This is a genomic window from Burkholderia sp. AW49-1 (assembly GCF_053427845.1).
Genome location: NZ_JBSAXF010000041.1, coordinates 1 through 44,499 on the forward strand (window position 1 = coordinate 1; position 44,499 = coordinate 44,499).

The 44,499-nt window shown below is 56.4% G+C and carries 28 protein-coding genes; 13 read left to right on the top strand and 15 right to left on the bottom strand.

Annotated elements, in window-relative coordinates; genetic code table 11:
• From ACV22W_RS31040 to ACV22W_RS31060, 5 genes are all read right to left on the bottom strand, one after another.
• The coding region (locus ACV22W_RS31040; protein ID WP_448023218.1) for an ATP-binding protein at nucleotides 1-680 on the bottom strand (680 nt) is incomplete at its 3' end.
• A complete protein-coding gene (locus ACV22W_RS31045; RefSeq protein ID WP_448023219.1) occupies nucleotides 677-2,947 on the bottom strand; it encodes a Mu transposase C-terminal domain-containing protein in 2,271 nt (756 codons plus the stop codon). The genes ACV22W_RS31040 and ACV22W_RS31045, both read right to left, overlap by 4 nt.
• Nucleotides 2,947-3,582: a TnsA endonuclease N-terminal domain-containing protein gene (locus ACV22W_RS31050; RefSeq protein ID WP_448023220.1), complete on the bottom strand. Its 636-nt coding sequence runs from the start codon at nucleotides 3,580-3,582 to the stop codon at nucleotides 2,947-2,949. The genes ACV22W_RS31045 and ACV22W_RS31050 overlap by 1 nt, the downstream gene beginning before the upstream one ends.
• 1,153 nt (nucleotides 3,583-4,735) lie before the next feature.
• Nucleotides 4,736-4,951 carry a hypothetical protein gene (locus tag ACV22W_RS31055; protein WP_448023221.1) on the bottom strand — a complete coding sequence of 72 codons (216 nt, stop codon included), beginning with the start codon at nucleotides 4,949-4,951 and terminating at the stop codon, nucleotides 4,736-4,738.
• 47 nt (nucleotides 4,952-4,998) lie between these two features.
• Complete coding sequence (locus ACV22W_RS31060; protein ID WP_448023222.1) at nucleotides 4,999-7,764, bottom strand: P-loop NTPase fold protein; 2,766 nt, start codon at nucleotides 7,762-7,764, stop codon at nucleotides 4,999-5,001.
• Between the two features lie 481 nt (nucleotides 7,765-8,245).
• On the opposite strand from ACV22W_RS31060, the gene ACV22W_RS31065 reads away from it, so the two are divergent.
• The 3 genes from ACV22W_RS31065 to ACV22W_RS31075 all read left to right on the top strand — a co-directional run bounded on the left by ACV22W_RS31065 (nucleotide 8,246) and on the right by ACV22W_RS31075 (nucleotide 15,112).
• Nucleotides 8,246-10,138: a hypothetical protein gene (locus ACV22W_RS31065; RefSeq protein ID WP_448023223.1), complete on the top strand. Its 1,893-nt coding sequence runs from the start codon at nucleotides 8,246-8,248 to the stop codon at nucleotides 10,136-10,138.
• A gap of 42 nt (nucleotides 10,139-10,180) precedes the next feature.
• Nucleotides 10,181-14,161 carry a DUF4365 domain-containing protein gene (locus tag ACV22W_RS31070; protein ID WP_448023224.1) on the top strand — a complete coding sequence of 1,327 codons (3,981 nt, stop codon included), beginning with the start codon at nucleotides 10,181-10,183 and terminating at the stop codon, nucleotides 14,159-14,161.
• 207 nt (nucleotides 14,162-14,368) lie between these two features.
• Entirely contained in the window at nucleotides 14,369-15,112 is a 744-nt protein-coding gene (locus ACV22W_RS31075; protein WP_448023225.1) for an H-NS family nucleoid-associated regulatory protein, read from the top strand.
• Between the two features lie 259 nt (nucleotides 15,113-15,371).
• On the opposite strand, the gene ACV22W_RS31080 is transcribed toward ACV22W_RS31075, so the two are convergent.
• Nucleotides 15,372-15,692 carry a hypothetical protein gene (locus tag ACV22W_RS31080; RefSeq protein ID WP_448023226.1) on the bottom strand — a complete coding sequence of 107 codons (321 nt, stop codon included), beginning with the start codon at nucleotides 15,690-15,692 and terminating at the stop codon, nucleotides 15,372-15,374.
• Between the two features lie 143 nt (nucleotides 15,693-15,835).
• Here ACV22W_RS31080 and ACV22W_RS31085 point away from each other — a divergent pair, with 143 nt between their 5' ends.
• From ACV22W_RS31085 to ACV22W_RS31105, 5 genes are all read left to right on the top strand, one after another.
• The gene (locus ACV22W_RS31085; RefSeq protein WP_448023227.1) at nucleotides 15,836-16,402 is read left to right on the top strand and encodes a hypothetical protein; all 567 of its coding nucleotides are present in this window, start codon (nucleotides 15,836-15,838) and stop codon (nucleotides 16,400-16,402) included.
• 454 nt (nucleotides 16,403-16,856) lie between these two features.
• On the top strand, nucleotides 16,857-19,679 hold the full coding sequence (locus ACV22W_RS31090) for a type VI secretion system Vgr family protein (RefSeq protein WP_448023228.1): 2,823 nt from the start codon (nucleotides 16,857-16,859) through the stop codon (nucleotides 19,677-19,679).
• Entirely contained in the window at nucleotides 19,676-21,220 is a 1,545-nt protein-coding gene (locus ACV22W_RS31095) for a hypothetical protein (protein WP_448023229.1), read from the top strand. The genes ACV22W_RS31090 and ACV22W_RS31095 overlap by 4 nt, the downstream gene beginning before the upstream one ends.
• Before the next feature lie 3 nt (nucleotides 21,221-21,223).
• Nucleotides 21,224-22,216: a PoNe immunity protein domain-containing protein gene (locus ACV22W_RS31100; protein ID WP_448023230.1), complete on the top strand. Its 993-nt coding sequence runs from the start codon at nucleotides 21,224-21,226 to the stop codon at nucleotides 22,214-22,216.
• Between the two features lie 3 nt (nucleotides 22,217-22,219).
• Complete coding sequence (locus tag ACV22W_RS31105; protein WP_448023231.1) at nucleotides 22,220-23,062, top strand: PoNe immunity protein domain-containing protein; 843 nt, start codon at nucleotides 22,220-22,222, stop codon at nucleotides 23,060-23,062.
• A gap of 103 nt (nucleotides 23,063-23,165) precedes the next feature.
• On the opposite strand, the gene ACV22W_RS31110 is transcribed toward ACV22W_RS31105, so the two are convergent.
• The 4 genes from ACV22W_RS31110 to ACV22W_RS31125 form a co-directional block, all read right to left on the bottom strand.
• Nucleotides 23,166-24,164: a hypothetical protein gene (locus ACV22W_RS31110; protein WP_448023232.1), complete on the bottom strand. Its 999-nt coding sequence runs from the start codon at nucleotides 24,162-24,164 to the stop codon at nucleotides 23,166-23,168.
• Between the two features lie 215 nt (nucleotides 24,165-24,379).
• Nucleotides 24,380-26,872, bottom strand: a complete 2,493-nt coding sequence (locus tag ACV22W_RS31115; protein ID WP_448023233.1) for a DEAD/DEAH box helicase — start codon at nucleotides 26,870-26,872, stop codon at nucleotides 24,380-24,382.
• Between the two features lie 80 nt (nucleotides 26,873-26,952).
• The gene (locus ACV22W_RS31120) at nucleotides 26,953-27,723 is read right to left on the bottom strand and encodes an FRG domain-containing protein (protein WP_448023234.1); all 771 of its coding nucleotides are present in this window, start codon (nucleotides 27,721-27,723) and stop codon (nucleotides 26,953-26,955) included.
• A gap of 146 nt (nucleotides 27,724-27,869) precedes the next feature.
• Nucleotides 27,870-28,088, bottom strand: a complete 219-nt coding sequence (locus ACV22W_RS31125; RefSeq protein ID WP_448023235.1) for a hypothetical protein — start codon at nucleotides 28,086-28,088, stop codon at nucleotides 27,870-27,872.
• Nucleotides 28,089-28,688: 600 nt separating this feature from the next.
• On the opposite strand from ACV22W_RS31125, the gene ACV22W_RS31130 reads away from it, so the two are divergent.
• Together ACV22W_RS31130 and ACV22W_RS31135 are read left to right on the top strand one after the other, a co-directional pair.
• The gene (locus tag ACV22W_RS31130; protein ID WP_448023236.1) at nucleotides 28,689-31,877 is read left to right on the top strand and encodes a DEAD/DEAH box helicase; all 3,189 of its coding nucleotides are present in this window, start codon (nucleotides 28,689-28,691) and stop codon (nucleotides 31,875-31,877) included.
• A 173-nt stretch (nucleotides 31,878-32,050) separates the two neighbouring features.
• The gene (locus ACV22W_RS31135) at nucleotides 32,051-36,439 is read left to right on the top strand and encodes a hypothetical protein (protein ID WP_448023237.1); all 4,389 of its coding nucleotides are present in this window, start codon (nucleotides 32,051-32,053) and stop codon (nucleotides 36,437-36,439) included.
• 70 nt (nucleotides 36,440-36,509) lie between these two features.
• On the opposite strand, the gene ACV22W_RS31140 is transcribed toward ACV22W_RS31135, so the two are convergent.
• Nucleotides 36,510-37,271: a hypothetical protein gene (locus ACV22W_RS31140; RefSeq protein ID WP_448023238.1), complete on the bottom strand. Its 762-nt coding sequence runs from the start codon at nucleotides 37,269-37,271 to the stop codon at nucleotides 36,510-36,512.
• Between the two features lie 259 nt (nucleotides 37,272-37,530).
• On the opposite strand from ACV22W_RS31140, the gene ACV22W_RS31145 reads away from it, so the two are divergent.
• Nucleotides 37,531-39,210, top strand: a complete 1,680-nt coding sequence (locus ACV22W_RS31145) for a patatin-like phospholipase family protein (RefSeq protein ID WP_448023239.1) — start codon at nucleotides 37,531-37,533, stop codon at nucleotides 39,208-39,210.
• A 73-nt stretch (nucleotides 39,211-39,283) separates the two neighbouring features.
• Here ACV22W_RS31145 and ACV22W_RS31150 read toward each other — a convergent pair whose 3' ends face one another.
• Together ACV22W_RS31150 and ACV22W_RS31155 are read right to left on the bottom strand one after the other, a co-directional pair.
• Nucleotides 39,284-40,180 carry a hypothetical protein gene (locus ACV22W_RS31150; RefSeq protein ID WP_448023240.1) on the bottom strand — a complete coding sequence of 299 codons (897 nt, stop codon included), beginning with the start codon at nucleotides 40,178-40,180 and terminating at the stop codon, nucleotides 39,284-39,286.
• Between the two features lie 398 nt (nucleotides 40,181-40,578).
• Nucleotides 40,579-40,956: a helix-turn-helix domain-containing protein gene (locus ACV22W_RS31155; RefSeq protein ID WP_448023241.1), complete on the bottom strand. Its 378-nt coding sequence runs from the start codon at nucleotides 40,954-40,956 to the stop codon at nucleotides 40,579-40,581.
• 303 nt (nucleotides 40,957-41,259) lie between these two features.
• Between ACV22W_RS31155 and ACV22W_RS31160 the strand changes: the two genes are divergently transcribed.
• Together ACV22W_RS31160 and ACV22W_RS31165 are read left to right on the top strand one after the other, a co-directional pair.
• Entirely contained in the window at nucleotides 41,260-41,778 is a 519-nt protein-coding gene (locus ACV22W_RS31160) for a DUF4189 domain-containing protein (protein ID WP_244255347.1), read from the top strand.
• Nucleotides 41,779-42,024: 246 nt separating this feature from the next.
• Nucleotides 42,025-42,564 (top strand): hypothetical protein, encoded by a 540-nt coding sequence (locus ACV22W_RS31165; protein WP_448023242.1) that lies wholly within the window; start codon nucleotides 42,025-42,027, stop codon nucleotides 42,562-42,564.
• Nucleotides 42,565-42,704: 140 nt separating this feature from the next.
• Here the strand turns inward: ACV22W_RS31165 and ACV22W_RS31170 are convergent, their stop codons facing one another.
• Nucleotides 42,705-43,148, bottom strand: coding sequence for a HipA N-terminal domain-containing protein (locus ACV22W_RS31170; RefSeq protein ID WP_448023243.1), 444 nt, complete (start codon nucleotides 43,146-43,148; stop codon nucleotides 42,705-42,707).
• Entirely contained in the window at nucleotides 43,148-43,528 is a 381-nt protein-coding gene (locus ACV22W_RS31175) for a helix-turn-helix domain-containing protein (RefSeq protein ID WP_448023244.1), read from the bottom strand. The genes ACV22W_RS31170 and ACV22W_RS31175 overlap by 1 nt, the downstream gene beginning before the upstream one ends.
• Nucleotides 43,529-44,499: the final 971 nt, after the last annotated feature.

Consider the following 44,499-nt stretch of genomic DNA (forward strand, 5'->3'; position numbering starts at 1 on the left):
TGGTCCAATCCTGCACTGCGCCCGGTTTCGACTGCGTACTTGGTGCCGAGCAGGCGGTCATACTCCAGCAATATCCAGTGAAACAGTTGATTTATGCTCCCGTCTGGGGGACAGTCTACTTTGAGCCAGACCACCTGCAGACAACTTCCAGTGAGTTGCTTGTGAAGAATTACGGGAGGGAAGAAGGATAGCGTTCGGTTCATCGCGGTGGTTTTTCCCACGCCCGACACACCAAATAGTGCCAAGCTGGCCGCGTGGGAAGGCTGCATGGGAACGATTGGAACAATCCGGTCCTCTGTCATGCTGATGGCGTAGTGTTCTCGGACGAGCTTTTGCCTATTGACGAACGGGTTTCGCCAAACGTAGCCCTGAGTAATAACGCGAAAAATTGATTCAATGAGTGCAGGGTGGCATGTCAAGGTCTCGACGTAAAGATTCAAGGAGCCAACGTGATGAACACGTGCGCAGGCGGACCGCTCCCGGTCGGCCGAATTGAATTCTGGTGCATTACCGAATGCCGCTAAAACTGATTCCTCATCGACGGACCATGGAAGTGCTCGGATTAACGGATTGTCAATGCCTTGGTCTGCATCTCGCGCCACATAAATGGCATCAACCCATAGAAGTTCGGGATTCGGCGTCAGCGGCTTTGGCGTAATCGCTTTGCGTGTCATTTTCATTTTTCCCTCAGTCGTTTGAGCTTCGAAAGCATTTGTTCTTTGGACCCGCAAGCTGTACGCGCTTGAACTTCGCCGTCGGCTGCGTCGGCCGCAGACGAAACCTCTTTGCAATCGTGATGACTGTTGGCCGCCGCGTCTTGTGCCGAAACGGTCGTATCCGCCGCCGCAGCGGGGCGCCGACCCTTAGGACCGACACTTGGGTCGGAGTCAGGTCCCGCCGCCCCCGCGCGTTCGGCCGCACGTTCCGCGCCGTTCATATCCCGTATGTCGGATGTTGACAGTTTCGTTATTCCCGCCTCTCTCATTGCCCTTTTTGTAGCGGCCTTGGCTTTCGCAACAATCTCGTCCATCGCGTCGTTAGCCATTACCCGAACATTCATGTGCTCATTCAGAGCGTCCGAGATGTTTTCACCGTTCCGCTCCTTGAGGTCCAAATGCTCGGCCAAGGTCTTCCCGGTAAAATCAAATTCCTTCGAGTTGGTGCCATGTGTCGTGCATTCTTCGAAGAGTCCGTCTTCGCACAGCCAGATGAGTCCCAGGTCGCGTGGGTCGAACGCGACGGTGACCCGCCATGTGGCCTGTCTCGCCCTGACAAACCAGTCGTGACGTACCGCAGTCGGACACTTATAGAAAATTCCATAGAACGAGATGCCTCTATGGGTGACTGTGGCGGGCGCGCGAGGAAGAACGCTGCGGCGCACTTCATCGATAGAGAACGAACGTAACGTACCCGACCTAGTGGCTACACCGTGCTTCCAGAGGGCGAGGGGAGTAGGTGCGCTCCCTGCCGCGACCATATCTGGCGGCGTTGGGAAGCCCGTGATTGGCGCGGTGATGCACTGGAGAAGGGACCACAGAACCACTTGAGTAAATTCGTGGAGGTTGAGCGCGGCATCTAGACGGTAATCACGTGCGCCGCGTTGATTGAAGTCCTTTTCGACGTGGCCTGGAACAACGGCCTGGAACTTTCCGGGAACGATGCCGAATCGACGTTCCACATATGACTTGAAATCAGGGCGTCCGGACGGGGCGTTCTCAATCTTCGTGTATAAGTTACTAACGATAAGCGGCCCGGCTTGCACAGCCATCATCTCGCCTTTGTCCCCGAGAATTCTTGACGGTAGAAAGTGGCTCGGCCATTGGTCTTCCGTAATCTCCACGCCATACTGCGCACAGAACGCAACTTTCGGAGTGACTACATTGACGAGAAGCATCATTGCCGCCATCCATGACGGGCGCTCGAACCCGACGTAGATGCCAACAATTAGCCGGCTGTATACATCGACGGCAAAATAGATTGTCGGGCGACCTACAATCAACGTTCGGTCGAACTGAGAAACCAAATACACGTCTGCTATCGTCGCATCGATAACGAACGCGTCACCGGGCCCGGAGACGTGTTGGTCCGCTCGTCCGTGGAACGCTCTTCCCTTGAGGTCAAAGCCTTTGCTCCCCAGCTGGGCACGTCTGCGTACTGCGTGGGAACGCTGGCTCTGAATCAGGTGTTGAAGTTGGCGAATGGTCGGCTGGTCCTTGCGGTCGATGTTAACTGTCAGAGCGTTGCCCTGCTGGTCTTTGACGTCGCGTTCTCCCACGAAAAACTTGGCAATATGGTCCAGCGCTCCTTGCAACGTCCTCTTTTTCGGGTCGTCCAGATACCAGTCGGCGGCAATGTTCAGCCACTTTCTTGTGCTCTCCCATAGTGGCACGCCAGGCCAGCCGTTTTTTGGCTTACGTCCATTCTTTGTATTCGTAAAAGTCTTCGGCTTGCCCTTGCCGCCGCAGCGGTCCGTGTCATCCCTTAGGGCTTCACGTGTGAGACCTCTCTTCCAATAGCGCTTGAGAAGGCGCGAGAGTCTCTGCCGTGACGTCTGATGAAGGACAGCATGCTCGTTGAGAATCGTGTTGCGATACGCATCATGCATGACCCGGTAGGCATTGTGCCCGGAAATCAGGGGGAGTATCAGTTGCCAATCGGCCTCAAGCTTCGTTTCGTCGTAATCAGGCCGAGGCGAACGAACGACAGGAGACCAAGGGTCCTCTAGTTCAATGACAAGCTTGATATCGTCTGGTGCGTCCGGACGCATGCGCTCATGCACGGTTTCCGTTGGCTGTGCAAACGGCCACGATTCGTTATCGACAATATCGCATAGCATCGTGTAGTACCCGGCGCCCTCTGGCGTGACAATGCGATAGACCCGGTTGGTCTTTACTTCGCGCAAGAGTAGGCGTGCGGCAAGCGGGATAAAATTGGTCTGTTCGCTCATCAAAGCACCTCGAAGGTGTTTAGCGGCTGACGCGAAAACCTGTTAGCCTCAAGGTTGCCGCGCAATAGTCGAAACAGGAAGAGAAAGCGCAGTGCCGTGAGGTGGGCTCCGGGCTCAGTGCCCCACTTCACGTCGAGAAATTGACATGCCGTTCCGGCAACTTCGGAACAGCCTTCCTGCACTGCTACAAGCACCCTCGAGACGCAATCGGCCCGCGCACGAGTGCTCCCTCGCATGGCATTTTCGAACTCAAACATCCAATCCAGGTTCAGGGCTCGGAATGAGTTAAGGCCATCATTGACGACAAGCTGCCATGACACATTCAGTTCCTGCCAGTATCGGCGTTCGATTTCCAGCTTATTCATGGTGCGCTCATCTGTCAGACTAGCGCGGTCCTTCACGGCCCAGGCGACAACAAGCGGGTCGTCCCCCGTGCCTCTTGTCAAAAGAAGGTCAGTCGTTTGTGCTAGCAGAATGCCGGTATGGGAGTCGACCGGATGCTTGACCCCAATCTGACCAGCAATGGTTAATGTGCGTCGAAGATTTAATGGATATTGCTCTCGAATGTCGGTGACGTTTTCGTCACGCCACGCTTCAAGGAAAGCGACGTACTCGTGGTCGGATAGGAAGTGCATCGTTCGTCCGCCGGTCTTAAGGCACGAGACGCGGTGCGACCTTCCTCGCGAAGGAACATCCGCAACAGTCAACCACGGACGATAAGAGGCGCCCTCTCCCTCTCCACGCCGTTCACGTTTGAAGCGTCGCAGTTTCGCCGATGTCATCGAATACTTAAATCTCGCCATAAAACGTATCTCTTCGAATCTCCGTTGTCAGGACGTGACCGTGCCTGCCGCAACGGAATCGGCAATGGCCTCGGCTAAGCTGATTGGGTGGGCACTCGTTAGGTGCGTTGCTGGGGAGTCGCAGTTATCCTTCGGAGGGCCCCTGCATCCGCACTTATCTGGCGTGCGAACGGAAAATGGCTACGGCGGTGGGACGTTGCCACTTTCATGTTCCGCCCCAGATTCGTGGCTTTGCAAAACGGCCGATTCGGCTTCCGACAGTTCGCACGAACTACTCATCATGTCACCACCCACACTCAAAATCCTCATTTAGTCGCAATGAAAGTGATAATAGAGCGTCACGATGGGCCGAGCAACATTATCATTTATGGAACCCATCGGAGACTGGGCGCAATCCGTTAATTGATAATGCGAATTTCTTGATTGAATTGCCAATTGAAAACAAATCCCCGAGAGGTGATATTCATGCAATTCAACATGCCGACCTTGAAAAACAAGGGAAGACCGAAGTCGAGCATCTAAAAAGGAGAAATGTTTTCAATACCTGAGAAATCTTTTCAAATGGCACTCAAGGAATCGCAGCCTTTTCGACCTTGTGTGGCGTCCGCGCAACAAGCCTCGCCCCCTGAACATCGAGCCGTTGCCCCTGCCGTTGCCGGACCCTTCGCGGTACCTAGACTTGTCTTTCGGCGCGAAGCTTGATGAAGGTATTTTGGTTTCGCCAGAAGGTATCGGAAAGCTTCATCGAGAGTCAAACCTTCGGCCATAGGGAGCAAATCACTGGAAGCACCCGCGTTGGTGCGAGACAGTGTCCAAGGATTATGCAAGTTACTCCACGATAAATATGGCTGCAGTGGCGTCACCAATCTGTGCGAAGCTGCGAAAAAAACCGATATGTCTGCCCTCCAATTTCCATTTGGTTGACACCGGGACAAGTCAACTCGAGCATCCCATTGGCGAGAACGACCGGAATCGTCCCCTGCCTCTAGAGGTCCTCGGGCAAACTGGTCGGGTCGCCAAGATACACGGTGCAAACTTCGGTCGTGTGGCGCATCATCAGCACGCTCGTCGCACTGTCGAGAGCCAGTTCGAGATGTTCGGCCAGTGTCGGAAGTGACTCCGGTACCGGCTCTTGAGAGCCGCCCGTCATGGCGCTTGGTTCTACCATTTTGTCATCCTCCTGAGCGACGCTCTGCGCCAATCTGTCTCGAAACACCAGGTTTCGAGAGCAGCGTACAGACGAGCATTTCAGATTGGAATTTGCGCTTCCTGTAGCCGCTCGCTCAAGCTGCGTCCCTTGTCAAACGCCGCATTCGGGTCGGTCGCTGCTTCTGCATGCAGCGCCGCTTCAACAAATTGCTCGCGCAATGCCAGGTCAAAAAGGCACTCGCTGGCGAATGCTATCAAACTGGTCTTAAAGTCTCCACGCGCTCGAACGAGCCGAAGGAACCGCTCGTTTTCCGCCAGCGCGAGCACTAAAGCGCTTGCCAACCCCTTGCTGCCCCACTGATTTGCAATCAGCCCCAATACCTCGAAGACCTCGAGGTCCGCAAGGACTTCCGCATATATTTTTGCCTGTTCGGGATTCAGGCCAATCCTACCTTCCACCATCATGGTCAAGGCCTGCAGCCCCGCCTTCGCCTCTTCGTCAAAAGCCACTTTCAACAACTCACCGTCTGTTGCAAAGATAATTAAATACGTCAGCACGGCCGATTTCCAATCGTTCCTCAGGCCCGAATTGCCGAGTGACTTCAAGAGGTCTCCGCCAGTCGAAAGTCTATACAGAAATGGCTTTAATCGGGTTCGGTCGAGTTTAAACAACATCGTCAGCGACGGTAGCAAATGGTCATAGGTGCCCGGCAAGGATATCGCAGTAGAGTCGACGTATTTGTCAACCATGGAATCCGCAACAGCATCAAAGAAATTCAGATGACCAGTTTTAAATTCCTGTTCTAGCAAAGCCATCCCTTCAGCTTCGGGAGAGCCCGAACAGAATTTTTCTATAAGCCACCCGAGCTTCATGCCGTCGCCTCCTCTGCACGTACACGACGTCAAAATCCACGCGCCCTCGGTTTTACTCACCTCCACGCACAACCGCGCCCAGAGCTCAGGACCGATTGGTAATACGAGTTGCTCGAATCCTTGGGCGCTAATGGCCAAGCGCACCTCGTCGAGTGACAATACACCTACGAGGGCAGATACCCACGACTGCCACCCGTCAGCAATTTGCTTATCCAATGCGCCCGATTGGTCTGCCGCTGACCGGTCGATATTGCCCAGCATGTCAACAATCAACACAGCCGTCTTGTCGCGCGCGTCCGAGATGGCCAGCAGTGCCTCCAATCCCGGTATCAGATTTGCATTGAAGAGCCGCAGGTTTCTGGTCGCTGCCATAGTCGCCACCGCCACACGGCGGAAGTGAGACACCGTCCCCGGTGAAAGCAAACCATCTCCAACAACAAACGGGCGAAGAGCCCTCACTGCCTGAAGCAACCGTTCCTGCTGTCCGTCCAAGCCGGCGAGGTCCTGCCGGATGTATCTATCGAGAACGTACTGGAAAGCCGGACTTTCTTTAAAGAGCGTACTTATCGTGTCGCTGTCAGCACTGTCCATCGCGGCTTCAAGCCGAGGTCGGACCGAAATGTAGGATGCCTCCTCCTTACTTGATGCGCGATGGTGCAACATCGCGAACGTATCGACCAAAGAGTCATCATGCAGAATGCGACTTACCGCCTTCGGTGGCGAACAACCATCGCTTACGAACCCGTCCTTTGAAAGAGCGTACGCGGCTAAAGTTGAAAGCGGCACTTTGTCGCCCCATTCCAACTTGAGTACCACGAGTTCGTTTATGAACGACACGATTCCTCGCGGCGTCAAATTGCCATTTGGGCGGAGTTCTCCATCTTCATAGAGTCGCAAAATCTCGTCGTAATCACCAAGTAGGTCTTCGCCAAACGCCTGCAACAGCTTGGTGCTGAAGTAGCTCTTCCACGAGTGAAGCATCGGTGGTGGCAACATGAAGCGAAGCTGAAAGACCTTTTCAAGAAACGATGGCAATGCGGCTTGCACATCCATGGTTGGAGACAAGCCCGGGACCGATGACTGTAATATCCGGCGTTCGTCTACCACGGGAACGATAACCCACAATCGACGAAACCAGTCTCGCGACTTGAACTGAGGATTGTCTAGGAAAGAACGCAGGAGTGCCCACACTGCTTTCGTGTCTGCCGAGTCGATGCGGTCCAGGTTATCGACGACGATGACTAGGCGGCGAGCATCGTGACAAAGCACGGCTTGCATTAGTTCACTGAACGTGTCCTGGAACTCGATGGATGTCGGCTCAGGTTCGTCTCGAACTTCCACCGTTTCCTCATCCGAGTTGCGCCTGACAATAAAGCCCATGGCCTCATTGGACAGTAAGTGCATCAGCGCGAAAGCTACAATCCCCACAGCAAGTATCGAGGCAAAAAGCGGGGCTGTGCCGAGCGAGTCAACAAGACGTTTTTCGAGCTCGGACACCAACGGTGCGGCGATGCCCAACGCCGCGAGCGCCGACAAAATCACCTTCGCCGACGTGGAAAAGAACGGTGTCGTTTTCCGCGATGTCGTTTTTAGCCGTCGACTCAACCCATCCAGCTTTGTTTTCCAGAAGGATGCACTCATCTGCCCATCGGGTTCTCGTAGCCAGCCCTTGTCAGAAGCCTTTCCAACAAGGGCGGCGAGAAACGCGCGGCGAAGCGGGTCTCCGACATGCACCCAAGCGTCGTACTGAAATACAGCGACATCAGTCGGGCAAGATACAGCGTTGTCCTCACCCGCCGGCGGGAAATTGTCGAAGTGTTCGGCGACCATCTTTACGACCGTCGACTTTCCGGCTCCCCAAGTGCCGTCAAGCCGTATCGTCTGGCCTCCCGGCGATGTCTGAATTAGGGCGATTATGGTGTCTGCAATCTTCGCGTGTGCTCCGCCCAACTCGTCGACGTTTGACGGTTCGTCGGTAAGCAGCGTCGGCATTGGGCGCATCGCAAGCTCTCTCACTCATGGCGTTGTTGGCAGTTGAAATGGGCATATCGCTTGGCCAAAATTATGAGCTTGCGACTGTATTCCCATTCTGCCTGGCTCTCCTCGCGGCTCTGATATTGACCGACCAGAGCATGCGACCCGATTGTCAAATATAGCTGTGAGCACCTTCTAACGTCCACCCCTCAGTGCCTAGCCTACTGCCCGCGCACATTGCGAATTACAAGGAGCTAACGCCAGCAGTCGCACCAACCTGAAAAGGTCACGTCGTTCATAATGGGCCAACGAGGGACTTGACAGCGTCTGCCATTCTTCGTAGCGTGCGTGAAATGGGCTAGTTGCCGCCCGTCAGCGTGTGCACTCCCCATGGGGGAGTACGGCAAAGGCAGATTCCGCAGCACCTCAATACCGAGTTTCCGTCCTGGAGCCCGGCAATGCACACCGTCGAAAATGGCTCTGCTGACTGGAGACTTGTATGTCTTCCCGTATCGCCATTCCCTTGGAGGCACAAGCCTCTGCCTTGGTGTCTTTTCTCGCTCAGGCGAAACATTCGCTTCCATTTGAGACTGCCCTCGAGATTTGCGGCTCAATGCAGGCCGCCAAAGAACCAGCCGCGCGCTTTCTGAAAGCCGCGCTGGCTGGTCGAAATATAGAAGTCAAACATACGTCCTGCCTAAAGGCTCTCGCACTTGTGGACGGGTTTGAAGGGCATGTTTCTCGCCCCAAGCCTGAGTGGGTAGTTGCGCAGTACACGTTCGACGCACCCGCTATTACACCCAAGGTAAAGCGGCATCGCAGAAGCGTTGATGCCACGGCCGACATCTGCACACGGTTGGTCAAAGACCTCGCCGGCGCCAAAGAGCCCCCGTACGCATACGTCTTGTATAACGCTGACTACCTTGAATTTGTCTTCATCGGAGAACCACAGACCAGAGCACGTTACATTCTGGCTTGCAAGAATCGGGACGGCTCCGCTGCAACAATTGGGCACGATGACGTCCTAAGTGCCGTGGAACGTGTGCGGCGCGTTATTGAAGGCCAGTTCCGAGGATGGCTCGACGGAGCAACGAAGACTTTGCTCGAAAACGGAGCCATCCTCCGTCTTCTCAAAGATGGCGAGCCAATAGCTGATGGCCGAGAGTCCGATGTTCTTGCTGCATGTGAGCGAGACAACGAATTTGTGCTTGAGGCCGAATCGTTGCTGCGACTTCCCGCCGTAACGCGACGATATCAGGTGTTTTGGGTACCTACGGACGACGACGAAGCGGCACCGGCAGACGACACGCTTGTTGAGCGCATGTGGCGCCGGCTCGAGGCATTCTATCGCTTCAATGAGGAAGACTTCTCCTGGTTCTTGTCCCGGCGTCGGGAGGAGGAAAAGGAGGGACGATTCGACACGGATGGCATCGATACGGAGCGGCTGATAGCAGTGCTCACGGCCCGTAACATTTCTAATGAACAAGCAGCGTCGATGGCTGACATGAGTCTTGCGGAGTGGAATGCCATGATGGAAACCGAGGAAGCCACGCGCGAAACCGTGCTCAAGCTGTCAGAATGGCTGCAACTTTCCTCGGCTAACGAACTGTACTTCGATTCACGCAACCCGGTTTGGATGCCAGTGAAAGACGGCGAAGAAATTGCACTCTGGATGCGCAATTTCGACCATCTGCATCTGTCCGCGTCCGGTATTGCGGAAGGTGCGCCGCTGGCTCAACGCTGCCTCGAGAAGTTGACGCTGCTGCATCGCCGGGTAGCCGACCGGGCGTCGCTGCAGGCTGTGCTGTCCGAAGCCGAAGCCGCTGGGCTTCAGCTATGTGTAACTATCGGGAAGCGCTTCGTCTCCGACTTGCCTGTTTTCCGCGAACGACTGGCTATGGTCGGTCACTTGTCGTTCTGGAACCGGAAAGAAATCGAAAGCCTCGGGCCGTCTAAGACGTGTGTCAACGACGATGACGGCCAACTGTGGAGCGCGATTGACGACGAATATCTGGCAAAGTTCAACTCGGTCGACATGTCGGTCGACGACCTGATTGCACTCCAGGCGGAAGTTGCGCGGGCACGTCGCGATGGTCAGGAACCAGGCTGGGAAACCTCTACATTCGCTTCAATCCGAGTCTTTAAGGGGATACCTGATTCTGCACATCGCGCGCATACCGCAATGACTCGTATGACCGCGCTGAGCTGCCTCATTGAAGACGGCGTGCTCGCGGTATGGATGGAAAAGTCCACTGAGCCCGACGTCGAGCTCGTGCCCAAGAACGTCCTTCACGCAGCAGCGCGATGCCCATTGATTCGAGTTGGCAACGAGCCCGGTTTCGACCTTGCGGCCTTCCGGAGGCTTGCCTTAGACCTTGTCGCGCCGAAATGATGCTCGACAGTCGCATCACAAAAAACCAATCTGCGAGAGACCATGTCAGACGACGCAGTTCTGCCGAAGGAAAACAATAGCCAACGCATCGGCCACCGTGCGAACAAATGCTTCTCTGCATATCACCCCGACAGTTGGCGCCCTCACTCGCTCGAAGGCACAGACGACGTTGGATTTGACTACCAGGTTCAGCTTGTAGTCGAAGGCAATTACGTCGGTATTTTTCGTGTGCAACTAAAGGGAAGTGAGTCGCCGACCCTGAACGCAACAGAGGAGTTCTACTCAATACCTTTGAGTAGAAGCACGGTCAACTACTATGCCCGTGTCGCCGACCCGATTCTTCTCGTCTTTTGCGACCTCAGTGTAGACCTCGAGCGCACTACCGCCTGCCCGGCATTTTACGTGTGGATACATGACGAGCTGAAGCGCTTTCGAGAGGAGGGCCGGGACGGCTCCGGAACAGATAGCCTCGTTGTTCGCATTCCCGTCGGTAACCGGCTAACCGAGGAGGTAGACCTACGCGCGGACGTGGAGGCCCACGTCCGCCTTCACAAGGTCGCTGTCGCTCTGGATGAGGTGGTCGAGGAAAAACTGCCATCGATATCGCCAGACGAGCGCGCTAGCCTTCTGGAGAACGTCTCCACCGGGCTCTCCCAGTACAGTGGCGCATTGCTGCAGGTAATGGCGGCACCCGCAACCACGCCTTGGCCGGCCGCCCCTCGCGATTCATTTGCCGGCAAGCTGGATGAGGCCAGCAGGCACCTGTCGACAGGGTCGGTAGATAAGGCCATGGTCATCTTGGACGACTTGGAACCAAGTCTCGAAGTGATGACTTCCCTCGAAACGGCGGAATATTGGTATTGCCGAGGGGGAGCTCACTCGCGCACGTCCGACGAATTCCAAGCTTCCGCCGACTATGCTCGTGCCTGTGAATACTCGGGAGACATTCCGCGACATTTGACTGCCTGGGTCGAAGCCGAGCTTGTACTTCGTTTTCAGCCGGGGAAACCGCTCGACCTATCGGACCTGAAAGCGCGCCTGCTGGCAGATACCGCCGAAATAAAAGTGATGCTGGCCCGCCTCATGGCCACTGAGGGCGACTTTGATGGTGCCTACCGCATATTGAATGCACTGCCTCGCAGTGACGCACTCAAGACACTCGCCATTGTCGCCGGAATGCAGGGAAAGCATGACGAAGTCGCGAGAATCTGCAGTGAAGGTCTGTCAAGCGTGCAGAAAGACTCACGGAGCACGCAGCTGTATCACGTACTTCGAGCTCGCGCCAACTTCATGCTGGCGATACATGCGCCGCACGACACATCCGGTGAATCGGAAATTGTCATTGCATCTGCAACCGGGCCTGCGGACCTCGATGTGACCCGATTGCGGACCGTGTGGGATGATGTTCAAGCAGGGGTGGCGTTGCTTCGTCAAGCTGGTTGGCCAAACAACGTTGAATTTATCGCTGACGTGTGGTGCGCCGCTGCGGTCATGCTCGGGCGTGCGACAGAGGCCCTTGATGCCGCCAAAGAAGCCGCCGCAGCGCGCCCGCAGCTTCCCATGTTGCAGTGGTCCCTCGAGACATTGGCCATCCAGACCGAGGATTACGACGCCGCACTAAAGGCGAATGCCCTTCAGCCCGAATCCGCATCCCGCACGTTTAGAAGAATTGGCGTTTTACATCAAGCAAAGAGGCATCGCCTTTGTCTCGAAGCGGTGGAGGCTGCTTGCGACGCCTTGCCCATTGACCAAGAACTGTATCCAGTCTCAGTTGCGCTGGGCGTCCTATCGGCAGACGTTCTCTTTTTGGCTGACCGCGCACACGCGCTCGTCGAAAAACTAGAAAGCAAGCCGGAATGGGGGGGGCACGTAGCCATCCTCCGGTACTTTCGCGCCACCGGGCGCAACGTACTCGGAAAGGATGAGGCCCTGAAGCAGTTGATATCCGACTACGAGGTACAAGGCAGGCCTAGAGCCATTGCGCTGCAACTCTTCCACGTCCTTGACGCAAGCAAGCAGGACGAAGCGGAAGTCTGTATCACTGTCGCCGCCCGAATTCGAGAATTTCAACAGCTGTCCATCGAAGGGGAAGGACTTCTTGCGCAGGCCTATGCCACGCTGTCGGGATGGAACGAGCTACTTAACCTAGCTGACAGGGTAACGGCGAAGTTCTCCCACGTCAGTCGCTTCTTTGCCATTCGTGCCTTCGCGCTCGATAAGCTAGGCCGAACTCCAGAGGCGCTGGCAGAGTTGCGCAGGTTGCTAGACGGCCATGCATCAGACCGGCTGACAGTGGATACATACGTCAATATCGTTACTCGATGTGGGTTCACAGAGGAGGCGCTCCAACTCGCGGAGCAGCTTCTCAACGAGGAATCGGAAAAATCGCGACGCATTGATTGCCTGCGGCTCCTCTTCAACTTGCTCCATGCGAAAGAGCCTGGCAGTCAACGAGCAGTGGAAGTTGCCTGGGAGATTGGCCGCCTCGTCGACCAGAACGACGAAGAAGCTGAAGGGCAATTCCTCTCGACGTTCCTTATGGCGACGCTACGCAGCCACGGCTCATCGTCGCTTCCGGAGCGGATAGCGGAGTTCCAAAAGCGGATGACGGCATTTACCGACCGTTGGCCCGAATCTCGGCTTCTCCGACGCGGAAATTTGCCCCAAAATGCCACACCCCGTGACTTTCAACGCATGCTACGCGAGGTGCTAGGAGACTTCGAAGAAAGGCGGGCCTGGCAGCAGAAGGTCGAGAAAGAACTCGGTCGCGGCGAATTGCCGATTCCATATATCTGGCGACCACGAACCATACTCATGAATGTTCGGGATGTGGGCGAACTTTGGGAGATGGGCAAGCGCTCGCAAAAGGACGCACGGCAGTACCACCTACCCATGATTGCAGGCTCGTGGTCTCCCCGCACCCGTCGCGATACGGTAGCTGTAGTACCACTCTTGGACCTCACCGCACTATTTGTACTCCAGGACCTTGACCTGCTTGGCGTCCTCTTCAAAGTATTCCCGACCGTAGCTGTCAGTCAGGCAATGCTGCTTGAGATACAACGGCGCACCTCACCCATCGTCGGCTCACTGGTCCAGCCACGCTTTGCACAATTGGTGGAAGCGCTCAAACTTAGATTTGAAAGCATTCAGCAACCTGTAAGTCAAAACCCGGTGGAAGATAACGGGCTCATGGGACAAATGCTTTCCGACGACGTGCGTGATATCGCAAGGTCGGGCAGATACTGGGTCTACTCTGACGATGCGTTTTTTCGAATCTACGCAACCGATTCCGATGAGGCCGCTCGAAGCTTTTGTACGCTTGACCTACTCGCTGTCGCTGACGAAATGGGGTTGATGACGCCGCAGCAAGTGAGTGAAAAAATTGGCCTCCTTTGTTCGTGGAACGTAGGGCTCGCTATCACCCCGCGCTATTTGCTCGCGAGCATTCCTCCGGCCGCCGGTGAAGCCAAAGACGTCAGCAGCGCCATCGACGCAATCAGAGCCACAGAGACATGCACGGCGATTTTCGAGGGCATTTGGAATGTACGGAAGCCATATACCGACATTACGGCTCAGGCGGCGTCGCTCCTTTCCGGCCTCGCGGCTAACGGAGAGAATGACCTGAAAGTAATATCTGCAATAGTCGGCTTATGGCTTGGCAAGGCAAAGCTGCGTGCCGATGCTGGGGACTCGACGCCTATCCAGCGGCTGGCGCTGCTAGTCGCACTAGCCGCCGGCCAGTCGAGTTCTGTCTCGCAGGATTTCTCGAGGCGCCTTTGGTCCGTGTACACCGAAGTCACGGCACTGGAGCATGGTAACCGGATGGATGAACAACGCGAACGAGAAGCAATCGAGACGATGGCCATGTGCTGCGCGAGACTGGACAGGCTTGGCGAGGGTACAGCGAATAGCAGCCGATATCGCGATGCAATGCTTGTGGGGATGACTCACGGTACCGCCGACCACGAGCGATTTGGCGATGCTTACGCGCACTATTTGATTGCGTCGAAGTCTGCGTCTTAGTACCGTGAACGCGGTGAAGCACCCGAGACCGATATGGAAATCGCTTTGACAGCGAACGGACGATACTGGGCTCCGCGCGGACAACCCATCCAAACACACGAGCGTGGCTACACGTTGTTCATGGGAGTACCAAATCGCCATTGTTGCTCTGGCGTAGTGGAAAGCGTGTGTGGCATAGTGCGAATATTCTTTTGGAAGGTTGAGACTATGGCTACGCTACAGAGCATACAAACACGAATCGCAAGGCTACAGGCTCAGGCCGAAGCGTTGGTCGCGAAGAAGTCGACCGAAGTGTTGGAAAAAATCCGTGGGCTGATGGAGAAGCATGGAATTACGACGGCCGACATCGAAGCGCATGTTGGCGGAAAACAGCGTGGCCGGAGAACCGGTATCAAAGCTGCGGCAAAGCCCACCACTTCGGTAGCGAAATACCGCGACCCCAAGACCGGGGCGACGTGGACCGGTCACGGCCGCGCGCCGGGATGGATTGCGAATGCCAAGGACCGGAGTAAGTTTTTGATTGGCGACGTGTCGCCCAAGGTGACCTCCGCCGCCAAGAAGTCTGCAACGAACGGCAGCCATTCGCAGGGCTCGCTGCCGCCTCTATACCGCGACCCGAAAACCGGAGCAACATGGAGCGGCCGAGGCCGCGCACCAGCTTGGCTGGCGGGAGCCAAGGACCGGTCCAAATTCCTGATTGCAAAAGCAGATGTAACCGCAGCAGAGCCGAAGGCAAAAGCGGCAAAAAGGACAGCAACAGCTAAAGAGGTTTCCAGCAAGAAGGTAGCTGTCAAGAAAGTTGCGGCAACGAAAGGCACACCGGTCGCCAAGAAGGCGCCGGCGAAGAAGCCTGTGGCAAAGAAAGCTAGGAAAGCAGCGACCAAGAATGTGGTGGGTGCGGTCGAGCCGGCGCAGGCGGCCGAGGCGTCGACTACGCCCGCGACCGCATAAGCGCTTGCCTCGCAGCGCCCGATAACGTCGAATCGAGCAACCCCGCAGTCGGCGCTGCTCGAAATTGACTTCGATGCCAGGTTGCGCGCCGGCAACTATTCCGCACAGTAGGCCACGCCGGATTTTGCGCGTTGGCCTCGCTACGATATCTGCTCAATTCTGAGCAGATATCGTGGGGCCGACTGAGCGCCCCAATCAGGTTTGGTGAAGACTGCTGAACACCAACTACTAAACCCTCAGCGGAGTCCATCAAGCAATCTTACAGGTGCTTCGTAACAAACAGCTTGAAGAAAAGAATCGGGTAGCTGATGGGCCAGAAGGCGATGGTTGACAGCTTCGCAGAGGCTACGTTACTGATGGTGTTATACATAGGGTGCCATTCAATCAGTCGTCTCAAAACCACACGGCTGAGGAATATTCCTTCGACAACGTAACCAATGATACCAACTGACCTCGGGACCTCGTGAACGTTGTGCGTAATGCTGAACAGCAGGAGCAACCCAAAGAAGCATGCGATATAGATACCCAGAGCCCGAGTCAGACTCATCCCGCCTTGGTTGCCGGTTTCCACGTCAGACATTCATCCCCTCCATTCCAAATTAACCGACCTAGGTATCCAGTTATCGGCATCCGTTCGCTCGACTTGAGGGGTGTCGCTAGCATTTGTTAAAGTTTTTCACGTTCCGGCCGATATGTTGTGTTTTGACTATGGCGGGGATAAAGGTGGGCACAGGGTTTCGACTGTTGGTTGTCGTATCGGCGCTGGCACTCACGGCATGTGCCGAGACGGGGTCAGCTCTTCAGAGCCTGAACAACGGGTTGACGCAGCTAAACCAGGCGATGGCGCCAACCTCTTCTGGGATGCCTGCGCTGTTGGGACCGTCGCTGTCACCGGACCAGCAGGTGCAAATGAACCGCGCCTTGTCCGCTTCGCTTAGCGCCCGTGATGCTGCATTTCGCGGCATGGTTGCCTCGGCGCAACCCGTAATGGCAGAGGTGATGTCCAAGACGGCGTGTTATCAGGGAAATAACGTTTACAAAGTCCTGAGCATGTATTCGTCGGCCCGCCTTGACAACAGCTACATCTCGTCGCCATGGACCAATATGCGGTACGCGCCCAAAGGGCGTTGCCTTAGCATTCTCCGTGCAGATTCATGGAGCCAAAAATCACTCAATGCGTTTAGTTATCGTACCGTTTTCTATAGTCCTGAGAGCGGTGAAAGTCAGGCTGTCAATTATGAATACATCAAGCAGGATGGCGCTTGGTTGTTGAACTATATGTCGTTCTAGCCATCGGGGCTTGCTCGAACCATTGACCTAGCACGCAGCGGTAACCGGCAAGCCGCCATTGCGCTTGCTCAGACAAGCGGTACATGGACGAATTGAGGCAGCGCCTTGGCGTGCTGATGGAGGACTGGCGGCACAAGCGCAAGGTCACCGCGCAAGACGCCCACAAGCGACTCGTATTTGCCGCCTCAGCCCTTCAGCCGTTGCCGTGCTGGTATCGGTCACTAGGCTTTCCTGACTGACGAGGCACGTCGTCAAAAACCCGATGCCAATTATTTCCGTATTGCAATCAATCGCGGAAATCTGTGGCTATTGTTCTCTTTTAGAATTGAGTGGAAGAGCGCTGAAACCGCGCCGGCGGACGCGGGCCATCAGTCCATCCCGGTTATTGTCTACATAGGGTTTCCCCCGTATGATTTTGCTTGGCCGTGAGAGAGGCCGACACAAGGAAAATCATATGGGAGCGCAGGACCTTATCGCGTTGATAAATTCGGGGTTACTCCAGTCCGACCGGATTGTGAAATTAGATACCCCCACCGGGCCGAATGTGCTGCTGCCACATATTGTGGTGGGTACTGGCCGCCTGGGTGGCAATTTCGAAATTACCGTCGATGTTGTTTCGCTGCAGGATTCAATCGAGCTGAAGTCCCTCATTGCGCAGCCCGTCACACTTTGGATTCAGCAGTCTGACAAAACGTATCGCCCCCGACACGGTTATGTTCATACAGCCCGCCGCCTTGGCGCCGACGGACGGCTCGTCAGCCTGCAGCTAATTTTCTCATCGTGGCTTCACTTCTTGAAGTTCCGCAAGGACGCGCGAATATTCCAAGACAAGACCGTCGAAGCCATTCTCGAAACGGTGTTCCAAAGCCATCCTCAAGCGGTCGGGGCGTACCGAATCGAGGTGGGCAAACCCTCACCTGCACGCTCGTTCTGCGTACAGTACGACGACGATTGGAACTTCGTGCACCGGCTGATGGAGTCGGAGGGCTGGTTCTATTATTTCGAGCACGCCAAAGACGGCAAATCCCATACTCTTGTCATTACAGACGACCTGTATTCGCTCAAGCCGCTCGAGCCCGACCAGGTCCGGTTCTATCGTGCCGGCGTCACGCATCAGCCCGACGCGCTCGTGCAATGGTCGGGCACGCGGACCTTGCAGAGCACCTCGTATTCGTCGAGTACATTCGACTATAAGAATCCCGAAGCGCGGAAGGAAAAGTCGTTTCCTACTGTCGCGAACCAGGGGGACCTGCCTCAGCAGGCCGAGGTCTACGAGTACACGGGGCCGTACACGTACCTCGATGATGACCGGGGCGACCGACTGACCAAGCTCAAGCTTGAGGAGTGGGAATCGCGCGCGAAGCGATTCCACGGTGTAGGTAGCGTACCGAGTATCGAAGTCGGTGGCTGGTTCAGTTTGCTGGACCACCCCGAGCACGACGGAGATAGCGCCGAGGACCGCAAATTTGCCGTTGTCGAGGCCACATGGTACATCCGCAACAATCTCCCAGTAGGGGAAAGTCGGCCGTATCCGCATAGCCTCGATGCTCGTCTCGCGGAAGTCCGCCAAGCCCACGGCGAAACGGCATCTGCATTCGCGGTTAAAGATGCTTCAGGCAGCGAGGGCTTCTTCCTCGTGGAGGTCGAAGCCCAGCGCCAGAAGGTTCCGTTCCGCAGCCCGTTCGAGCACCGTAAACCCGTGGTGCACCTGCAGACGGCGACAGTCGTCGGACCCGGCAACGAGGAGGTCTACACCGATTCGCTGAATCGCATCTTGGTTCGCATGCACTGGGACCGACGGCAGGGTCTTGGGGCCACGTGCTGGGTGCGGGTGGCCTATTCCGACACGGGCGGCGGTTATGGCAGTGTGCACGTGCCACGGGTCGGCGAAGAAATCACTATCGATTGGGTCGGCGGCGATTGCGACCGCCCGATTGCGACGGGTCGCGTCTACAATGGGGCGACGCAGCCTCGCTGGCACTCGAATGGCATTCTGTCGGGTTTCAGCTCGAAGGAGTATGGCGGTGGAGGCTACAACCAACTGGTGATGGACGACGCGACGGGCCAGAACCGGTTGCAGCTCTTCTCATCGCAAGGTAGCTCTATGCTGCATCTGGGATACCTGATTGCCCAGGACGGTAACGTTCGCGGCAACTACCTGGGTAGCGGCTTCGACCTTCGCACTGACGCCTACGGCGCCATTCGTGCCAATCGGGGGCTTTTCCTCACGACACATCCTGGTTCGGGCGCGGCGAACCAACAGCTCGAGGTCCAACAGGCCCAGCAGCAACTCGCCGGCGCACACAACCTGGTCGAGTCGCTTTCCGATGTTAGCACTCAGCACCAGGCCGAAAGCCTGAAAGCGGGCCAAGACGCGCTCAAAGCTTTGACGGACGCCACGACCGACAGCGTCCAGGGGCAAGGCCAAGCAAGCAGTGGGCGCACTGCGGGTGGCGGCACTGGCTCGGCCAACACGTTCAAAACCCCCATTCTCCTGGCTGCCAGCCCGGCGGGCATCGCGCTGTCGACGCAGCAGTCAGTGCACCTGAGCGCGGACGAACAGGTCAACGTGGTCAGCGGCCAGAGCACGCATGTCGCTACCGGCAAGTCGCTCCTCGTGAGCGTAGCGGAGCGCATCAGCCTGTTCGTCCAGAACGCTGGAATGAAGCTCTTCGCTGCGAAGGGCAAGGTGGAAATCCAGGCGCAGTCGGACGACATCGAGGTGACTGCGCAGAAGACGGTGAAGGTCCTTTCTGCCAGCGATAAGGTCGAAGTCGCGGCAAGCCAGGGCATCCTGCTGACCTCCGGTGGAGCATACATCCGCATTCAAGGCGGCAATATCGAGATTCACGCTCCTGGCAAGATAGACATCAAGGGGGCGCAGCATGCGTTCGCCGGCCCCACGGGTACCCCCTACGACCTGCCCGCGCTGCCGAAGGGCGACCTGCACAACAAGCTCGAGCTGAACCTCACGGACGACAGGCTGAAGCCCGTGCCCGGCGCGCCCTACAAGGTCGTCTTCGACAATGGCACAACCCTTACTGGCAAGCTGGATGCAAACGGGCACGCCGTGCTGCGCGACGTGCCCGACGGCACCGCAAAGGCCTTCTTCGGCGAAGATACGCGGCCATTCGTGCGGCAGCCCTTGCCGGCGGCGAAAGCGCTCGAGCAGGACGATGTGCTGAAGGAACTGCAGGCGGCCGGCCATCAGGGCATCACCGAGGAAAACCTCGCCAGTCTGCTTAACCAATTTTCCGGCCGTCCTGACCTCAAATGAACAACACCGACCAGCAAGCCATTGAAGACGCGGTCGAGCAGATTGGTCTGCAGATGGCCGTCAATGCGGTTCCGCTTTTTTATGTCGCGCAGAACATCTACGACACTTCGGAAAGCGTCTTGAACGTGTGGAATGCGCGCAATAGCGCCGACGAGATGACCCGCATCGAAACGGGCATCGACCTCGTGTTCGCGGTCGTGGGCTGGGTGCCCGTGGTCGGGGCCGGGGTCAAGCGGACCTTCCGGCTTGTCAACCACAAGTCCGAAATCTACGGGCCGCTGCTGTTCGATATTCTGCGGCTCGTGCTCCAGCGCGCGCACTGTCCGACCAGTCCCGAAGAACTGGTCGACAAACTCTTTGATGCATCTGGTCTGAAGAAGCTGCTGACCGAGTCTCGCGAGCACATCGAGAAGTCCTGGGTATACCGCGAGATGCCGCCGGCGGGACAGGCGACTTTCAGTCAGGCGCTTGGATTCGTCGAAACCAATTTACCTTTCTGGCTGACGCAGTTCGTCGAGCGCAAGCTGATGCACTGGCGGAAGAGGCAACCCAACTCGTCGGCGGAGGGCTCGGTCGCTCTGCGCAAAGAGACCGAGAAACCGGGGAAGGTGGGTGTCGAGTCGGAGCAGGGCCACAACCGGTCGACCTCCACGCCGTCGACGGGCGTGGTGAATGCCAAACTGGCCGTCACCGACATTACGAATAAACTCACAGGGCTGCTCGGCGAGCACATCGCCGACTATTACTGCTACGAGCACATGAAGTGGGGCTCGGGGTGGACAAAGCATGACCAGGGCGCACTCGGCCGTTGGTCGAAGAAGCCGGATACCATGGTTCCCGGCAAGCTGAACGAAGGAGGGCAGCTCAACAAGCTCTTTGCTCCGAAGGCCCACGGGCAGGGTATAGACGGAGTCTGGCGCGCGACGCCGATGAACAATCACGGGAAGCCCTTTGCGATTGTCGAAGCCAAGTCATCGAGGGTAAGGACGGCGCCAAAGAACAAGGACGACAAGCCGAGCATGGTCTCGAAGCTTGGCGAGGCGACGCGAGTAGTCGACAAGGTGCTTCCTCGACCCGAAGAATTGCTGGAGCCGCCCCTCGACGATGACGGCGCCACACCCGCTCCGCCCAAAGCCGGCGGCAAGAAGGGAGGCGGTCGAAAAGGGCCGTCGAAAACTGGGCCGACTCCCTCTTCGGGAGCCGAACCCGCGCCTCCAGCCACGGATGGAAAGGCCGATGGGAAGACACCGTCAAAGGGCAAGAAAATTGCGCAAATGACCGACGTGTGGGTGAATCAGAGCCTGGACGCCGCTGTTGGCCCGCCCATGTCGAACACCATTCTCTTGCAGGGCTATGCTCGGCACATTCTCTATGTGCCGTTTTACCTGCCGAGTGCAATTCAGCACGAAGAGGCGCTGCTGACGGGTAAAGAGCACGACCACCCGAACCACGAAATTCCCCTACACTACACGGAATTGGAAGTCGCTGAAGCCGCTAAGGAAAAGCAGCGTCGATTGGACGCGAAATATGGAAGGGCGTAAGGAATGGATGATTTTTCGACTCGCAGACGTCAACGGTTCATCAGCGAGCAATACTTCAAATGGCTTTCGGATTTCCTCGCCGGCTCCATCGACACGTGGTCAAAAAATTTGCCAGCCAATGGAACGGAAAATTCGAAGCGTGCAATTGCGGCGTCGCGCCGGGCCGATAACCGCTTTGAGCTGCTGCTGCTTCGATACACGGCGGGCGAGCCTATTGCACCGCTGCGCAGTGAGCTTGACCACATACTGGCCGACTACGAGGAGTACGCCAAGTTCCAGAGCCTGGAGTTCGAGAGCCCGAACTGGCCACCCTTTCTTCTCGGAGAACTCAAGGATTATGAGCGCGCGATGCAGCTCATCGGGCTTTGCTACCTGCTGCACAGGCGAGACCTGCTGCCTCGCATCGCCGCATTAGAGGACCCGTCCTATCGGGCCCAAGACACGCTGTATGAAGACCTCCTGGCCTACAGTCTCGAAGGTCGAACCGATGTTGATGACTGGTTCCATGAGTCCTATCGAGATTGTATCAACAGCGTGTACGGGGACTCAGATGAGGAGAGCCTGACCGACCTCAATTCCTACCTCGATAACTGGTACTCGTCCATGAGTGGCCTCGACTGGCACGACAGCCACCTCGACCTCTCGGAGGAGCGCGGCCTCTATTTTGGCTACTGGGCCATCGAGGCCGCTGCTCTCGTCTACCTGCTCGAGCTGGATGACACGTCACTGCAGGAGCACATCATTTACCCGAAGGACCTCGTCGAATTTGCGCGGACCTTCAAAGAGCCTTCGAAGTCATCGGAAGTCGCCATGGGGCCTCAGACGGTGCGAACCGGGCAGACATGCCCAGAAACTGGCATCTGGAAGGCGCAGGGGCACAACGTCCCCGGCGTGATGGTGCAACAAGGCGAGCGCATGCCCGAGGTCTTCGCACCGGACAAGAGTGGTGCATATCGTCCGCAATCAGCACTTTGGGAGTTCGAACGCAAGGCTTGAGTAATGGACGAGTTTTCGCACCGACGCCGCCAACGCTTCATTAGCGAGCAGTATTTCAACTGGCTGTCGGCCGTTCAGGCCGACTCCATCGAGAAGTGGACGCACACGCTGCGTGCGAATGGCACCGAGGCGGTAAAACATGCAACGGCTGCCTGGTTGCGCGCTACCGCCCGTTTTGAGCTGATGATGCTTCGATACACGGCGGGAGAGCCCATCGCATCAATGCGGGAAGAGCTGGAAGATGTGGTGACCGCCTACGAAGAGTACGCGTCGCGTCAGCGGGTCGCCCGCAATGACCCGCAATGGCCGGCACTGCTGCTTACCGAGTTACCCGATTACGAACGAGGGATGCAGCTCATCGGTCTTTGCCACCTAATACATCGGGGTGACCTGCTGCCGCGCATCGCGGCCCTCGAGGACGGGTACTATCGCGGACAGGACACCCTGTTTGAGGACCTCCTTGCCTATGGCATGGAAGGACGGGTAGATGTCGACCAGTGGTATCACGAGTCGTACCGCGATTGCATCAACAGCATTTACGTCGACGGAGACGATGTAAGCATCGCCTATCTCAATGCGTACCTCGAAAACTGGTATGCCGCCATGGAGAAGGCTGGATGGCATGACACGCATCTCGACCTGTCTGAACGTGGCGGGGGGTATTTCGGGTATTGGGCAATTGAGGCAGCGGCGATAGCCTACCTTCGCGGGCTGGACGATGCACCGCTTCGGGAACATATTGTCTATCCGAAGGATTTGGTGGACTTCGCCAGAACCTTCGAAGAACTTCCGAAATCCACGCCAGTGCCTACTGGCCCGCAAGCTGTGCGAACGGGACGTCGGTAAGCAGCCTCGGCATTTGACGCATCGTAGCTCTCTTACTCGTGGTGTTGTGGGCTGCAGCCATACGTCACGCGTCAGCCGATGGTTCGGACAGCAAGTCGGTCATTCAGACACGCACGACGTCTCTTCGTGTGTTGCATTTTTCCATATCGGATGTTGGCTCGCGAAGAGCCGGAGAAAGAACTGGGACGCCATCTACTTTTCTCTGTACGTCCCAGAACCGCTTATCGAATTCTCGCCAAGCATCAAATAGGCGCAGACCGTCCAGCCCAACTATCCACGCCTCGAGGATGCGCCCGTCACGAGAGTTCGGACGACCGCCGATATAACATCTTTCGGCATGCCATTCGAATGATTTTCCGTCTTGCGTAACCTCAATCACGGCCTCGCCCGATGGATAAAACTTATCCGGCTCAGAGCTCCAGCGCCGCACAACCCAAAGTGTGTACCCCGAGGGCAACTCCTTGCCTATGGTGCCGCTAACGCGGCACGTCTCACCAACCTCGGCATGGTCCTTGGGGCTCACGATTCGCACGTTGTAGTCGTCTGCTCGGAGGCGAGCAGACATGGACGTCGACTGAAACGATAGGTCTGACTTCTCGTATACAGCACCGTGAAGCACCGCTTGCGCAGGTTCGTCCGGCAGTTCAATCGAATAAGTCACTATTGCAAGCCCCAAAAAACCGAACGCATAGAGGAAATGCAACCACGATTCTGCGGAAAAATCACCTTTGAGCAGGAAGTGGAGAATAGTAAGCCAAGCAAAGTGAGTGGATGCGGATGAGACCTCGTCCATTACGCTTGAAATAAGAACCAGTCTGCCATCCTGCGTGCTATCGGTTTTATTAATATTGGCGCGAACAAGATGATATGCGCCAACAACAAGAACAACACCAACACCAAGTGCAACGATTAAATGATAGTCTGCGAAAGCCTTAAGCTGCTCAATATCAAGAATATTGGAATCCCCAACAAGGATTTGGGATTTTGGCAATCGCCGCCTTAACAACCAAATCAATGCGCCCAGAGCACTCCAAATCATAAGAATATGCAAGCACCGTCCTTTTGCATACGATTTTATTTTTTCTGCCAGTATTGTTCTCACTTGCTGCTCGTAGTAGTTAAATGTTATGCCGAAGGCCATCTCCCGGAGCAGGACTTCGGCCCCCGCCGAGTCGAATTTTCATTCTTACTCGTATGTCGCTCCGCACACAGCACTTGCTGTAGCCCGTCGACACCGCCGGAGCCCTAGCAAGCCGCGCGTCACGTTCGCTCGCGGAGAATGGCGCGCGACCGCCAAGCATTAAAGGGTGTAACTGGTTAGGTTAGGCTGCTCGTATATTTCCCGAAAAACTGTTCAGGTAGCAACCCGAACGCGGCCATTTCTGCGTGGACCCATTGCGGGTTCACAACGATTGGCCCTTGTTGTGCCGCCTTTATAGTCAACTGATGAAAAGCAGCAGCTAGGGCACGGCATCCCTCCTGAGTAAGGACTCTCGTACCCTCAGGGTACAGCGTTCCGTTATCGACCCTCGTTACTCGTGCCGCCACGACTGGCCTTCTCCTCGCAGAATGCGCTGGGTACGTTTCCTCTACCCATTGCATGCTGTGATGCATTTGCTCCGCGTCGCTTCTGTGCAACGAATCCTCGTTGCCGTTCTTCGCTTCAATCACAAAAACGTCGCCCCCCCAGAACCAGAGGTTATCCGGCCCAACGCGGTAGCTCTCGTCCGGCCGTGACGATTCGGCTCCCAGCGCCTCACCCAACACCAACAGTGCGGCCTCGAGCTGCTTTGGTTTCACGCCGTAGTCCAACGAGTCATGAATGCGCTTAGCTTCTATCACTGCTGCGTTCAGGTTCGCGAACTGCTGAAGCCAAGACACTACCCGTTGTGCGGCTGGTAAAGCATTGACCGTGAGAACCCGTTTCACGTGAGTAGGCGGAGCGGGAAGCGAAATGTTTTTTGCCTTTGCTGACTGCTGTAGCGCCATCGCTGCGGGGCGGTCGAATTGGTACAACAAGCGAGCGAGGCGTTGCTGATGGATGCCCCTGTCCTCGTCATCCAATTGAACAGTATTCAAGGCTGCTTCATAACCTTTGCAGGCCTCGACGGGCTGGTTCTGTGATGCACGAACGTATGCCTCCCGTTCCGCTGTCGCGAGTGAAATCGCGCTCGCGTCAACAGCGCGACTGAGTCTTGCCGGCGCTCGGACCTTCTGGTTGTAGTACTCCTTCCATCCCTCGTCACGGTTTAAACACTGGTCGATTAGCTGCCGAACTGCGAGGGCGGGTTGTGTGCCGGCCCCCTTCAAATGTCGCGCGAGTTCCTCTGATAACGCAATTTGGCTCCTGGAATCATCGGTGAGGGCCCTCTGAACGTCTTGGCGGCCCATAAACGTCGAAAGGTCTGCCCCGGCAAGGATAACCACGGCATAGTCCTTATGTGACCGGACAGCGCGCCCCATGCCCTGTTCAATACGGTACACGGTCCGGTTCCGCGTGCCGCAGGCCGCCCCCGTCATAGCATCGTCACGCGTGTCCGTCAAAGACTGTCCAAACGGCTGCCCGTCAATGATTAGGACGCGACACGCGTCGTCAGGAAGGTCTACCCCATCAAAGCGTTGAGCGAAAACGGCGAAGCGCACTCCTGAAGCTGGGTCCTGCAGCAAGCGAACACCCTCGGCAAACGCGTCACCTGCGAAATACCGTGCTCCCACAGCGACCCAATCCGCCGCCTGCTGCTCGCTCGAGGTCAACACTACGACATTGTTCGTGCGCGCCAGCTCAGCCGCCAAGCGCACCACAAATCCCCTGTCGAGTTGATGGTCAACGAGCGATGGAGCAATAACCATTCGCTCGCCAAGCCCCCGGTCGGTGGTAGGGCAAATTGGCGAGTTCGCGGCATCTTGGGAGACGCCGAGCTCGCGAACTAGGACAGCATCGTCCGCCAGAGTCGCAGACATGAAAAGCCGATGCTTCGCCTTAGCGAACGCTCGCACGTTCTGCACAGGTGGCATCTCCGGCGCCACCTCGGCGACCTCGTTGCTCAATATGCAACGGCACAACCGGAGGTTTTCACGTAGATAGGGCCATACAAAGCGAAATTCATCGTCGTCGGCTCGGGGGTTCAACGCCGCAAGGATGGCGTCATGGCTGTCGGACCATATCCAATGGGGGACCTCAAATACCGCTTTAAAGTTAGTCGTGAGGTCCATCCAGATGGCTGGATTAAATTGCTTGCACGCGGGCTCGAGAATGCGCATGACATCACTAAGCGCGCTGCCACACAGATGCAGAGTCATGGCGCTCCGAACGCTTTCGACTCCTGCATGTGCGTCGTCAAGAACCAGTGCATTGGGAACGATGTTGACGTCAGCTCGTTGGAAGGTCGACTTCGCATTGAATAGCTTTTCATATGTGCAAACAAGGATAGCCTCGCCTCGAGTGCATGCTGGATTGGGATACGTCTCGCCGCCCCAATAACCGTGAGCCTCAATTCCTAGTTTTTTCGCCTCTCCAAGAACCTGCTCCATCAATTGAACTGTAGGGCAGAGATATACCGACACCTCCTTGGACATGCGCATGTGCCCATAGAGATAGAGCAGACCGATGGTGGTCTTTCCCGCACCTGTACTTATTTTGAGAACCGAGTCCGTGTCGGCATACCGCTTGGTAAGCTCAGTCATGGCCTCCAATTGTGCTGGTCGCAGTTCGGTGTGGGTTCCACGAGCATCGAGCGCCGAGAAGAAACGGACCAAATCATAGATAGGCTGCTCTGGCTTGGTCGTCAACAAGCTTTTGAAATCAATCACTTTTCCATTCCTTTCATTGAATATATGAACTTTTGTCGAAGCTAGACGGAAAGCGAGATTGTTATCCGCTGTGCCAGCCCTCAGGTGGTTTGCTCATCATCAAGTAGGGAGAACTGCCATTCCACGTGCTGGGCGAGACCAGCCAAATCGGGAAACATGGTGCCCGCGTTCACCCCGCAGCGGTCCAGGTCACACCGCATTTGTGAAAATGCGTCACTAGGAATCCGCACCTTCTTTAACTGACGCGCATATTGACCATGCTTCTCCAAGGGGATGAAACGTTCATCCGTCTCGCGAAAGTGATGCACTGTGAACCGTCCGGACTGGACGCGCAGCCTCATATTCGAGTGCCGGGGCAGAAACACTCGTGTCCTTCCTAAAGAGAATGGAGATTCTTCAGATGCCGAATCGACGTAGTCCTCTTTCGAGGGATTGAATATCCAGACTACGCCCGGCTTGCCCCTATCTGGGGCTCTCTGAACTGCGAACCACAACGCCAGCAAAGGATTCTCAGTCCAATCTAGCAGGCGCGTCGCCATGCCGTGATGCTGGGCCGTCGCAAGCCAGTCCCAACTCGTATGCTCGTTCGTCACGAAGATGCACCCTTGACGTGCGAACTGCTGCAACATCGACGTTTCGATTTCTCGAAAGCCGCCCTTCAGGCGACCATCGTTATAAAGCCGTGCCAGCTTCGGAAGCAACGGCAAATCGGTGCGTTGGCCTCGAAACAGGGCAGGAGGCATCGCATCACTGTCCGCGATTCTGTTGACGAGTTCCATGTACTCGTGGAGACTCGAGACATCCCAGCTCTCAATTGTTGCGCCCGACTTCAAGCTCTTGCGCTTGCCCATCTACATCCCCGTATTTGGTGGCTAACCCCGACATGTGCATGCGGACAAAACGTCAGTAAGACGTGATGTATTCCGTCGACCTTATACGCCCGCAGCCAAGCGACCGGTCGCGGCGCAATACCGTTGGCATACGTGCTCAGGGGCGTCTACTTCTTCTGCTTTTTGAGGAGTTCTTTGATGCTCTCGACGCCTTCGCGCTTTCTGACGGTGCCCCAGGTCGCGTCGGCGCGATAGCCTTTCGCGAAGTCGTCGCCGTACTCCTTCCTCAGCGTGCCGATTTTCGTATCCGCCCGCTTTTCGCGAATCTGGCCGTTTCCGTCCCGCATACGGTCGTCCAACCCTTTGGGGAAGTGTCTTTGCGCCATGGTCACCTCACGCTATCTATGCCGCCTCGGTCCGACACTTCGCTTCTGAAGTACGGAAGACGAGCACTCACTGCTTTCTTTCTAAAAAGCCCGTGCCAACAATACCGCAACTGCTCTCTGTCCGGGTGAGGTCGTCTGCAAAAAAATGGCACCGAAGACTGCTGGATTTCGCCGTAGCGATGCAAGTTGCATCCCTCCATCCTGTCAACATTGGCAGGTCGACATAAACTTTTCACAACGTCGGCCGTAACTGCGATTGGCGGTATAGTTTGCACACTGACATGCTATGCCTGATGCGGGAATTCCAGCGCTCGATGATTGACCGCAGAAAGCAAATTGTCAGGTTGGGCCGTACCAAACAGAGTCAATTTCCATGTTTCAGCGACCCTTCATTATTTGGTGAGCAACTCGCTGATAGGTGGGGAAACTTCGCCATGCAGGACCGGGGATATCGTGCGACTACTATCCGATGACAACGACCAGGGTCGTGGGTTGCAGATGACAGTGAGGCTCCCGCGAATTTACGCAATCAGGACCTTCAAGGACAAGAATCCCATCAGGCAACTGGTTGAACCGGAGCGCGATGTCTCTGCGTCTGTCGTGAAATACACCACGGATGGTGCGGCCGGATGGGAGGTAACTCCACGCGACGGTGGATGCGTCATCCAAGTTCTAAACAAGGAACCTAGTAACAGGCCGACCGTGGCCGACGCGGCAATTCTTAAGCTGGCGGCACCGCAGTTTGTCGAGGACACGTTCGATGTCCGGGCTGGGAGGTGGCTTCAGCACGTCGCGATGGAACGTGCGTCACAAGCGGCCGACGGAGGGGGCGCCACGCGTGCAGTGGCTTCATGGCGTGACGCCTTCTCGTACGTTCGCGAGAACCAAGAGAATGGCGTAATCGGCCTCAGGCTTCCGCAGGAGGGCGCTCTTCACGCGATACACGCGCATTGGTCGACGAGCGACGGCGTTGCGTCAATCGTGATGCCCACGGGAACAGGAAAAACTGAGGTCATGCTCGCGACGCTCGTTTCGGCGTCATGCACAAGGCTGCTCGTCGTCGTGCCAACGGATGCATTGCGCAGCCAGGTAGCCGACAAGTTTCTTACCCTGGGGGTGCTGAAGCTCCCTAACAGCAGGGTACTCGCTTCCAGCGCGCAATATCCCGTAGTTGGCATCCTCGAACATGCGCCAAAGACGGTCGAAGCCGCGCAGTCTTTCTTTGAAGCCTGTAACGTCGTTGTAACTACTAGCCACATCGCGGGCCGATGCGAGCCTGCCGTTCAAGTGTGCATGGCAGAACTCTGCAGCCACCTATTCATTGATGAGGCGCACCATGTCGAAGCGCCTACGTGGAAAGCGTTTAAGGCCAATTTTTCCACGCGGCGCGTACTGCAGTTTACGGCTACGCCTTTCCGCGAAGACGACCATCCCATCGATGGAAAAATCATCTACGCATATCCGCTGCGGAAAGCGCAAGATGAAGGCTACTTCCGGCCAATCCGATTCTCATCTGTTTTTGAGTTCGACTCCGGGCTAGCCGACAGGAAGATTGCGGAAAAGGTCGTCGCCGAACTGGATTCCGATGCAACGGGTAAGCACGTTGCGATGGCCCGCGTCGGCTCGATAGACCGCGCACTTGAGGTCCATGCACTCTATGCCAGCATCGGGCGTTTCAGTCCGGTCGTCTTGCACAGCAGACTGGGCCAGCATGAACGACGGGAATCTTTACAGAAGCTGAGAACCGGTACGTCGCGAATCGTCGTCTGTGTCGATATGCTTGGCGAAGGCTTCGACATGCCCGAGCTAAAGATTGCAGCGTTTCACGATGTTCGCAAGAGTTTATCCGTTACCTTGCAATTGGCGGGCAGATTCACGCGAGTGCGGAGTGATGTCGGGAACGCCACGTTCATCGCCAACACGGCGGATGTCGAGGTCCAGGCGGAACTCAGGAAGTTGTACACGCAAGACCCAGATTGGAATACATTGCTTCCGCAACTCAGCGAGACAGCCATCGCTGGCGAAGTAGCAACCCAGGAATTTTTGAGCGGATTTGGCAATTTTCCTGCCGAGATTCCGCTTCAGGAATTGAAGCCCGCCGCCAGTATGGTCGTCTACCGAACGCGCTGCTCTGTCTGGTCGCCCGAGAAATTCGGGAAGGGGCTGTATGCCGTTCGACCAGCCGACCAGGTCCACCACTCCATCAACCACGACGCACGTGTTTTGGTTGTCGTAAGCGGAAGCCAGCTACCGGTAGCATGGACTGACGTCGAATCAATACGGGATTGGGGCTGGGAGCTGTTTGTGGCAGCTTGGGACGCTGAGCAATCGCTGCTATTCATCCACGGTTCGGGTAAGAACGGAGAGTATAGGTCGCTCGCGAAGGCGTTGTGCGGCGAGGACGTCGAACTCGTCACAGACCCCGTCCTTTACCGCTGCTTCCACGGTGTCACCCGCTTGCTCCTCACGAACTTGGGGCTGAATGAGCAGTTCGGTCGACAGGTCCGCTTCACCGGCCGGATGGGCGCCGACGTAGCCAGCCGTCTTCCTGATGCTGCAAAGCAAAACGCCCGAAAAGCGGTGATATCGGGGATGGGGTACGAAAATGGAGCGACGGTTACTATCGGAGCAGCAAAGCGCGGCCGAGTATGGTCTTTTCAGCGACTACGTCTTGATGCCTTCGTGCGATGGTGCAAGCACGTAGGAGCAAAAATTATAGACGATAGCATTGACCCCGAGGCGGTGCTAAATGGGACACTCGTCCCGGAGATAGCGGCATCGCGTCCGCCGGTCATGCCGATTGCCGTCGACTGGCCCGAGGTGATTTATACGGAGCGTGAGTCCGTGCTGGGAGTCAAACTGGACGGCAGTGCGACCGAGCTGGAGTTCTACCGAGTAAGCATAGACGTCGACTCGCCCACGCTGGACGGGCCACTACGTTTCCGAGTGCTGGGCGAGTCCAGCGAAGCGACGTTCGAGCTGAGACTATCGGCTGATGACCAGACCATCGCCGACTATCGTTTCGTCGAAATCAGCAAAAGGAGCTCGTTAAAGCGAAACAGCGCGGAACGAGGCATGGTCGAATTCTTCGACGAGCATCCACCCGTGTTCTGGTTTGCTGATGGCTCGTCTCTCGAAGGCAATCAGTTGGTGAGGCTGCGCTCGACCATTGCTCCTTTCAACCGAGAGCGAATCCAAGCGTGGGATTGGTCGTCGACCGACATTCGCAAGGAGTCGCAAGGGGTAACCCGCGAAGCGGACTCCATTCAGTATCGGGTCATAGAAAAGTTGCGCTCCGACGGGATGTATCAAATTATTTTCGACGATGACGGCGCGGGTGAGTCCGCAGACGTTGTTACCGCGACGATGAAAGAGGAGAACGGGCGGCCCATCATCGAAGTCGAGTTTTATCACTGTAAATACGCGGGCGATGCGACACCTCGAGCGCAAGTGGACGACCTCTATGAGGTTTGCGGTCAAGCGCAAAAGAGCATCGCTTGGCTGCACGGCCAACTGCGACGTACCGACCTATTCCTCCATTGGCTGAGACGTGAGCCCAAGGTCAGACGTGGGATACACGCCACCCGATATCAGCATGGGACGCGCGATACGCTAATCGCAATGAAAGAGGCTAGTCGTATGGCAGAGCTGAAGCTCCGAATCTTCATCGTGCAGCCTGGACTTTCTAAAGAACGCGCTAGCGACGCTCAGCTTGCCCTGCTCAGCGTGACCGAGAACTACCTTCTGGAGACCTACGGTGTACCGTTCGGCGTCGTCGGTAGCGCATAGCAAGAATCACCGAAAGCGCCGTGTCTATCGTGTCGTGGCGCTAGCCGCCGCCCGTCTGCGGCTTTCGAGATTCATTCGCGCGACGTTCGAGAAAATGCAACATAGTTCCTGAGATGAACGGTCGACCCGCACAGGGGTTCAGTCCGGCTAGCACCACAGCAAAGAGAAAAAATATGAAGAGTCAATTCATTGAGCTCAATCGAGGATTCGAGGCATTCCGGGCCGATGAGCCTGACGATGTGGTTGTGTACCGAAGTTACGCTCTGAACCGTACCGGGACCTGGGGCTGGCTTACATGGGAAGACCTCCTAAAACATCGGCTCGTAATTGTGCTCGGTGAACCGGGAAGTGGAAAGTCAGAAGAACTCAAAGCGCAGCGTCAGAAGCGCGCCGAAAGCTTTCTTCTTGGCTTGGAAAGGCTTGTGAATGAGCCTGTGGCGCACATTCTTTCCGAAGACGAGATGGAGCGGTTTCGCCGGTGGCAACGTGGCGATGGCGATGCATTGTTCTTGCTCGACGCGGTGGACGAGTCAAAGCTCCGGCACGACGACGACTTTGCGTACGCCATTGAGCGTCTTAGCAAAGAAATCGGCCCCGCTCTATCGCGGTGTCGATTTGTTGTTACCTCGCGCGTCAGTGAGTGGCGAGCCGAGACGGACCTGCGCATTGTGATGGAAAGGTTGCTCGCCAAGCCGCCCGAACTCAAGCTCGACAGCGACCAGGGTGCGGACGCCGAATCTCAGACCGTCGACATCGCTCATTCAGCACCCAATGAGCCCGCTGTTGTTGTCGCTGTCTTGCAATCGCTGACGCCATCTCAGGTGAGGCTCTTTGTGGAGCAACGTGGCGCGCCAGATGGCGCTGAATTCCTGGCGGCCTTACAGAAGAGCAACACCTTTGCATTCGCGGGGCGCCCGCTGGACGTCACACATTTATATAGTTACTGGAAGGAGAACCGGCAATTAAATAGCTTGACCGGTGTTGTCGAATTTATGGTGAACAAGCTGCTTGCGGAGGTCGCATCAAAAGAGAAGCTTGACCCGTTGCAACCAGCGGCCGCGCGAGAAGGCGCCGAGTATTTGGCCGCTGCTGCACTCCTATGCAAGAACCTCAAGTTCAGCATTCCGGACGAGGGACACTTTGTCGACGACGTACGCCTTTCGCCCGAGATGGTTCTGCCCGAAACCTGGAAACCAGAAGAGAGACGAGCGCTAATGAACCGAGCGCTCTTTGACTCGGCAAGTCGTGGGGCTCTCGCATTTCACCACCGCTCGCACATCGAGTACCTCACAGCTCGGTGGGTCGAGCGCGTGATGGCTCACAACTGCAGTTTCGAGGCAATGACGGACCTGCTGTTTGCCGAAGTTGACGGCAAGACGACGCTTCGTGCGTCCCTTGCTCCTGTCGTGGCCTGGCTAGTGACAGAGGGGCTGGAGCCGTGGCGACTACGTTTGGCCGAGCTTATTCTTCAGGTCGCTCCGGAGATACATCTTCAGCATGGGGACCCAGCGGCCCTTCCGCTTTCCTATCGACGCCAGGCCTTAGCTCATATAGCCCGTAAATACGAAGACCGAAAGCATCTCGGTATCCACGTTAGTCCCGACGCATTGTCCAGACTGGCTGACGCCGGCCTTGCCGACGACATCAACGCTTACCTTTCCGACGACAGAACGTCCGATGACCTTAAAAGTGACCTTCTGATGGTGGTATGGGAAGGAGGGCTTGTCGACTGTGTACCCACCGCTCTAGAGCTTTTCTCAAGGCCATCGACGACCGCTACTATCCGCAGCTACTGCGCGTTGGCCGTTCGATTTTCGGGAACGGCCGACCATCAGCAAGCTCTTGGCCGACTCGCGCTGAGGACCGACGGTTTATCGAATGCAGCCATCGGCCACATATTCGAGAGCCTGTATCCGCACAACATCTCCGTCGATGGGGCACTGGGCATCCTTCAGAAGGCGAACAACGTTGACCGCTATAACACTGACCTGCAGAACATGGTCGGCCGACACCTGACCGAATCCATTCGGCCGAACGACGCCGTGCCATTCCTCCAGGGTTGCCTTTCGATGATTCGAAAGCCTCCGCTTACGGAAAGGACGCAGATATCGACCGAATATCACTGGGTAATGCCGCTGATTCCGTTGTGTCTGGCCAGTGCGCTCAAAAACTGGTGTGACAGTCACGAGGCGACGGACACAGTATTGGACTCCATATTGCTCATCGACGATTGGCTCCTGAACGGCCATCTTGAGTCCATCCCGAAGGTCGACTACCTCGGGATGCTCCGCCAACAGCTTAAATTCGAATATGGTCTGCGACGAGCTCTTTTTTGGCGACGATTCGACCTGCTAGAACGCCCGATTCGACTCGAGATGCTCCCTCTGTATAGGCTCAACCCATACAATGGACTCGCCCCGTTGCACGCTGGAGATGTCGATTGGCTGTTGGCGGACGTCGAGCAAAAGGAGGACCCGGAAGCTCAGGTCATCGCGATGACGTTGTTGCTCCAAGTACTGCGGGAAAGCAACATATCAAAACTTCGATTGGCTATCAGACTACGTCGCGTGCTGGCTGCGCCACTCTTGCGCGCCATTTTTATGCGGCATCTTTGGGGTAGTCTTAGTTTCCCCGTGACCTGGCGATGGCACAAACACTTCAAATATAAGCTCTTGCAACGCTGGTGGTGGAGCTCGCGACGGCGCGCCGCGATGAACGTCTACTACACGACACGGAACCGTGTCTGGCTTTTGACTCACTTGTCTGCCATACGTGCCGGCGCACATCCCTTCGTTTTGGCTAGAATGACCGACGTCATGAGGTCCGACGGCGGCACGCGGTTCAGCGCTGCTAACTGGGATAGCGTAAGTTCCAAGTGGGGCAAAACGATAGCCTCCAACGTTGCGGTGGGTTGTACAAATGTCTGGCGGCAATACATGCCGCAGTATCCCCATGAGCGAGCTGAACGAAATTCGATAGACCAACGGGTCATCGTTGGCCTGATAGGCTTGCAGACATTGTGGATGCGCGGTCAACTGAACTTCGCATTGCTCGACGCGCATGACGTGGAGCGTGTAGTTCGGTACGCGTGCGGCGAGCTAAATGGTCTCCCGGAATGGTTCGTCGAACTGTCGAATAGCCGACCGGTGCAGGTGCAAAACGCGCTGGCGGAGCCAATCGCATGCGAGTTTCGCTACCCAGAAACGCTGGAGCACGTTAGCGATGTGGTCGCGAAACTCGGAGCCGCGCCTATTGCAACCGTAGCCGCAACTTCCGCGCTGTTACAGGCATTGGATGCCGGTGACCCACAGAATGCAGGGGTGCTTGACCAAGTCTTCTCAGCGTTACTTCGAGCCCCTGACATCGAATGCTCATCTGTCCGGACTCTCGCCCCCAAGCGAGTATGTTCGTACAAGGTCGGCCATCGCGGATGGGCTCTTTGGATGACCACCTGGTTAAATGTCGACGCACCAAATGCTCTCGTGTACTTGCAATCGGCACTGCACACGGAGCCACCAGAAGGCGCCGACAGTGCCATGGAAACCCTGTGCTCTCATTTGTCGGGCCAGCCTGGAAGGGGTTCTGGCTCAGTGCGTCGCCCGTTCCTTGAGCCCAAGTCACTTAGGATATTGATGCCACTGGTGTACGCCCATATCAGACCTGAGAATGACATTGACCGAACCAACCACGGCGTTTATTCACCTATAGCAAGAGACAACGCCCAAGACTTTCGAGAAAGATTGTGGGAAGCGCTACGCTCGGACGAAAGCGGCGAAGCTGATACCGTTCTCCGCTCCTTCGGCGAAGAGGAGCGCTTTCGAAACCAGCGGGACAGGATTCTTTCCATCTTGGACGAACGACAAGGGAAGCTTGCTGACCCAACTGCTTGGAAGGCCCAAGACGTCAGGACGTTTGCAGAGTTTTTCCGTCACGAGCCGCGCTCCGACTATCAGCTTTATCGCCTCGTGTCTCGACTGATAGGGAACGTCAAGGGCGAGGTGGAGAAGTCGGAGAACGCCACGAATCGAAAGCAAGTGCGAGACGGCGACCTCGAAGAAGATTTTCAGGGCTTTCTTGCGCGCAAAATCGACGAGCAATCGATGAAGTGGTTCTCGACCACGCGGGAGAGCGAAGTCGACCTTGGCCAGCGTCCCGACATTCGCGTTGAACGGACGGGCATGAATGCTTTACCCATAGAAGTCAAGCTCGCTAACCTGAGACATTGGACCGTCGCCAAGTTGCTAGAGGGGCTCGAAAACCAGTTGGTTGGACAATATCTCAGACCCACGCGAGTCGGTTTCGGAATCTATGTTGTCGGTACCACGTCGCCTAGCCGACGATGGCAGCTACATGACGGTCGCTACATTGACTTTAACGAACTGGTGTCCGTGCTCCAGAGCCGTGCGTCGGAACTGGTGACTGAGCGCTCCAACCAAGTTCACGGACTTGAGGTGGTTGGAATCGACTTTTCCGACCCGCGTGATGTTGCAATCGAAGCAGTAGCGCCTGCGGACTCTGGTGTTGCGCGTCGCAGAGGGAGGCGACAGCCGAGTGCGGACTGAGCGAAGCGTGCGCTTCGCCAAGACTTGCCTTTTACATCGACCGCGCATCGAACGAACGTTTAGAAAGCGACTACTTCATGCTCAATGAACACTTCTGCAGGTCAGCATTCATGGTTCGTACGCGCAAAAGCGCTGCATGCGCCTTGGCTTCTAGCTTTGCTTTCTCCGCGTCGGGAGCGGTACCACCTGTGATATCGAGGCTCCTCGAAAGAAGGAAGGACTTGAGTGCTGGCTTGTCGGGGTCGACCGTAACGTCGGCATTTGTGCTCAAAGTCTCCAGCTTGGTGATATAGGCTTTCCAGTCGTTCTCTGAACCGGCAGATGGTTTGGAGGCTGTTTCAAGCGCATCAAGCAAGCGCCGATTGACAGCGTTCGCTCGCATCACCACCAGCTTTTTGCCATTGATGGCTTGAACGCGGTCGTCATCCTTGTCGGCGGTGGCGCTCACGAGTTCCAGGTCATCATCTGTTACGGAATACGACGCCATCATGACGCAATCGATGTTATCTGCCGCGTTGCGATAAGAAGTCGCCTGACTGTCCAGTTGGTAATGTTGATTGACGGCAAAGCCAGCACCGCCAACACCAGCGCCAGCCAGAATCAGCGCGGTTTTCTGATAGATAGCGCCGAATGTTGCCGCAAGGGCGCCGAGGAATGTCACAGAGGAGACGGCGGCGTCCTGGCGCTTCACAAGACCCGCTGCTTCCAGCAGCTCCGTTTGATACTTGACCATGTTTGACTGTATGTCGGCCAGGGTACTGCTGGCCGTAATGTTGTATTGGGAAGCGAATGGCCTTTGTGCCGGAATATTTCTGAATGCGTTCGGGTTCATGCCCGACTCATCAATCGACTGGGAACTGACGCAGGCACCCAGTAGGCTCGTGGTTGTGCAAATTGCCCAACACTTCAATCCCCGTAACAACATGGCATCCCCTTTTTACGCGCTTTTTTGTCAAACAACAGGCTGCATAAAAGGCGTCTCATTGTCAATCATTTCAATGTAGGGAATACCAGGAACTATCGCCGAATTGGATTGAAACCGTGAGGTGCGTTGACTATTCTTCTTTCGATAACAATGACCGGGGTGTGTGATGACATCAAGAAAGACGCGCTGGATGGCCCGGCAGTTGCCGGTATGGCTGACCTGCGGCGTAGTGAGCTGCACTTCGGTTGACATCTCACAGAGGAAAGACACCACAGTCGATAACAGCCTCGTCAGAATAGAAGATGGCGACACCTATCTAGCGGCTGAGCCGCCCTACATCGGGGTCGCCATCTCTGGTGGAGGTAACCGTTCCGCCATCTATGCGGCCTATGTTATGGAGTTGCTTTCAACATTGCCCGTTCGAACGAATGCGCAAGGAAAAACCGATAGCTTTATGGACACGGTCCAGTACATCTCCAGTGTCTCGGGCGGCGGCTTTGCAGCCTCCTATTATGCCGTGCACAAGCAGGGCTATCCTGTCAGCGGGCCGTCATGGGACGATAACAAAAAGCATTTTTTTGAATCGTTCCATCGGTCTATGAATAAGGATTGGGAAAGCGCCCTGGCCTGGCGCCTAATTGGCTCGGCGCTCATACAATCACCTGCCGGAGCCTTGGACAAAAAACTCAACGAAGACTTTCTGCAGGGTAAAACGTTCGCCGATTTGGAGGCCCTCGAAAAGACAGGAAAATCTCCTGTCATCATCTTCAACAGTACCCATTACGATACCGGGCGAAGGTTCGTCATGACGAATCTGCCGACGCAGGCGTTTGCACTTCCTGTGGATACACTCGTTGCGAGCTTGGCAAAACTTAATTACGTGCAGGCGTCTCAGCCGGGTAAGCTGTCCACTCTGGCCTATCAACAAGAACTGACGAGCGTGCATTCTCTGGCATTGCAGACCTACGAGGCCACTTACACCACGTCAAAAGACGAACCTCGCAACAACTTGGTTCCAGACGGCTTCGATGCATTGAAGGGGCCCGGGTCGATTGCTCTCGAGTACAAGAGCATGCCAATCTCTCGCGCGGTTGCGGCTTCGGGAGCGTTCCCTATGGTTGGGCCGCTTTCGCTCACGGTGAGAGGCCTCGATGGCACAGCGCTTCCCGAGTACACGTACACGCATCTGATTGATGGAGGGGTCACCGACAATAGCGGTGTCGAGTCCTTGGCTCAACTGTTCTTGCGTGAACTTGAGCATCGCTCAAAAGCGCATGCGTTGGTAGTAATGATTGATGCATCTCTCCCATTTCGCGAAGATAGCCCGTCGTTCAAGAACAAGACCGAACCCTTGGCCATATTACTATCGGACCCTGCACGCCTGAGCGACGAGCAAGGAGAACGGGCAGACTTTTATCGTAATGTCCTCTGGGGCCTCGCTGGCGGAAACGCGGACATGACCCCGGGCACTGAGAATAATTCTGTCAGCCGGACGAAAATTATTGTCATGCGACACACAGACCTATTTGACCCACGCGAGGCTAAGGGGCTCGGGATATTGCTGAATCGGCATGCACTCGGAAAGAACCAGACAATACAACTACGCGGATGCCCCGCATACTCACGAGACGAAGCGCGCAAGTTTGTGGCCGGAATTCCTACTCGATATGCTCTAGGTCAATGTGAAGAGTCCTGGCTGAGGTTGGCGGCCTGCTCATCGGTACTGAAAAATGCCGCCGCCATCGCAAACTTCTACGAAATGGATAAGGGCACCACTTTGCACCACTTGGAGCCGGACGGCGAGGTCGAGGCCCGAGCAAGCGCGCTTTGCCCCGAGTTGCGCTGACTCCGCAGGTTTGTCGTGAAGAACGTGACCGTGCCTTTCCAGGTATTGTGTACGTCGCTGGTACCGCGCTGGGTCACAACACGGTAATCAGGCCGGTGGCGCTCGCATGCAGGAGGACAATGTCGACCTCTCGATACGCGTTCCCGTTGCTGCTAGTAAGTGGCTCAATCGATTTCGCGAGGGTCCGCGCCGCGTGAACAACGCGCGCCGGTCCGTATGGCGATGCAAGATAGTTGCGGGTTTTTTTACACGCCGCCTCGCTGTCGCGCAGTTCGCTGAAGAACGCGAGCGTGCGCGTCACATGGATGTCGGGCTTAACCACGTCAAATCCCGCATCGACAAGGGCGTGGAACACCGTCGTTTGCCCCCACCCGAGACCAAGCGCACGACGTAAGGGAGCTATCGCGTCATACAATTTTTCAGCTGTCTCGCAGTTCTCAAGTTTGATGTCGATGAGGTTCCCCGTCTCGCCGACTTCGTCTACACGCTGACGCAACCAGTACGCCGAAGTCCTCATGGCGTGCAGCCGCGACACCGATACGCGTGGCGCACCCATCTGTTTCAATCTTGCATTGAGGTCAGCAACCCGTGCCGAGTTGTACGTGTAGCACGAGTTCGACCGCCATCCCTTTTTCGCGATTGGCCTGTATCGAATTTCCCAATCGGGCGAAAGGAAGTCTTCCATCGTGGGGAAGAGTTCACTGTCCCAAGCCTTCGTGTACTGAGCCGCCGCTGCCAGCTTTGTGCACGAAAACAAGGGCTTTGAACCGAACGCGGCCCAGACTGACCCGACGTCGAGGGGCGCCTTTGGTACCGAGGAGACTGCTCGTGCCAGTTCACACCTCACGTCCGGGTACTCACTCAAAAGCCGGTCACGTAGAAGCTGATAGGACTCGGTCGTGAGTCTTTGCCCGCTTGGAGCTATCGATGCGAGCGGCTTTCGACGCACATTCGAATTGCAGTTGGACATCAACGCCTCCTTCATATCTGACCGGAAATGTTGCGAATTCGCGATTTGCGCAACTGCCGATGAGTTCTTGCGTGCCTCCGTCGGGCATCCATCAATATGAGCGACAGCGGGAAGCTGGCGCAAGCGAAAAGTCACACCGCTTCTAAAGTTTCAGCCGGTGGAACCGTAATCGCGTCAAGCAGTTATCTGAACCGTAGATTTGGAAAGACTTATCGTGGCAGACATTGAACATCCGGTAGCAGTGTGTTCCGACCAGCAAGGAAACCGCGTCCACGTGTGGGCAGGGGCGGGAGAAGACGAGCATCTCCACGTCTGCGCAACTGCAAATCGAATTCTTGGGGATGCTAAAGCGCTGGGACGACTACGCTAAGTCGCGGCAGGTCCGCTAGGCGCAACGCTCAGTCGGCGCCACCCGAACGGCTGCGCCGCTTAGCCGGCGGACATCTTTCGCGCAGCTTACTAGTCCAGACCTTCATCTGCTCAAGTAGGAACAGTCGGTCGTCACCGGCCAACGGCTCTAGAAGACGCACAATATCGTGTGCGACTTGCTGCGCGTCACCAGAACTCCCTTCCAGCAGGTCCATCCACGAACACTCGAGTGCCGCACAGAGCCGCTCGAGTGTTGCAACGCCCGGCATAACGGCCCCTCGCTCGAATCGGGAGACGGTCTCGGCGTCGACGTCGATTTGCTCAGCGACGGCGGCTTGCGTCAGCCCGCGTTGCTTCCTAACCGACGCGATGTTTCGCCCGATGACCAACGCGAGGCTTGTAGCCATTACTCCACTCAACCTGTTGATAAACACACAAAAATGTTGAGTTGCCGGCAGCGGTTTGGTAAGGTTCTAATCTGTAGACTGGCAACAAATTAGTCCGGTTTACCCACAAATCTCAGACTGCCGCCCCGACGGGCGGCGCTCTGCGACATGCCGCCGCGAGCACACCTCGGTAACCGCTATAAACATAAGAAGCCGGCTCCTGCCAGGGGAGGGGTGATATTTCGCGTATGCATCGGCGTCCGTGACCGCGCTCTAGACCACGAGCGGCGCCGCGTCGGTCGACATTGAACAAACGGGGAAAACGTGAAGAAATCGGGGATTGTCGCGGCCTCAATGCTCGCTGCAGCTTTGCTAGCCATCGCCTCGCCGGCGACGTATGCATGGACCGACATTGTCTCGGGTCCCTACATCGAGAATGGCCAGCATGGTTTTTCGCACACATTCTATGTGTCCGGCGTGTGGCCAAGTAAGGGGCAGGCATGGGGCCAAGCGCATATGGAGTGCGTACAGGACAACAGCTTCGAAGACCGGTTTCGGGGTAGCTGCAAATCAGTCGCTACATTCGACGGGCCGGCTGTCATTGCCCTCGTAACGGCACAAAACCAATACTGGTCAGCATATGCCGACCCGGATACTGCCACCGCCGTGAGGAAAGCAATGGCACTTTGTCATAAAGACAAAGCGGACGAATGTGAGCTGACCAATATCTACTGGGATTTCGGACACAACTTCCTGGATGCCCCCGAGACTTTCAAGCAGCTGTACATGAAAATTCACGACGGCGAATACTGGCGGCCACTGAAGGGCTACTGGGTTCCCTGAGTTACGTGCTGGAACGGTCCTTGGCGCCGCCATGTAGCGGCGCCGTTTCGGTATGTGCCCGCCATTGTCTCCGAGGACGTTCCGACTGAGGCGCGCGCATTCAACGCCAGATGTGAGCACGCATCGCCAGTCATGACCGTGCGTCCTGTCCATGACGTACGAGCCTGCGTCAGTCGGGCACGTCCCACTTTTAAGGCACCGCTGAGCGGCGTGTTAGCGCTCGGCGGGAAAGACTCACGACCATACTTGGGACAACTCAACGTGAAACACCGGAAAATTGCAGCGACGACCGCGTGCATCTTTCTCGCGATTCTAACAACCGGCTGCGCGACGATGACTGGCGGGACCACGCAAAACGTATCAGTAAAATCACAAGAGGACGCAGCAGACGTTGCAGGAGCGGACTGCATCTTGTCGAACTCAAGGGGTAGCTGGACGGTGACCACGCCCGGGAAGGTCAGCGTCCATCGGGCACAGGATGACTTGAATATCCGATGCTCGAAAGATGGCGAACGCGACATCACCACGGCCGTTAAGTCGAGGACACGCATGGGAACGATAGTTGGAAATGTCGTCCTGTTAGGCGTAGGAGCCTTGGTCCTGGATGGGGTTGACAAGGCAAATGGCTCGGCCTACGCCTATCCGGAAACCATCACTGTGTCGTTCGTAAACGGCGATGAGCCGCAGGGAATCCCTAGTGACGCAAGTACCGGCTCTATCAACGGCACGCCAGCTCAAGCAGCAGCGACGCCGGCGACAAACACCGCGTCGAATCTGACGAGGTAACTAAACAACTCGAGGGCACGAATCGCCACAGACAGCCCCCGACGCTTCGAGTGCAATGCCTCGGTGTCGCATGCCATTGGCCGCATAAAAACGAAAATTGAGATTTGTGCGGCCAATCTTTTGAAATCAATGACATAGCGCTACCGCCTCAGACGGGCATTGTTCCTGAAGCGCAGTGCGCCAATGCGACTGGAATCCAGGACCCCCAGCAAATAGTCCAGGTCTGACAGCTGTGCGGAACCGGCGTCTCGGCCGGCATCTTTGTCGGCCTTGCGCCGTTTGGCGTGGGCGAGGTTAATGACACGGCGTCCCCAGCCATCAGGCTCAGTATCGGCAATGGCACCCGCAAAGGTAGAAGTCTCCTCGCTTCCCGTGCGGTATTGAAAGTCGGTGCTCAGGGGGAGGTCAGGAGACAGTGCGAAGCAATCCGGATTACTGAGCCAGGCGGGGGAGTACCGGAATGCCGAGACCTCTTTTTGCCCCTGTCTGGAAAATTGCAGTTCGCCCACTTCCAATCCCGTGTCGCCCAGATAGACGAGCAGCGTCCGCGTTGTGCTGGTTTTTGCTTTTTTTGTCGTCGCCATTACAGGGCTCCACTGTCCGGGTTGGTTTTGCGTACCCGGATGCGTTTGGGCACCGCCTTGTTCATGAGCGCCAGGCCGAGCGCATCATTGGTGGTGTTCAGGGCCTTGTTGAGCTCGGGGAGGAGATTCAGGATGTTCAGGACCCGAATCACAGCGCCCCACGACACTCCGGGGTCACCCTGTTCCAGCCGGTAGAGCGTCTTTTTTGAGATGCCCGCCCGCTCTGCCATGGATGACGTAGAAAGCCCCCGGCGTCGGCGGGCCAGCGCAAGGTCATCTCCGGCAGCAATCAGCGCACGCTCGACCGGCAAGGGCATCGGATTCTCAGCGAAGCGGCCGGAAGGTTTGGGCGTCGCCGCTTTTTTTGGTTTATCAGTCATATCTGAACCCTTAATTGGTTAATACGTCATATTTGGCCACTAAAAACATTTCTCAGATGGGCGTCAGTACGTTGCTGAAAACGGTCAAATATGGGGCGATATTCAATTTAATGGGGCAGATATGACTCTTTATGGCGGAATCTGGCGTGAGAAGAGTCCAGAGGCTCCCTGTTGAGAAACGCCGACCCAACTGTGGGCGCGACATCCTGTTCCTGTCGAGGGTGGCCGACCCCGAGCGCTGCCATGTGCTTTCAGGGAATGCCCGTGACCAGCGTTTCAACGTCGCGGCGAGTCGTGCGCGCGCCCGCCGAACTGATGCGCGTTTAGCGCCTCATCAACGACTAGCCGTTGTCGAGCATCTCGAATTGCCGGCGTGGACTGCGCCGGCATCGCGATTACCTCGTCACAACCGTCGCAAAAGACCACTTCCTTCGCGAGACCCTTTTCATCACTGAACGGAACATCTCGACGAACGAAGGTTGTGCCAACGAGTTGGCATGCAACGCATGCAGATTGGGCTTGCTTTTATCGCCTTACTGAAAGAGTCTTGCGCCCATTGCGTTCTTAATCACCGGCGGTCGATACGCTTTTCCTTGCGGCTTAGTCGGGCCTGTGCGGACGCCTTTGCCCGAGATTTTCCGAGCTCAACGGCCTCCCGCACGTCCATCTCGCGTGCCCCCCGGTCCGTTTCCGGAGAGGCCAGTTCGGCGAGCGCTCCATCCCGGCCTATGAGCCACAGCGCCGTTGCGTAGAGGCCAATGCCTACGCCCGCTTCGCCCGCCTCTATCCGCATCAGAGTCGGTACACTCACTCCGAGCCGGGCCGCCCAGGAAGCGAGCGACTCTTTTCTGCGTAGACGAGCCACAGCAAGGTCTGCGCCCAAACGCTCGAGAGCCGCAACGGTGGCTGGTGGCATTTGCCAAATGGCGGCGGGGGTTTTAGGCATAAATTCTATTTATGTACGAGACTGT

Excerpts from the sequence above, each read along its gene's own strand:
- ACV22W_RS31075 (WP_448023225.1), top strand. The coding sequence starts at position 14,369 with ATGGCTACGCTACAGAGCATACAAACACGAATCGCAAGGCTACAGGCT.
- ACV22W_RS31175 (WP_448023244.1), bottom strand. The coding sequence starts at position 43,528 with ATGACTGATAAACCAAAAAAAGCGGCGACGCCCAAACCTTCCGGCCGC.
- ACV22W_RS31145 (WP_448023239.1), top strand. The coding sequence starts at position 37,531 with ATGACATCAAGAAAGACGCGCTGGATGGCCCGGCAGTTGCCGGTATGG.
- ACV22W_RS31045 (WP_448023219.1), bottom strand. The coding sequence starts at position 2,947 with ATGAGCGAACAGACCAATTTTATCCCGCTTGCCGCACGCCTACTCTTG.
- ACV22W_RS31135 (WP_448023237.1), top strand. The coding sequence starts at position 32,051 with ATGAAGAGTCAATTCATTGAGCTCAATCGAGGATTCGAGGCATTCCGG.
- ACV22W_RS31125 (WP_448023235.1), bottom strand. The coding sequence starts at position 28,088 with ATGGCGCAAAGACACTTCCCCAAAGGGTTGGACGACCGTATGCGGGAC.
- ACV22W_RS31095 (WP_448023229.1), top strand. The coding sequence starts at position 19,676 with ATGAACAACACCGACCAGCAAGCCATTGAAGACGCGGTCGAGCAGATT.
- ACV22W_RS31100 (WP_448023230.1), top strand. The coding sequence starts at position 21,224 with ATGGATGATTTTTCGACTCGCAGACGTCAACGGTTCATCAGCGAGCAA.
- ACV22W_RS31105 (WP_448023231.1), top strand. The coding sequence starts at position 22,220 with ATGGACGAGTTTTCGCACCGACGCCGCCAACGCTTCATTAGCGAGCAG.
- ACV22W_RS31140 (WP_448023238.1), bottom strand. The coding sequence starts at position 37,271 with ATGAACCCGAACGCATTCAGAAATATTCCGGCACAAAGGCCATTCGCT.
- ACV22W_RS31120 (WP_448023234.1), bottom strand. The coding sequence starts at position 27,723 with ATGGGCAAGCGCAAGAGCTTGAAGTCGGGCGCAACAATTGAGAGCTGG.
- ACV22W_RS31155 (WP_448023241.1), bottom strand. The coding sequence starts at position 40,956 with ATGGCTACAAGCCTCGCGTTGGTCATCGGGCGAAACATCGCGTCGGTT.
- ACV22W_RS31065 (WP_448023223.1), top strand. The coding sequence starts at position 8,246 with ATGTCTTCCCGTATCGCCATTCCCTTGGAGGCACAAGCCTCTGCCTTG.
- ACV22W_RS31050 (WP_448023220.1), bottom strand. The coding sequence starts at position 3,582 with ATGCACTTCCTATCCGACCACGAGTACGTCGCTTTCCTTGAAGCGTGG.
- ACV22W_RS31060 (WP_448023222.1), bottom strand. The coding sequence starts at position 7,764 with ATGCCGACGCTGCTTACCGACGAACCGTCAAACGTCGACGAGTTGGGC.
- ACV22W_RS31150 (WP_448023240.1), bottom strand. The coding sequence starts at position 40,180 with ATGTCCAACTGCAATTCGAATGTGCGTCGAAAGCCGCTCGCATCGATA.
- ACV22W_RS31070 (WP_448023224.1), top strand. The coding sequence starts at position 10,181 with ATGTCAGACGACGCAGTTCTGCCGAAGGAAAACAATAGCCAACGCATC.
- ACV22W_RS31080 (WP_448023226.1), bottom strand. The coding sequence starts at position 15,692 with ATGTCTGACGTGGAAACCGGCAACCAAGGCGGGATGAGTCTGACTCGG.
- ACV22W_RS31170 (WP_448023243.1), bottom strand. The coding sequence starts at position 43,148 with ATGGCGACGACAAAAAAAGCAAAAACCAGCACAACGCGGACGCTGCTC.
- ACV22W_RS31090 (WP_448023228.1), top strand. The coding sequence starts at position 16,857 with ATGGGAGCGCAGGACCTTATCGCGTTGATAAATTCGGGGTTACTCCAG.